Raw genomic sequence first — 56,766 nt, 5'->3', positions numbered from 1 at the left:
CTTGGAGAGAAGACTGACGATCGCGCTGTGGCGAAGTTGCTGAGCGAGATTGCGCGCTGTGGTATAGCTCGCCATCTCATAGTGCTCGACTCGTTGCGCGGCGCCGATCAGCGCGAGGTCAGCAGCTGCATTTTCCTTCCTTTCGCCTTCGCCAACGATTTCCTCTCCTTCCTCGATCAGGCCCATCATGCCCTTGCACGGCTTGGAGCGGGCCGACTTGCCGAGGAGCTCGAAGCACTCGTTGATGCGCTCGATCTGGCCCTCGGTCTCGGCGAGATGCTGCTCGAACAGCTCGCGCAGCTGGTCGTAGCGGGCCGCCTGCGCCATCTTCGGGAGCGCCTTCGTCAACTGCTTTTCGGCGTGCAGAATGTCGCGAAGCTCGTCGATCAGGAGATCGCCGAGGCCGGCTTCATCCGTTTGCGGCGAGCTTTCCGTGACGATGGCGCCGGCGGGACCAGGCTCGGTGGCCTGGATGGCGGGTGACTCCGTGAACACCCAGTCACTTCCCTCGTTCCAGGGGCCGCGGGTATCGATCTCGCCATGGTCGCCCGTACCGGTCGAGTCGTTGAAGTACTGATTGACCAGACCCGGCGTCGGCGCGATACGGCCGATGCTGAAGGGCGGCTTGCTCAAGCTTTCAAGCGCAAGCGAGAATGCCTTCATGTGGGTGATCTCGCGGGTCATCAGAAACTGCAGGGCATCCTTGGTACCGGCATCATCGGTGAAATTGATCAGCCGCTCATAAACGATCTTGGCGCGCGCCTCGGCGGCGATGTTGCTGCGCAGATCGACGTCCAGTTCACCGGTGATCTTGAGATAGTCGGCGGTCCAGGCACTGCCCTGCGAGTTGAACAAGTTGACCCCGCCGCCACCGGCGATTGCAATGAGCGGATCGGCCTCGGCGGCATGGCGGTCGAATTTCGAGGGCTTGAGATGCATGCGGGCGAGCGTGCCGACCACTTCCAGATGGCTGAGCTCTTCCGTGCCAATGTCCATGAGGAGATCCTTGCGGTCCGGGTCCTCGCAATTCAGGCCCTGAATGGAATATTGCATGGCCGCTGCGAGCTCGCCGTTTGCGCCGCCGAACTGCTCGAGAAGCATGTTGCCGAAGCGTGGGTCCGGCTCGTCGACGCGAACGGTGAACATCAGCTTCTTGACGTGGTGATACATTGAGAACTCCGACTTGTTGAGCGGGGATCGGGTCCGAACGGCCCTGCCGCAGCGTTCGTTCCTAAAGGACGTCAGGAATAGATGCCTGGCCGCATCGCTATCGCTCGTCGTGGTCAGCCTCGCAACGCAGAACCCGGTTTTCCCTAGGATAAGCCAGTTCCCCGTAGCAACCCACATGGTCTCGGTTGTACGGCCATCGCCGACAAGGATGCTGGCCGAAGGCGTCGGCGACTGAGAGACCGAGCGCTCCGTCTTCAAACGATGGAGCCCCTCGCCATGGCGAGCCAACTTCAATCGCACTACCACGAGGTACAACGCCATCATTTGGAGCTGGCTGAAAGGCATGTTGCCGAAGGTGAGCGACGCATCGTTGAGCAGCGGGAGCGGATCGAAAAGCTCGCCAGCCAGGGTCTATGCGTGAAGCAGGCGACGAATGTCCTGAACAGCTTTTACGCAAGTCAGAAGCTGTTTACTCAACACCGGGACGAAATCCGTAAAGAGCTGGAACAGTGAGGTCGTCTCAGTTGGCCGCGTTGCCTGGGCGAGCATTGGCGGGCGGCGCTTCCATAGGAAGCCGTCCGCCGCCGATCATCTCGAGCAACCGCATTGGATTTCCCAACTGCTAGTAATAGGAACCTTCGATCCATTCTGCGTATTGCCCCTGCAACCGCGCCGAGAGGATCAAATGGCCGAGACAATTCGCGAGACCGAGATCATTGAGCCCGCTATCCCCGGTGTTTCTTGGGCGGCCGTGGCGGCCGGCGCTGTTGCTTCGCTGGCCCTGACGCTTGTCCTGCTTTCATTTGGCGCAGGCATGGGCTTCGCCGTGGTTTCACCTTGGGGCAGTTCCGGCGTTTCCACAAAGACATTTGAGATTGGCACTGGGCTATTCTTCATCGTAATGGCGATGATCTCGTCGTCAGTTGGCGGCTATCTCGCCGGGCGCTTGCGCACGAAGTGGATCGGTTTGCGGCGCCTAGAGGTGCTATTCCGCGACAGCGCGCATGGCTTTCTCGCCTGGTCGCTCGCGTCCGTACTAGGCGCCGCCCTCCTTGCAACGCCGGCAAGTTCGCTCATCGGTGGAACGCTCGGCGGGGCGACCCAAGCTGCTGCGGGCTCCATGCAATCATCATTCATGGACGGTTATGTCGATACGCTGTTGAGGCCCGACAACCCGTCCACTCAAGTCCAGCAAAGTTCATCCGACGCACAATCCGAGATGATTCGTCTGTTCACGTCGAGCTTTCGCAATGGAAACGATCTTGCTCCCGCCGACCGATCCTATGCGGCCAAATTGGTCGCCGCGCGAACGGGCTTGAACCAGCAGGACGCGGAAAAGCGCGTCAATGACGTTGTGACGCAGGTCAAGACCGACATGGAGAAGGCCAGGAAAGCTGCGATGCAGATGGCGATCTGGCTGACATTGTCGCTCTTCATCGGCGCGTTCTGCGCCGCGTTTGCTGCCACCGAAGGCGGTGGTCTCCGAGACGGCACATGGAGCAAGCACCCGTTCCGCGAGGCGGCTATCAATCGCTGACCGCAATCTCACGAAAGGAAAATCATCATGCCGATTCTACTCTGGCTCCTTGGTATCCCGATTCCGCTCATTATTCTGATCATGCTGTTGCACCACTAGGTGGCATAAAGACGTTCAAGCAACACGCGCTGCTCTCGCCGGCAGCGCGCGTTGCTTGAACAGTCTAGTCGTCGAGTTGCTTGAACGGTCTAGTCGTCGAGCAGCGAGGCCTAATGCCTCATCAATCTAGCGCGCGGATGGGCAATCCAGCGAGAGAAGGGGTGTAGGCCAAACGTCGCAGCCGCGCCTGCGGCCCGGCGCATACAGCGCCGGGCTTCGTCAGCGTAGATACTGCGACCGCCCCGGCTCACCAGTAGGGCGAGGCATGGTAGTAATCGTAGACGCGGCGATCATTCTCTCGATTCCAGTTCCAGTCATTGTCGTTGGTGTAGCGCGGCGCCTTGTCCAGCTGGTCTTTGGTGATGTTGGTGCGGTATCCGCCGAGGTTGGTGTCATAAGTCAAACTTGACCACGGTGTTGGATAGTGGTCATCGCCGATGCCGAGGAAACCGCCATAGCCCAGGACTGCATAAGCGACCTTACCCGACACCTTGTCGATCATGACGCGCTCGATGCTGCCTATCTTCTGCTTGTCGGCTCCATAAACCGCGGTGCCTTCGACCTTGTCACTGCCGATCAGACTTCCTGTCTCACGTTCTGCCATTGCTGTCTCCCAGAGTTGCACGGTTAAAAACGTCAAACGCCGGTGTGATAAGCTCGTTCCTAGGCCTGCAAAAGCGTCGCGGGAGATTAAGGCCGCCAGGTATCCAGCACCTCACCTGCTTCCGCCAATTCGATCTGGATATCGAAACGCTGAGCGTAAAGGTGGAGCGAGGCCTCGTGGGCCGCATCCGACGAGGAGCACAAGCCGTCTTTCACCACGATAACGCGGTAACCGAAGTCAACGGCATCGAGCACCGATGCAAGCACGCAGACATCGGTCTCGGCGCCGGTCACGAGCAGCGTATCGACATGCTTTTCCACTAGGTAGGTTCGCAATGCACCTGTTGCGAAGGCTGAATAGACCGGCTTGTCGATGGAATGAGCGGGGGGCGCGAAACCCTCAAGCTCTGGTACCAGACGCAACAGATCAAGATCCATTATGCCGCGCGTCACCTTCGGCCATTTCTCATAGTAGGCGCGCCACATGCCAGCTGCATCCCTGGGCTCAACCGGCGGAATGAAGCGCGTGAAGATGGTGCGCTCGGGCGCGCGGGCAACGATCTCCTGAATAATCGGTGCAACGCGCGGCATCCACGGCGTGGGCCATGGGCCACCTTCGGTAAAAAGGCGCTGCATGTCGATGCAGAGATGCGCGGCGCGATCGCCGGGTGATGCCTTAAGCCGTCCCATGCCGGGCTCTCCGGTGCCAAAGCGGAAAACCGTACCAGACCGCCAGGAGCGAGGAGAACGCGGTCGTGCCGATCGCGATAGCAGTGCGGGCGCTCTCGCTTACGACGTAAATCACCACCGCGATGTCGGCGGCAATCCCAAGCGCCAGGGGAAGCACGGCTGCAATCACGAGAGCGGAACCGATCCGGAAGAATTGCGGATCATCCTCGCCATGATAGGCGAGGCGGTGCAGCGATGCGGGGGTCATCAGGAGGAGAACCGAGAACGCGACGGCCAGAAGCCCCGCCGCATGGACAGCCTGCATCCAGTCGGGCAAGGACTGAAACGATCTGGTCAGCGCCGCTACGAATTGAAAGCCGAGCAGCGCCTGTCCGCCGGGGATGATCACGCGTGCTTCGGTCAGAAGCTGTTCGATCTTGGTCTTGAGCGGCGTTCCGCTCTCTGGCGGCAGCGACTTGGCATTGTGTCGCAAGACCATCCCGAGCCCAAAGAGCAAGCCGAGCCCGATTGCGGCCAACCCCGCCCCCAGGGCTGCGCCAAGCTGCGGCCCGGCGAGAAAATCGAACACGACGAAGACGGAAGCGCCAAGACCAAGCGTCAGTGGCAGAAGGCTCCAGCCGGTAAGGCTTGTCGTGACATGTAACGCTTGGTGACGGCTTTGGCCATTGCAGGCGATGCGGTGATACATGGAGGGGGCGATCAGGAGACCAACGCTGCCACAGAGCAGCACCAGCGCAGCGCACTGAAGCGAATGCCCGGCTGGGGAAACGTCCCGGAAAAGCTCCTGAAACACTCCTTGAAAGGCGAAGCCGAATAGAACCTGTGCGCCTAGGATGAGAAGGCGGGATTCATCGAGGGCGGTCTTGAGCTTGGCATCCAGTTCTTTGGTCATCGCATTGCTATGAACCTTCTGTCGCGCCTGGTGGTTCCAACATAGAACGGGGTGCTGTCGGGGATAGGACACTCCAGAGAGCAATAGGACAATGGGGTCTAACTGGGTAATTCAATTCCCGGGGTTGTGACCAATTGCTCGATTGCAATCGTGCTCTCCGCTTCGCGCGCCTTCCGCAGCATGCGCTCTCGCTCTGGCCCGGGCGGCAAGATCGACGCTCTGGCTCGCGCTGCCTCTGCCAGCTGACCTAGTCTGAACGTCAGCGAGGTCGCTTGCTTGGTCCGGTTGCGCCTCTTTCCCATGGCCTGTCCTCAATTGATTCGCGCGAGGAACAGACCAGTGATCGTGCTGTTTTTCAGCAACATAGGATAATTTTTGACGGTGAAAAGTTTTTGCGGCCTTGGAACCAAAAATGGACGAGGCGTCCATGAAAGCGGCGTTGGGAAAAACCGGCAATCAATTCAAATGGAGGATTCAATCTGGTTATGTCCGCCAGCCGCTCAACGTTAGCCCGATTAATTCGGAGGACGCCCGCGACGAGGCAATCGAGGACCGATAATTTTGTCCGCAGCCGCTCGAAGAGCGCCAGCGCTTTTCATTGCTTCGTTCCGGGCCGGTCCCGGGGGCAGTGCGCGCGCCCTGTCGAGCGCGACTGTCGCCTCAGCATCAAGTTCAGGTGCCGAGTGCGATTCAACTGTCTTTTTCACGGCTCACCGCTTCTGAATTGCGAAACCCGTCGGGGAGGACTGTCTTGCCCGTGTGGGTCTAATTGAGAGTGATTTCCGCACGAGCCAGCGGGTCGGATCCGAACGAAAAGCTGGCCGATCCAGGCACTGAGCAGTTGAAAGGTATCCCCAGAGCGACAGTTAGCAATCTGCCGTGAAGACAAGCGGCCGTCATTGAACTATGTGAATCGGATCTTCAGAAACGCGTTGCCAGAGGGCAAATCGCCTGTCGCGTAGGTTCGCCGTGCCGGCCGGCTGCGATCTCCCAATTGCCGCTCGCAACTCCCTACTTCGAGACGCGCTTGATCGTCTTGGCTGCGGAGTTTGGCCCACGCCAACCCAGGAACGTCAGATCTTTCTTCTCAAGAGCGTTTGTGGCGCGGAAGAACGCTTCGAGTTCCTGGCAAGCGCGCGAGGGCAGATGGCGAATATCCTTCAGATCTGTTTCGAGCGGGGAACGGTCCGGCACGGCGAATACGCGGTCGTTACGTTCCCTTTTCCCTTTGCTCTCCTGCTCGACCTCCAGCACGCCGATCGGTCTGCATTTGAGAACAACGCCCGGATAGGTTTGGGCGTCGTGAATAACCAGCACATCGAGGGGGTCGCCGTCCTCAGCCTTGGTAGACGGGATGAAACCCCAGTCATAGGGGTAGCTGAGGCCCGTCATCAGGGGCTTTGCCAAGGTGAAGGCCCCCAGCTTGGGGTCGAACTCGAGCTTGCATGTGCTCCCGCGGGGGGTCTCGATGACGGCGAAGACGTGCTCATCGTCCGCCCAGGTAGGGAGCTTGGCAAGTTTCGTCATATCAATATCCGCTCCGTACGGTGCGAGGTCGCCTGGCATCGACTCCAAGAGCTCATCGGTTTCAGGGCTCTGCTTTCGGACGTCAATCGTGCCGGCCGCGCCATTGCCGCGGCCGGCGTGTCAGGCAGGAATCAAGCGGCCCTTTGATTGACGCTACTCACAGCCAAGTCATTCAGCTTCTTGTCCGTTGCCTTTTCTTCGTCGAGGGTTTCTTGAAGGACCGAAGCGCAATCGTCCCGTCCGAGCTTCTTGGCCCAGGCGATGAGCGATCCGTACCGCGTGATCTCGTAGTGCTCGACAGCCTGGGCCGCGGCGATGAGCGCGGCGTCCAGCACCGTCTTGTCGTCGACGTCGCCGGCGACGTCGCTGGCTTCTTCCAGAATTCCGTCGATCGCCGGGCAGTTGACCCCCTTGGCCGCGACGCCGTGCATTTTGAATACCCGCTCCAGACGAGCAATCTGATTCTTTGTCTCTGCGAGATGGGTCTGAAAGCCCTTCTTCAGTGATTGATCGCTTGCCTTCTCGATCATGTCCGGAAGGTTTTTGGTGATCTGCTGCTCGGCGTAATAAATATCCCGCAGCGTATGCACGAAGAGGTCGTTCAGCGTCTTGATATCCTTCGTGAACAGTCCCATGGCTTGTTCCCTGTGTTGAAGCCCGCACAGGAAACGGATGCAAGGACAAGGCGTTCCTACGCGAACCAGGCCGCTTTCTCATCCTAGGAACTGGCAACGCAGATCGCCAGACGGCTGTGCCCCCGACCTAGAGGACAGTGCTTGCCTATCCGTAAACGCCGAATTTCGCCGAGGCAGGTGTGAGCCAGGGACGGCCGGCGCCGTCCAGATCGGGAAAGACTAGCAACTTCTGCCGTGATCCCGAGTTGCCTGAGCAAGAGGATTTACGCTCGGAGCTTTGTGAATGGCAGATGCAATCACACTGCGGACAGCGGTCGATACCGCTTGGTGCGTTTTCCGCGCCACCCACTCCGGAATCGATGAGGCGGACAGTCGCCGATGTCTCCTTGAGCGCCATTTGCATGGAGGCTGGGAGATCCGCGACGGCGATGCCGAAGAACTCGCGAGCTTCGGATTGGCCTATCTCGCGCGGCTTCCGGGCGACGAATGCTGAGGCGGCCGCAAGCGCTGCTCGAGCGCATCGTTGCCGGAACGGCGCGACCCGATTGGACGGTGTTTGCAATTTCTTCTCTGCTCTCCGGGATTTTCGTGTTGACGGTGCGATCGGTGTTCGGAGCGGGTGAGTGAATCATGCGCATCGCTCAGCTCGCCCCTCTCGCTGAGAGCGTCCCTCCAAAGCTCTAGGGCGGCACCGAGCGGGTCGTCGCCTGGTTGGTGGACGAACTGATCGAACTCGGACATGACGTTACACTGTTCGCTAGTGGCGATTCCAGGACCAAGGGCAAGCTCCACCCGGTTCTGCCTCGCGCATTACGTCTCGGGCGGAAAGGCGTTGATCCCAATGCCGCGTGCGCGCTCCTGATCGAGGCGATCGCGAGCCGGCACACAGACTTCGACATCGTCCACTCCCATGTCGATTGGTTGCCGCTTCCGTTGCTCCGGCGGATCGGTGTGCCCTTCGTCACAACCATGCACGGCCGGCTTGATCTTCCTGGATTTTCCGACGCCGTACAGGCTTTTCCAAATGCTCCCTTCGTATCGATCTCCGACAACCAGCGAGAGCCGCTCTCCGCTGCAAGCTGGATCCGCACGGTGCAACATGGTCTTCCCGTGGACCTTTTCCGCCCCGGCTACGAGCGGGGATCCTATCTGGCGTTTCTCGGTCGGTTGACCGCGGAAAAGGGACCGCACGATGCGATCTACATCGCGCGCGAATCTGGGCTCCCGTTGCGTATCGCCGCCAAGCTGCCGCGAGGCGAGACCGCCTATTTCAAAAAGCATATCGAGCCGCATGTCGACGACGCGTCAGTGCAGCTCGTTGGCGAGGTCGATGAATCGAGGAAGCAGCCGTTCCTTAGCGAAGCTGCCGCTTTGCTTTTTCCGATCAATTGGCCCGAGCCATTCGGTCTTGTCATGATCGAGGCGCTTGCCTGCGGAACGCCCGTGATTGCCTATCGAGCAGGATCGGTCCCAGAAGTGATCGAGCATGGTGTCACGGGCTTCATTGTGGATAATGCGGGAGAGGCCATTCGCGCGATACGAGATTTGCCCCGACTTGACAGAAGGGTGATCCGCGCCAAGTTCGAGGAACGCTTCTCGGCAAAGCGGATGGCAAAGGAATATGAAGATTGTTACCGGCAATTGGTTGCGACCATAGGGCCGGCCTAGAGTCTGCGGATCGGTGCGCGAGTGCTAACTTGATGGACCGGCACGACGACCATTCCGTCGAGGAGTCCACTGAAGTGCTCCGGCAGATTGGCGATCTACTCCCATTGGCCAAGTGCGAACTTCGGTGCTGATCCCAAAGATTCGGCCCCGGCGAGGGGGCACAAGCCGGGGCCAGTTGCACTTTGTCGTCCAGACGCTGCCCGGCAGGGTGCAGAGCCGGAACGCGAGAACAACCCAGGCACATCTGGCTCGTTCCTAAAGAAAAACGGCCCGCACCCTTGAAAGTAATGCCGATGCCAAGCCCATGCCGGACCAGAAAGCAGGAGTCGGTGCGCGGGGCAAATAGTCAATCGGTTGAGGCTCGGAACAACGCACGGCCACTGCAAGTCGTGCTGGCTGCGAGCGCCTTGGTCATCATGTCGTCCGGCAACCGCGCCACGGCCTCATGGTCGGTCGAGCGGGCAAGCCGGGTCCCCCCAAGAAGTTGACAGGAAGCCGCGAGATCCTATCCAAAAACAAAGCCCCGCCGTTTCGGGGCGGGGCTTGCGCACGACCGCCTTGGGGGCGAATGAGGTCAGCGCACTACGACAAGCAGCGGCCATGCGGAGAGTTCCTACGGGCTAGTCGAAATGTCATTCTCCTGCGCGGCCTCGCGCCGATAATCCTCCGCGGCCTTCTTCAGCGCGGCTTTCATTTCCTCGTCTGTGGTTTGATCAGCGTGGCGCTCGGCGTTGTCCGCTTGTCTCAAGAGATTTGCTCGGCTCATGGTGTCCTCCTAAACCGACAATTCGCCGCGATAGTTTGAGTTTCGGCTGGGGTTTCCGCGTCCGAGTGGTTCATCAGGATGTGTCTTTGCGCTCTGGCAGCGACAGTTTCATTTCGCGAGCTCGGTTCGCCGCGAGTTTGTAGTACGCCAGTGCTTGATCCTCAAAATCAGCCTTGAGCTTGGGATCCGTCTCATGGGTCGCCATGCGCTCAAACTGATGTGCGCATTCCAGATATTCAGCAACCATCTTCATGGGACGCTACCAAATCATTGCGGCAGCCGGCTAGCGTGGCAAGTCGATGCCTGGGGTAGTGACAAGATGCTCCATTTCCATGGCTCGGTCCGCTTCGTGCGCCTTTCTCAGTAAGCTTTCGCGGTCAAGACCGGGCGACACAGCCGCGGCCCGAGCTCGGGCGCTCTGTGCCAGCTGACTGAGCATGAAGCTCAGCGATGTTGTTTGTCTGACCCTGTTACGACGCTTCTTCTCCATTTCTTCCTCACAAACTTTCGTTTGTCATAGGAAAGGCGCCTTAACATGGGATAGGTTTCGACAAGCGAAGGGTTTTCGGATTTTGGGAACTTAGACGGATTAAGCTTTGAGCCGGCCAGCTATCCGATGCTCATAGTGCGGCAAGACCGGTAAAGGGCGGCCAGCTTTAGATCGACGCCACGCCGCCTGCTCTTGGTGCTGGCTTTCCTCGTGCCCGCCGGCGCGCCTAACTTATGTTAATCGCAGCTTGGCTTCGTTCCGCTAGGGTGGGGGTCCGATCAAGCCGATCGGGCGCCGGGGGGCACAAAGGTGAGCTTCCAGTTGACGGTCTTGAAAGTGCTGGCCGGCCAGACGGCCGGGCGGAGTTCCGTTGCACAGATCCGACAAGCCGTAGAAATTCTGATGAACAGCGGCAAAGACTGGACCGATCGCATGAAGCGCCTCGCTGAACATGCGCCTGGCCTGAACATCTTTTCAGCCAAGTATGTTCTGCGTGACGAGGAAGGCTGGGAAATTACGGTAGAGGGGCGACAATTCCTTGCTGTGCTTGAAACAACTGTCGCTGCACAAACAGTGCCACGGGCCGGATCAGATGACTTGGCGTGCGATACCAAAGTTGCGCAGTTGGCCACGATAACAGGACGATCACCTGATCTTGCCCGGAGACGCCGTGACTCACCGAGGCGCCGCCGCCGTAAAGATCGGCCCAATCGGCGAACAGCGTGAACTGTCTCCTATCTCGATTTTTTTACCACTGATCTGGCGCCGATCGCGTTCCCAGGTCGCCGTAGATGATCCCGAGCGCGAGCATAGCGGACTGCCCGACGCGAGTTTGCAGTGAGCCGGCAAGTTCGGCTTTGGCGGGGCATGCCGGGGTCGAGAAGCTAGGCATTTAAGCCACTGGCATCGCGCGGAAAGAGATCGCAAGGCATGGTCGATTAACGCGCCGCGGCGGCATTGTTCCCATCGGCGGGGCGATGTATCTGCGCGTTGCCCGGACCCCGTGAGATCCGTGGCAGATGCACGCATGAACCAGCATCCACAAGCAACCCGTACGGCAGAGGTGCACCGTGCTCGAACGGGCGGCATCGCGATTTCTGCGGTGATGAGATCTCACGCAATCTGGAATTCATGTCGAGATGACCACGTCTTGCTTCACATAAGCAAATGCGGTGATGGCTGATGCATGAGCATTGTTCAGTTGTCTGCGTGGCTTCACACCTCGTAGACGGACGGCTCCAGGGCCTCCTCCTCAGCCGCCGTTACTGGGGCCGTCCTTCAATCTGTTCTATTGATCCCCGGCCAGCATGATTTTCGAGCGAACGGCGCTCCGAGAAGGTGAAGTAGCCGAGTTGTGCAAAGGAGCGGGGAAGATAACCAACCGCGTCATTTCATCATTCCATAGTTTAGCGGATATGACCGGGGTTTTCGGCGATCTTTCCGTCTTCCTCGTTGAGGTCGAGCACAATCGCTGCAAAGTGCGGTTGTGGAGAGGATTGCTTCCAGTTCAAAGACGGTGAACCTGGGCAGCAAGTGCTAAACGACCTTCGCGCGGGCCGCGGTAGTCATGCCGTTCATTGCAGGTTGAAGCGCGTTCAATCCCAGAGATCTGCGGTTATCGTCTGCTGTTTGCCTGCACGGTGGGTAAGGTTCCGGCTGTAGGTCATGATTGTTGTCCAGGAGCTTGTTGTTGACCGCCCAAATTGCTGCCTGGGTACGATTCGTCGCTCCTATCTTCCGAAAAATAGCCTTGACGTGAGCCTTAACCGTCGGCTCGGCAATTCCAAAGAAACGCGCGACGTGCTTGTTGGTATCTCCCAAGACAATTCGCTTCAGAATTGCCACCTCGCGAGCGGACAGCAAACTTAAGCTTGGTAGCGCGCAATCTTCCCCAACAGCATAATCTTGAGACGATTCCGGAGATAGCGTTGCGACGGTTTGTGATCTGACGGCCGCAAGCGGCCAGAGGCGTGAATCGACGACAATGAGATGTTCGTCGATAACGGAATTCAGACAGTTTAAAAGGACGTGCGGGGCGACGGAATTAAAGAGGGCCGCATTGACGCCGGATTCCAGCGCAGTTGCCAGACAGTCAGGAGCGCGTTCGTCGCCAACGGCTACAATGAAAGAAAGCGGATATTGCGCGCGGATTCGTTTGAAAACGACCTCATGCCTCTGCGCAACCCCAACTATAAACAAGCTCGTTTCGTCGTTGGGGACAGCGTCCAGCTCATCGAGTTCGGCGCCCCAGCCGTGTGGAAAAAAGCGCGTTCTCGAAAGGATAAGTCGAAGGCCTTCGCGAAATAACCCATCAATTTGGAGGATGAACGTTGGTACTATCGCAGCACTCGACATGTCCTAACATCCTCATGCAATCACTAAAGACTCGATCAGGCATTTCAAGCAGGGGCATGCAATTGTTCTTGGTGCTATTGGCGTCAGGAAAACTGGATATCCGACGCGCTCCAATTACATAAGATAAGCTTGTTCATGTACGCTGCATTTTACTCAGACTATCAGCGGATCCTTAAATGCCGCGAAGCTGGCGCAATCCGCCCAAAACGCGTGACATCGAGATTTTGGAACTCCGGAACGCACGTGCGCCCGACCAATGCTGGACGCTCGTAAGGTCAGAAAGTTCCTGCGGACCGTTTCCGAGGCTCGACTTAGTGGATCCTACCGCCAGTCGTAACGGGACATATCGGGGAACTCGTCTGGAACCTGGCGCGAGATTTACCGGTCGCGCCTGCAGGCGAACTTAAGTCCGTCGGGTAGGAATGTCCCAGCGAACTAATACGAGTTCGCGACTGTGCGCATGTGCCGAGACTGACTATGAATTGAGCAGAAGCCGCGGCCTCTGTCGCTGTCATAGGTCGGACAAATGCGCTTGATCACCGAGCGGACGCCCTCAGTCACCGTCGTGATACCTTTGTACAATAAGGCAGATCGCGTGCTGAGTACGCTGTGGGCTGCCTCTCGCCAGACCAATGTTGATTTCGAAATCTTAGTTGTCGACGATGGATCGACAGATGGCAGCGGATCTCTGGTGAAGTCGATCGGCCTGCCACATTGTCGGTTGATTGAGCAGAAGAACGCTGGCGTTTCCGCCGCTCGGAATCGGGGAATTAGAGCTGCCCGTAGCAAATGGGTCGCGCTGCTGGACGCAGATGACCTATGGTCGCATGACCACCTCGTGAAGCTTTGGCGAGCTGGCGAAGGCGGAAGTGCGATTGCCGTCTTCAGTAACCTGCGGCTGGAGAGCAGGGCAGGCCGTCCTCTAATCGATCCTCGTGTGCCGGCGCGGGAGATTGATGACTATTTCTCGTTTGCGCTTTCCAATGGCTCTTATCCCATCAGCTCGAGCTCGATCATGGTGCTACGAGACGAATTTCTGGCCGCAGGGCTTTTTGCTGAAGGCATCTCGACAGGGGAGGATGTTGACATGTGGTGCAGGTTAGCCTGCCGAGGCTCCTTCTCATATAATGCTGCGATATCCGCGACCTACAATGACGGGCGCTCACTCTCGCTGGGAGGCAGTCAGGTCTCTGGGCGGTGCCCGCTTTTCGCATCGCGTTTGGCGAATTTGATACGGGAGGGCACAGTTCCTGAGCGTCTGAAGGACAGCAGCAGGCGTTATGCAAACTTTCTCATGCTGGAACACGCGCGCCAGTTGCTGGACTCGGGGCGGTACGAGGAGGCACGGGAAGTCCTGCTTCAGGACTGCATTCCGCGCTATGACTTGAGCCGCTTTCTCAAGCGGCTGGCCAGGACGACGCTCGCAGGCCGAACGGTATTCGCGTGGAGGCAAGCGGCTGCAAGTCGATTTTGAGGCTTATGCGGCCGGCAAGATTAGTCTTCCGCCCCGTGTGGCGTCCTGGTGAATTGGGCAGTTGCACGCAGCCGATCGGCTCGAACCCATCGGGTTCGGTGTCCGCAGAGGAAGGCGAATGCAGAATACGCGACCATCATCAGGTGCAGCGGAACCTGCGCGAATTCCCTCAAGCCGATCAAGTCCCTGCCGGAGACGAACCAGGCGCTGACTAGGGAGAACGCAAAGACGAAGAACTCAAGGGCAACGCATGTCAATGCTACGCTTGGGCCGATGAGAACCAGATAGAGCAAGGAGACGATAAGGACTGCGATATTTGCCAGCGCCAGAATGCCGATGGGTGGAACCAGGAGATCGGCTGCCAATGCGAGCAGCCGTAAGTCTCGCGTCCGGAAGACATGCAGCGCGATACGGGGAAGATGGGTTCTGATGAGTCCGAGATGTCCGTGGATCCAGCGCCGCTTTTGCTGGGCTTGGCCGCGTTGCGTGTCCGGGAAATAGCTAGTCACGCGAACATCACGAAGGAAGCGCGGCGGATGGCCTGAGATCGCTAGTTCAAGTCCGAGGAAGAGGTCCTCAGCGAGATGTCCAGTTGCGAACAGCTCTTGATTGATCAATGCCCAGGGTAGGGCCATGCCAGTCCCAAGGAGTTGACAAGGTAGGCCCAGGCGGGCGTAGCCGCGTGGGCGGAAATCGTTCTTGATGCGCCAGGCGAATTCAGCCAATCGCGGCGGCGCGGGGCTGTCGGGGCGGGCGATCATGAGATCCAGGCACTGGATCGGCGCGCCTGTGGCCTGGCAGGCTTGGGCTAACAAAGCGACGCCGGAGCCACTGATTTGGCAGTCCGCGTCGATGATCACGACGACATCGGGGGGTGCCGAGGTCAACTCGCCAAGGCCGGCCGCGAGTGCAAAGCCCTTGCCGCGCCGCTCCAAATCCGTCCGGATGAGCACTTCGGCTCCGGCCTTTGCGGCGAGAAGAGCCGTTCGGTCGGTACAGTTGTCGGCCACCACGAGCAGTCGGTCGCCAGGGGCCAGATCGCTCGCAATCCGACAAAGCGTCGCCTCGATGTGTTGCTCCTCGTCGTGCGCCGGCACCAGCACCGCAACAGCGGCGCAGCACGGCGAGGCTGTGAATGGGTGATCATCGATAAAAATCATCGCGGCAGCTTGCGCAGCAAAACTCAGCGTAACAATGGTCAAGAGCATCGAGACGAGCCCTATCAGCAAGTTCAGAATGGTGAGCGTCATGATGAGGGGCGCTTATCCAAGGCGCGGGCCTCGCACGGTCGGTTCTCTGCTTTTCTGGCGATTGGAGGGCTCCCCATGGCCTCGCTTGACTGGGTCGTCGCACCTGTATCCGAAGCGGCGGGGCCGGCGAGAAGCAGATAGCCGCAACCGTGCAAGCGTAGCATTGCTCTTATCCGGGGACCTGAAGCGTCGATCGAGAATGCGCGGTGCATTCGGCGTTGATGTCCATAGGCGAGCAGAAGCAGACCCAGGAACATGGCGTCGAGGTGAGTCACGCCATCTAGGTCTACGACCAGGTTGCGTTTGGCGTGGCATGCTGCGGTAAATGCGGCACGGACCGGCAGGATGTTCCGCTGTGTCCATGCACCGGTGAATTCCAGGATCTCATCTTCGCCGCGCCTATGACGTCGAACGCGCGCCGTGGCCAGTTGCGTCACTGAGGGCCGATAAGCACTACAAAGGATCGCCCTGGGCAGAACCTGACGAAGCAGGACTGAGGTCAAGGTCACCAAATCGAGGGCATATCGGGTCCAGAGTGCGGGCTCCTCCTTGATACGCCACAGCCATTCCATTCCCAACCGGCGAAAGAGCAGGGGCGCGCGCTTGACGCTTCCGGCAACGAAGTTAATCGTGGCTCCAAGGTTACAAATAACGGGTGCCGAGATTCGTTGCTCATTTCGACTAAGCCACAGCAGTCCCTTGCGGGCGCCGATCGATACGACCAAGAGATCAGGAGTCGTCTGATTGATGGTGTCAAGGGTCGCAGGGGTGCTCATCGAGTCGACGGATCCGAAACCCGGAGACAGCGTGCCAGCGCACCGGATAGCTGACTTGATCTCGCTAAGCCGTTTGCGCACGCGTTCGCCAACATCGTCGGTCGCGCCGAAAAAGAAGGTGCTTATACGCCGCCCGGCGTCAGCCTGGAGAGCATCAAACAGGTCGGACCCGCATACGCGTTGTTGAACGGGAATTCCGAGCATACGCGCGAGCCAGAGCAGCGGCATCCCGTCAATGATGGAGAGGTCGCTCGCCAACGCGGCGTCTCTGAAGTCCGGGTCAGAGCGTATCAGACGCAAGAAGTTCGCGTTAGGTGTAACAAGGTTGCAGCGCCGCGTCTCTCTGATTGATGCGAGAAGGCGTTGTTTGGCTTCGTCGAATGTAACCGTGTCGCAGAGCAGCCCCTCGATGCAGACGACTTGGCGCGAGAAATCGGGAATGATTGGAATGTGGACGCCATGTCCGTGATCGGTCATTTGTGATTGCAAAGCAACATTCATAGAGCTGTACCCACTATCTCCCGCATGACGGGTCGCGGAGCCGCAACGGCGCGCGGTGTCGTGCCCTCGCCGGGAGCACGCGGATAAGTGTAGTCATCCGCGTCCCTGTCGAAGGCCGCTCTCACGTATTGGGTGGTGGGCAATGTCGACTAGTCCGTCCCGATATGCCGTCAGGATGCGAGCGAAGCAGCCGGCAATGGAATGTCGGAGCGATTGCGCGACGAAATCCGTCGTGGATCGTTGCGGAACGGAATCGATCGCGTGCAGCGAGTTGCTTGCAAGCGTTCGAAAGGACTAGTCACTTTGAAGCCGTTGCGGTGTCGCTACGCATGCCCTCATGTTTCTCGACGGGTCGCGAAATCTGGCCGAAGGCAAAGGCGTTACTGTTTTGCGCGGAGCTTGAAGAGCGTCCGATAATTGAGAGAGAAGGCCTGGAATGCGCCGTCCACCTACCAGCCGTGTCTATGTTGCCGGCACGGTCGTTCTCCTTGGAATCGGGATCTGCGCTGGAACGGTGGCAGACAGCGGTCGTGCATCGCGACAAGCCGTCGATGCAAAGAATCGGCCGTCACTTATCATGATCCCGGGTCACGAGTTCGCTGCGGCGAGCTACGTTCACGCCCGACTGGCCCCGGACGCTCCGCGCGATACGCATTCCGATAGGTGGGTTGCCGCGCTCCAGGAGCAGATCAAGACGCATTACGGAATAGCGTCGGTGAACATCAATCGGTACTCGCCGCCGCTGTACATTGTCTCTCACGATCAGGCGACTGTCCGTGTTCGGGCGGAACGGGCAGCGACCCCGGACTGGCGGTTCGAGCGGCTGCAGCAACAATGGGACGGCGTCCCGTTGCCCAGCGAATTTCGTCCATCAAGTGGCAGTGATGCTGAGGCGATCATCTACCAGCCGTCGACGGGGCGATACTGGGAGTTTTGGGGTATGGAAAGGACCGGTCGAAAGACAGCCAACTCTTCCGGCGGGTCCGTGGATGAATGGCGGGCCTCGTGGGGTGGCAGGATCGACGATCTTGCGGCTAGTCCAGGGTATTTCCGGACAACCAGCGAGGGATACAAATTTGGCGCGACAGCAACCGGCTTGGCGTTGCTTGGCGGGTTAATCACGATCGCGGAACAGAGGCGCGGAGAGATCAATCACGCCATTCACATAGCCGTCCCCCAGGCGCGCCGATCGATCTGGTCCTATCCAGCACAACGCACGGACGGCGAGGATAATGATCCCGAAGCGATCCCTGAAGGCACGACGTTTCGTATTCCAAGTGCCGTCAATCTTGATGAGATCGACATGGATCCTTACGCAGCGATGTTGGCCCGCGCCGCACAACGATATGGGATGGTCGTGCGAGACACAGCGGGCGCCGTTGTGTTCTACGCCGAGAACCCGCTTTCGAGTGGGCGGACCGATCCATACTTCGGCTCGGGTGGCATTCTGCAGTGTCCCGACGGCTACGCCGAGGCTGCCTGCTATCCTGACGGCAATAATCGGCTTCGCGGGTTCCCCTGGCAACTTCTCGAGGCAGTCGAGGCGAAGCAGGAGCACTGATGCCCTCGCCGCCGGTGTACATGACAATTGGGAGCCATACCGATGCTCGACTCGTCAGCTGGAAAAAGGCCCTATGCCGACCACGCGGTGGGCTACTCGTTCTCGTCTGATGTGTGGCGAGAGGGCATCGGCTTCAGAATTGCGATCGCAAAGATACGTCAACACCGGCCAGCTCTTCAGCGGCTGATGATTGTTGGGGTCATCATCGGAGGACTGGCTGGCGTTCTCTACGGAGTCGTGAAAGTGCCGACGTTCAGCGCTACTTCCGAACTACTCATTTCGAATACGACCCTGCAAATGTCCGGGCCGGACGCTGTTGTAACCCAGATCCTGGTTGAAAATGCACTGATCCAGAGCGCGATCGAAATGCTCAAATCTAGCCGGGTGCTCGAGCGCGTGATTGACAAAGTCGGGCTTGAGGAAACGGAAGATATGCTGCCGAAATCCAGCCTTGAACAACTCATTGGCCAGATCGGGTGGCATCACTTCCGCGGCCGATTGCTATCCGACATCGCCGCTGCGGGAGGAGGGCTTTCGGACGAAAAGAGAAGACAAAAGGTGCTGACACGACTGAGAGCGGACATAGTGGTGAGCCGCGTTGGCGCGAGCCTTATTGTTTCAGTTCGCGCGCGTGCACGCAGCCCCGACGACGCGCAACGGCTGACAGATGAGTTGGCTGCATCATTTGTTCAGGAGCAGAACGATACGAGTGCTGTGGTCAGCACAAGTGCCTCGTTGCGCGAGCGCATCAAGGTGCTCGGTCCGACGGCGAGGATCATCAGCGAAGCCGCGTCACCAACCTCGAGCGACGGTCCCCCCTTTGTAGCGATCGCGACGCTAGCGCCCATTTTTGGTGGATTGCTTGCGGCCTGCGTCGGAGTCGCTCTCGCCCTGTTCGATCGACGTCTGCGTAGCACGGAGCAATTGGTTGCCCTGACGTCAGCCGAGTGCTTCGGATTGCTGCCACACATCAAGGGCTCGCAAAAGGGCCAGCTCGAACTGATGTCAAGGTTGCGACGGTCGGCTCTACAGCGTGCGGGATCGGCTGTGCTCGAAACGTCAGGACGCCTTCCGCATTTTGTTGGGATAACATCCTACTGCCACGGAGAAGGAAAGACAGCGGTTGCGAACGGTTGGGCCAGATCTCTCGCGCGTGACGGCTCTCGTGTATTGCTTGTCGATGCTGGACAGGGCGGCACGAGCTCTGCGTCGGGGCGGACTCGAGCACAGATGGTCGGTTTGCACGAGGTACTGCGAGGGCAGGTAGCGCCGAATGAGGCTGTCCAGTCGGAGATCTGCCCCAATCTGGACTATCTACCGACCGGAGAGGTCTTGGGTAGTCTCGACGCACTCTGGGGCAATCTCGCATGCGCAATCAATGTGGACGGAGATTGTGCATACGAATGGGTCGTCTTGGATCTGCCTCCACTTGCGATGGCGGCAGATGTGCGATCCGCGGGCCAGATCATCGACCATTTGCTGATCGTCGTGGAATGGGGCCAAGCCACGGAAACTGAGTTGGACCAGGCGCTAGGTGCATTGGGATCCGCAAGGGACAGGATACTGGGGACCATTCTCAACAAGGTTCCATGGCGATTGCTTCGGTTTGAGACACGCCGTATGCGAACCCTCCAACGCGTTTCGGCACACCCCAAGGTCTAATCGGCGATCCGAGGAATAGGGATGATAAAGTGGAAAGCCATCAATATCGCGGTCAATGTCGGCATCGCCTTGGTGCTCTTGATCCGATCGTCAATAGCGGAAGACTACAAGCTCGGTGTATCCGATCGTCTGAAAGTCAAGGTGCAGGAATGGCCTGATCTCACCGGTGAATATACGGTGGCTGCTGATGGCGTCATCTCGGTGCCATTGCTCGGCAATGTCGATGCCAAAGGCCGGCGCCTGAGTGATGTGGCCGGAGAAATCTCCGATCGCCTGCAACGCCGCTCGGACGGCGCGGAAAGACCGGTCACCGCGATCGAGATTCTTCAGTATCGTCCATTTTCCATTGTCGGGGACGTCCAACGCCCCGGACAATATCCGTATCGCCCCGGCCTTACTGTCCTCGAGGCTATCGGCATTGCGGGCGGATACTACCGTCCCGAGTTCGGCTTGTTGCGTCTGGATCGCGACATGGCGTTGGCCAAGGGAGAAATGCGCACCCTGACAGTCAAGCAGTATCGCCTGTTGGCTCGCGAGGCCCGGCTGACAGCTGTTGTCACCGGGCACGCAAACCCCGATTTCCCGGCGCAACTTACCGATCGCAAGGACTCTCCCGAGATTGCTGCGATTATCGAAAGCGAGCGCCTGGCGCTCGATCTTGAGAACAACGCCATTCGTTCAGAACGGGCTGAGTTCGAGAAGATCAGATCGCTTTATCAAAACGAGATGCAATCACTTCGCGGCCAAGTCGACGCACTGGCACAGCAGAAGGAAAGTGCTCAAGAACAGTTGAAACAATTGCGCGCGCTCTCCGCGAAGGGACTGGCGCTCGCGCCGACGCTATTCTCTTTGGAGCGCTCGCTTGCGCAAATAGTCAACGAGCAAATGACCGTGGAGACGGCAATCGTAAGGGCACAAGAAAGTATCGCGTTGGCTGATCATCAGCTCCAGCAACGCGCTCAAGATAGAGGAAAGGCGGATGCGCGAGATCTTCAGCAGACAAAGGATGACATTGCGGAAGTTCGGTCACGAATCAAGATGCAGGGTGACTTGCTGAACGAGGCGCAAATCGGCGCGCCGGCCGAGGCGCGGGAGCGCCTGGCGGACAAGGATCGGCGTTCTGGCTTTATATTGATGCGAAAGGATGGTGATGCAACGCGAGAAATCGCGGTCGACGAGACGGGGACCGTCCAGCCGGGTGACATCATCAAGATTCCGATGATCCGCTCCGAGCCATACGAGGCGAGTAATATGCTCAGCCTACCTCAAGCAAAGGCGGAGAGGGCGGATCGGTGATTGAACGAATTCCAGCACGCTGTGCCTTATCTGGTCAGACTCGCACCGAGTCGGCGGATCGCTTCGGAGCGCGCCTCGAATTCAAATGGCGCCGCGCCGCCTGGATCCACAGGCGTTCCCAATAAAACGTCGATAGATGCGCCGCGAGCAAAGCGATCGCCAAGCCAATCGGTCGTTTGAGCAGGTAGCGCTGCGAAATGCTGCCATCAGCCCACCACCCATGCGCCGTGAGCGGATGAAAAATGTAGAGCGCATAGGAGATTGTGGCGACATAAGATAGGGGCTTGCTGCTCAAGAGAACGATCAGCTTGTTCGGCGGCTGCGAAAGCGTCGCCCATAGCAACAGACCTGTGGCGTAAGGCCGGAAGTACTGTAGGGAGTTACTTTCGGGGTGCGAGCTTGCCGCCCATAGGGCCGCCGCAATCGACCACGCAAAGAGAGATGTCGAGGCGCCCAGCCGTCGGAGGGGCAGGGTGGCTACGCAAGCCCCGATCAGGATTTCGTCGATCCGAAGATGAGTGGCGATCTCGATTGGAGCATTTTGGAGGATCCGAATTGCCGTGATGGCTACGCAGCAGGGCCAAACCACGATCAGGGACTTACGACCAGCAAACCCTGCCAGCGCCGTCACAAAGATGTAGAAGTGAACTTCCACGCAGAGGGACCAGAGGTGCTCCGTCACGGGAATCATCTGATCGGTGCGGTAGTTCAAGATGAAGCCAAGATGATAAAGCATTGCCTGTCGGCTGAGGCCAAAAGCCAAGAAGACCAATGCGAGATAGAGGTATGCCAGCGGCAGGATCCGAGAAATCCGCTTGACGACAAACTCGAGAACGCTCGCGGCGCGTAGGGTGCGAATGATCAGATAACCTGAGAGAGCAAAGAACAGGCTCATTCCCATCGGCCCGGCGGTCGAGTTTAGCTGGAGAGACTTGGGTCCGAGTGGAAATAGGTGGGCCGCGAGCACAAGGCAGATACTGATCGCGCGAAGTCCATCGAGAGCCGCCGTGTCGTGCCTTGCGGTATTGATGGCTTGGTCTCCCGATTCACTGGGTACATCAGCGGTTGGAAGTGTGAGGTATTGGCCTGGCCGTAACCGAGTTCTGCGATGGTGGTCAGGATTAGGGGTGACCATATCCATCGTTACCGGCTTCTGCTGTTCCGGGCGACCATGCAAGCCGTCACCTTTGATCTATTTCGCGGCGTTGGGGGAGGAATCGTTGATATGCGAGACCGGACATATCCAGGAGGTCTTCGATGAGAACACGGACGTGAATAGCCAATTCGTGTCGGACGATCATGAGAGCGGCAAGCCAGAATGCGACCGAGATTGCGCCTGATACGACGAAGCCCAACAAAATTTCCGTGGTGCTTTCAGTCAAAAGCTGCCGCATAGCCAATGGGACGGGCAGCACTGCTAGCGTGGCGACGAGGCTTCTTGCCCAAGCCCTGAACAGTCGTCCAACATCGTACCCAATGACGGGCCTGAGCACTGACAAGTAACAGGCCACGAATAATGTGCTGCTCAGCGGTAACGCCCACATTGCTCCTTCAATTCCAAGAGATAAGCCGGCTCCAAGTATGGCGATCGTAAAGATGCAAATTGCGGACTCGCAGGTGAACAGTAATCGTTGACGCCGTTTGACGATCAAGAAGTCGTAATATGGCCCGACCGTGAGAGTTACGGCATGAGCGATCGCGATTGGCACCATCATCGAGCTTGTGGCCCGCCACGCATCTCCGTAGATCGTCCTGACCAGTGGTTCGGCCCAAATGGCCAATAGCGCGTAGACCGGCCAGGCCAATCCCGTCATCGTTTCGACGAAAGAGCCGTATACAGATGCCAAGTCGGCGCCCCGACCGACCCGATCGCCAAGGTTTGGCAGCAGTGGCCTAGTGATGCCGAGAACGAGACCATTCCTGACGAAGGAGACCAGATTTTGAGCGCGGGAAAACAGGGCAGCGTTGGCGAGCCCGAGCACTCGACCAATCATCAGTTCGGGGGCGGACAAACCGGCGCTGCTAACCAGGAAGGTCCCGGAGGTCCAACCTCCAAACGTGAGCAGGCGCCGTGACCCTGCCAACGTCGGAGAGAGACGCAGGCCCCGCGGATCGTAAGCGATGGTCGTTGCTGCCGACATCATGGCTGAGGAAAAATAACCCCAGGCCAAAGCGTCAGCTCCGTAGCCTCGGACCGCCAGGACAATGGAGACGGCGCTTTGGCAAGCCGCCGCGGCCACGCCAACGGTAAGGAGGACGCCAAAACGCATCGCGCGCATCAGTCGCATCGTCGCCGGAAAGGCGATCGCAGGACCAAGCTGCGCAAAAGCCAGGATCCGCAAGCAGTGACCAAGCGCAGCGTCGTCATAGAAGGCGGCGAGCACAAAGCTTAACCCGAACAATCCAGCAGCGAGGCATACGGCTATAGTGAGGCTCAGGCCGAAGGCGGCTCTCAAAAGCGAGTCATCGAACTCGGGAGAGCTGACCACATAGGAACCCAGGGCCGAATCCTTCAAGTCCGCGACGGTTCCCACGGCGGCAATTGCAATGGAGTATGAGCCGGCCTGGCGTGGTGTAAGCAGATGGGCGATTGCAATGCCGGTTGCAAAGAATAGCAGGAACGTTGCGTTCTGCTGTATGGTGGAACTAAGGATTGCCTGCCGAAGACGCATTACCGTGCCTCCCGCTTCGCGCTTCTTCTCGGATCTAGCAATCGCCGCCACAGGTGCGCTAGCAGGCCGTACCCAGTCATGCGCACGATCTCGGTGGCGTGTTGCCGAGCGCGTGCCGCAATCCGAGAACCGCGGTCTGGCTGTCGTCGGGCGGCCATAAATAGAGAGGCGGCGAGCATCTCCGGTCGGAATTGCCCCGCTGGAGCAATCCGGCGTGCGTCGGCGTCAAGCCGTCCGATCAGGGACGTCGCAAGATAGCCCTGATCCAGGCAACAGAGCTCAGGTTCGCCGGTGAAGAGGAGCTCGTAACCTGCCGAAAGCGCCTGATCAGCGATCTCCAAAGTATATGCGCCATGCGGAAAAGAGAGTGCGTCAACAGTGCCCTGGCCGTAGGGTGTGATGATCTCTTTTAGTACAGCACGAGGATGAGAAAGCTCCACTGCTACGTCTGACGAGGCCGGGAATGCCGAATGGGTCTTCCCGTGCGCGCCAATCCAAATCCCGTTCGCAACAAGGGTCGCGATTTCCTCCCGGCGCAGCATTTGGCGCGGACTTCTGACGCGCTGCAAGTCGATATCCAAGGTGGAGAGCACGAGTTCAACCAGCCCCGCATCATAGTTGGGACCCCGGCGCACGATGTTCCAGATGAGATTTGCATCCTGCGGCTCGCGGACGCAACCAATCAGAATCGTGTGCAGGCAGGTAAGTTGCCGCTGGCTCACCCGTCCGCGCGAAACGGCCCAGAGCAGGTCCTCGGTCCAAAGCCGCTCTGAGCTTCCGATGCTGTCCGAGGTGATGAAAATGGTCGCCGTCGCCCCGTGCTTACGCAGCAACGGGAGCGCATAGTCGAGATTATCGGCAAAGCCGTCATCGAATGTAAGCAGGAGGCTTCTGGCGGGTAAAGGGCGCGCTCGCTTCAGGGCTTGCCTTACGTCGTCGAGCGAGACGATCGAATAGTGCCGTTTGAGAAATTCAAGGCACTGGTCGAATGCTGCTTCTTCGAGCGTCCATGGGGCCAGTGCCGTCTCCCAGCGCGCATCCCCGCGCCGGAGGACGCGATGAAACGTGACGACGGTCAACGTGCGCCTGTTTCGGAGCCTGTGATACAAAGTTAGTGCGCCTGTCCGGTATAGGGCATTCCGGGTGAACTGGCGCAGGAAGCGGGCGGCCTCTGATCGTGTCGCACATGAGGCGTCACGTCCGGCATGTATGAGTTTCGCTTCCGTCACCCTCACCGCCGATCTTGACCTTCGGTTGCTAGCTTCCGCAGGTGCGATAGTCGGCCGTGGAGCGGGGGCGTCAATGATCAGTCGGGACTAGTACGCAATTCCGCATGGGGAGGGATACTCGCCACGCCGGGTCCGCGTTACGAGTTGTCTGGATTAAAAGCGGCATGACACCGTAATCGCAGAAGGAACCGGTCTGACACGATCGTCGCCGGCGCAACGCCGCTCTCAACCGCAGGAACACATGCACATGCAGGCTCTTCAAGTGATCGAGCGAATAGTTCCGGATCGACTGCGTCAAGGCGCTCGCGAGTTGGCAGATGCGGTGTTCGTTCGTCGGCCTCCCGGCCGGGATGTCGGAAGGACTCCACAGCCGCTCAATCAAGACTATGAGACGGGACGATGGGACTATCTCAGTAATCTCGAGGAAATGGCCCGCTATGCCGTGATCGACGGATATTGCAGACATAATGGGAGTATCTCGAGTGTGCTCGACCTCGGGTGCGGGTCTGGCATCCTGCGTCAGTGGCTCAATTCCCACGAAATTATCGATTATGTGGGCGTTGATCTTTCGGACTACGCCATCGGAATCGCGAGGCGGAAGTGGGCAGATCCACATACGAGGTTTGTCGCAATGGACGTCGCGTCCTACACGCCGGACCGAAAGTTTGACATGATCGTTTTCAACGAGGTGCTCTATTATTTCCCGTACCCCGAAGACATCCTGATGCGCTTCGCAGCGTTCCTGGAGAAAGACGGATTCTTTATCATATCGCTGTGGGACTCATCCGATTCCCGCCGAGCCTGGCAGACCGCTCGGAGCAACGTGGATGTGATCGATAGCGTCCAAATGAGGCACCGGTCTGGGGTGTCCTGGAATGTCCGGAAATGTCGACCGGTCGGCGACACGAAGTAGTGAAGCGGAGACGCCATATGCAGATGGCTGGCCGGGAAGCCTATCATCCGACGAACGATCGCAGAGTTGCGGCGAACGGCAGGTCGGTCGTTCTATACCTGATCAATCAATATCCGGCCGTTACGCATACGTTCATTAAGCGGGAAGTGCAGGCACTCGAACGCCAGGACGTTGAGGTCGTTCGGGTAGCAGCACGAGCCGGACGGGCATTGGTGGATCCCGGAGATGTACTGGAAGAGCAACGAACGACCTATCTGATCCGACAGCCGCTTGACTTATTGCGCGCGCTGGCCGAGCTCATGTTGTTGCGTCCCCTTAGCTTTGCGAAGGCGTTTGTAACCACGATGAGCCTGATGCGCAGGAGCGACCGGGGGCCGTTGCTGCACATTCTCTATCTTGTCGAAGCTTGCAAAGTTGCTTCGATCGTGCGGGCCACTGGTGCGGCGCATATTCACGCTCACTTCGGAACAAACCCGGCCGAATTGGCATTGCTCGCTGCTCAATTGTCCGGCGTGACCTATAGCTTCACGGTCCATGGATACGATGAGTATGACAAACCTGAATTCATTGGCTTGTGGGCCAAGATTCACGAAGCGGCATTCGTCGCTACGGTGAGCCACTACGGGCGGTCTCAACTCTATCGCTGGTGCGATGCTGCCGATAGAAGCAAGATCAAACTGATCCGTTGCGGCCTGGACCGAACGTTCTATGACATGGCCGAAGACAAGCCGAGCACTGCCGCGAGGTTGGTGTGCGTTGGGCGGCTTTGCCGCGAAAAAGGACAGAGCATTCTCGTCAAGGCCGCGGCGATGGTCGCGACCGCTGGGCGCAAGTTCGAACTGGTGATTGTTGGGGACGGCGAAGGGCGAGCCGAGCTCGAAGAGTTGATTGCCGAGTACGGGCTGTCGGACTCGATCCGGCTGTGCGGTTGGCTCAGCAGCGCCGATGTTCGGCGTGAAATGCTGAGCGCTCGGGCACTAGTGGTTGCAAGCTTGGCTGAAAACCTCCCCGTCGTCATCATGGAGGCAATGGCCCTGCGGCGCCCGGTAATTGCGACGCAAATCGCTGGAGTTCCAGAACTGGTCGTTTCCCGCGAAACCGGCTGGCTTGTGCCTGCAGGATGCCCGGAGGCGCTCGCCGCAGCGATGACCGATTGTCTACTCGCCCCGTCCGAGACGCTGCATTCAATGGGACGACTGTCGCGTGAACGCGTGATGGCATTACACGACGTTGATCGTGAGGCGACAGTCTTGATGGAGCTATTTGCAGAACTTACGTCGCGTCGTGCTGGTCCCCCCGGCGCGGCGCGACCGCTTACGACGGCAATCCAATAACGCGGCTAGTCGCAGTTGATGGAGGGGCGGGACGCAAGGCCGTCCTCGGTAGGCCCGTCGAGGCGCACACGGTGCCTATTGTGAACCAAAAGAACCACTGAAATTGCAGATAATCGAGGAGATTATCTGAATAGAACATCATGAGATAGCCGACGCACAACAGGAGCATGGTGAAAGTGCCGGCCAAATCCGCTCTCATCCTTGAGACAAGCCTGAATGCAATTACGGCCATCAACGCGGCGAAGCTCAACAGCCCTACGTTGCCCATTTCGAAGTAGATCTGCAGAATTGCATTGTGCGGGCCGATGCCGTCCTGACCGGCGCCGCGTGCGAAGAACAACGGGAAATAGGATTGATAGGAGCCCAAGCCATAGCCAAACCAACCGGAGGGGTTTGCCGCAAGCCATTCAAGCGTGTCATTCCAGAGGATTTCGCGCCATGCCATAGAGTTTAGATGCTCGTAGGCCCCGTCGACGGCACCTGACTGAAGATCCGCCAGTCGCTCGGATACCCCGGGGACGAACAGTGCCAGCGGCAAAATAGTCAACGGCACGAGCCAGCGCCGATCTACGACGAGTGAATAGCCGGCCATAAGAAGCAACGCCGATAGCCATGCGCTCCGCGTCTTTGTAAGCAGCAGCAGGAAAACTAGATAGACAGCATAGGCCGCGGTGACTCGCCGCATCCGCGGCGAGATGCGGAAGGTGGCGGAGCTGTGCATGTAGAGAATAAGAGCCAGAACGCCGACGATGTAGAACGCGTAGATATTTGGATGGGTGAACGTGCTCTGCAATCGCTCCTCTCCGGTAAGAGATTGCGGCTGCTTGGCGAGTTCGAGCAAGGAATAGAGCGACGGTACAATCGACGAGGCGAGCGCGACCGTGAGGCATTGCGCGGCCGCGGTCTGGTTCTTGACAACGATATACGGAATCGAGAAAGCGGCAGCGTATGTGACGAGATCGAGGACGTCGCGCGTTCCCGCGCTTAGGTCGGGCGTATGCAAGAGGGATATAGCGGCCGCAGCGATCAGACCGGCCCAGGCAAGCAGCGGCGAAGAAAGAGCGGCACGCGGAACCTGCACGATAGCGAGCATCGCCAAAGCGATCATGAGGGCATTGATCACAGCGCCGGGACCAGATTGCTGGCCGATATTTGCCTTTATCCAATCAAACCCTCGATCGCACGATGGGCGCATGAGCATGATGATGAGCATCGCTTGGCGCACGCCAATGACACGTGTCAACATGAGCAGCAAGCCAGCCGTGACGAGGATGATGACAGACACGGTACCCCTCGACAACAGCGAGCTTATTCAGCGCCTAGCCGATCGTCGACCGGAGCGACAAATCGTCCAATAGGACGATTTCGGCAACTCGGCAAAAGCTCAAAAGTATAGGCGCATGCGCATCTGACCTAGCACAGGCGAAATCTCGTCCATCTCTCGCTTTCGGCGTTATCGTCGGCGTTGACACGACGCCGCGGTGAAAGCTCGCATGGCAAGAGCCGGCATCGAAGACTTGCGCCGTACCGGCATCGTGCTGATCGCACGTCGTCGACTGGCCCAACTGGTCGCCAGGACGGGGTTGGGGGCCATCATTGTGAGAAGCCAGCATGCAGTGGCCAACTGTTACCGGATCGTCTGCTCCTTCCAGGCAACTCGGGCGTAGCCGACAAGAACGGCACGGGTTGACCCGTGCTGCGAGTGTGATTGAGACGGAAGCGACGACCAGCGCCAAGTTCGAGCGCGGTCATATCACCGAAGCGCGTGGCTCGATTTTGAGATCGCGGAAGAAGCGAGCGGGCGGCACGGAGATCGCTCGACGGGAGGAAACTGGAGCAAATGGTGTACTTAAGAGACTATTCGACCTTGTGGTTGGAGGACTAGCGGTCGCATTCCTATTGGTCCCGATTCTTCTCATTGCGATTGCAATTGTCATAGAGACGCCGGGGCCCGCGTTGTTTCGTCAGTGGCGCGGCGGACGAGGAGGACGGCGGTTTCAAATCTTGAAGTTTCGTACCATGACGTGCATGGAGGACGGTGTCCATGTACGCCAAGCACGGCCCGACGATGCGCGGGTGACAAGGGTTGGGCGGGTTCTCCGCAAGACGAGCATGGACGAACTACCTCAGCTATTCAACGTCGTCCGAGGAGAAATGTCGCTCGTCGGTCCTCGTCCCCATGCGCTCGTCCACGACGCGATGTATTCGAGACTGATTACAAGATACGCCTATCGTCACTCGGTAAAGCCGGGAATGACCGGCTGGGCGCAGGTCAATGGATGCAGAGGCGAGACGAGTGACCTGATGGCCATGGAGAAGCGCGTCGCGCGTGACCTTGCATACATTCGCCACTGGTCGGTTTGGCTCGATCTCGTCATCGTCGCGATGACCGTGCGAGAAATCGTCCGTCCCCGGAACGCGTGCTGATGGCCCGCGGGCTTGAGGTGATCAACGCCCGCCATGGGCTAGGCGAGCTAGTCCTATCTATCATCAAGCTCCAGATAGCTTTGATGCAGACTAACGGGAAACCTCATCCCGTCGAACAAAACACGGAAAGCGCGCCTGCTTGTTTTTCCCGCACCAACCACGCGTCCCGTCTTGGACGGCGCCTTCTTTATTCGATTGGCACCAAGCTGACTGAGCCGCACTTTATCGCCAATTCGAAAAACTGGTGCGTCGATCGACACGAACCGCTCCTCAAAAAGATAGCATTCGCAATGTGTACGTGACTCTTGTCTAACGGCTGTCCCGGCCAAGCAATTCAGCGGACGGAATTAGGTGTCGTCCAGGTCCGGCAAAAATCGCCGGAGAGTAGGAAATTGGAGGCCGACAGCTGACCTCCTATCTCCATTTTGCAACCCTGTCGAATAAGGCGCATTCTCATATGTGAGTCAGCACCCGTGTCATTTTGACCGCGATAGCTGCTTACAAGCACATCTCTGCCAGCTTAGCACACCATCCGGGGCGCCGGATCGTTCAGCGGAGCTGCTAGCGTCCGAAGGGATGGAAGAGCGAACGGCAGGGTGGTCGTGAGAAAAGCGATGGGCGGCACGGTTGTTTGTGGCCGGCCCCTTAGTGCGAGCTATCGGACCTATGTGCGATTGACGCGCGTGAATGCGAACTCGGGGTAGCCTACGAGAGCATTGAGCACCTGCCGCGGTTCTTTGATGGCATTGGAACCTGCGCAAATCCGTTGCGTTGCCGCACGGGGCGACCAGGACGTCCGATGCAGCGTCGATCCTTCCTATTCTCTATGGCGGCGTGGTTGGTAAGCACCACCTCGCTCAGCCGGGCGACCGTGATCCAAGGCCGCATGCCGTGGGCCCCACACCCGAACTCGGCGCCAGAGATCGAGCGAATTGGAACCTGGCAATTCTTCACCGCCGACGAGGCGCGCGCAATGGAAGCGATCGTCGATCGGATCATACCGCCGGATCCTGAGACTGCGGGCGGTAAGGATGCTGGCTGCGCCGTCTTCATCGATCGCCAGCTCAGGGGGGCCTATGGCGTCAATGAGGGACTATACACGCTCGGTCCTTTCATCAAGGGTACCAAGGAACAGGGGCCGCAATCGCAGCTCTCGCACGCCGAGCTTTATCGCAAGGGGCTCGCCGGGCTGGACGCCTTCTGCCGCTCAAGCCATGGCAGCAAGCCGTTTGCCGAGCTGGGCGCCGATGAGCAGGACGCCGTGCTCAAGAAGGTCGAGGCCGGTGAGGTCAAACTCGAGGGCGTTGACGGGCAGGGGTTCTTCAGCGCGCTGTTGAAGGACGTTCCGGAAGGCTTCTTCTCCGATCCGATCCATGGCGGAAACCGCGACATGGTCGGCTGGAAGATGATCGGCTTCCCCGGCATTCGCTACGACTACCGCGACTGGGTGAAGCGGCACAACGAGCGCTATCCCTATCCACCAGTCAGCATTGCCGGTCGCGCCGACTGGACCCCTACAAAATCGTGAGCGCTGACTGATGGCCCGCAAGTTGCCACACAAGGATGTCGTGATCGTCGGTCTGGGATGGACCGGTTCGATTATGGCCCATGAACTCGCCGGCGCCGGGCTCGAGGTGATCGCGATCGAGCGGGGTCCCTGGCGTAATACTGCGACCGACTACCCGCCTGGCTATGCCGCGGACGAACTGCGCTACCGGATCCGTCACGAACTGTTCCTCCGTCCGGACCAAACCACCTTCACCTTCCGCAACAAGATGAACCAGACGGCGCTGCCGATCCGCAGCTGGGGCGCATTCATGCCGCCGAACGGGGTCGGGGGCGGTGGCGTGCACTGGAACGCGGAGACCTGGCGGTTTCTGCCTTCTGATTTCGTGCTGCGCACACATTTGACCGAGCGCTATGGCGCGAACTTCATGCCCGCGGACATGACGATCCAGGACTGGGGCGTCACCTATGACGAGCTTGAGCCGCACTACGACAGGTTCGAATATCTGTGCGGTACATCGGGGCAGGCCGGTAATGTCAAAGGCGAGATCGTCGACGGCGGCAATCCCTTCGAAGGGCCGCGCTCGAGGCCTTATCCTAATCCGCCGCAGGACCAGCCGTTTGGGGCCACGCTGTTTGCCAAGGCGGCCCGCGATCTCGGCTACAAGCCGTTTCCCCAACCTTCGGGCAATATGTCGCGTGCCTACCAGAATCCCCTCGGCGTACGGCTCGGACCTTGCACCTATTGCGGCTTCTGCGAGTGGTTCGGCTGCGGCAACTATTCCAAAGCCTCGCCGCAGACCACGATCCTTCCGGCGCTGATCCGCAGGCCGAACTTTTCAGCACGAGACAACAGCGAGGTGATACGGATCGACCTCGACAGCAGCGGCAAGCGCGCAACCGGCGTGACCTTTGTCGATGCCGATGGCAATGAATGGGAGCAGTCGGCCGATCTTGTTGTGCTGTCGGCCTACACGATCTTCAATGTGCAATTGCTGCTGTTGTCCGGGATCGGAAAGCCCTACGATCCCCAGGCCAACACCGGCGTGATCGGCCGCAACTTCACCCATCAGACGATCTCCGACGTCGTCAGCTTCTTTGACCCGGCCAAGTTCGTCTTCAATCCCTTCATCGCCTCGGGTGCGATCGGGACGTGCATCGACGAGTTCAACGGCGACAATTTCGATCATGGGCCGCATGGCTTCGTCGGCGGCGGCTATATGGGGCAGGTGCAGACCAACGGCCGGCCGATCGAGACCACGCCGGTGCCGCCGGGAACGCCGCTGTGGGGCGCGCAGTGGAAGAAGGCGGTCAAGGAGAACTATCAGAGTGCCTTGAAGCCCGGCACCGGTGTGCACGGCAGCATGTACAGCTACCGCGACGTCTATGTCGATCTCGATCCGACCTACAAGGACCGGTTCGGCCGTCCGCTGGCGCGCATCACCATGGATTTCCATGACAACGAGATCAAGCAGAACAAGTTCTTGACCGACAAGTTCGCCGAGATCTTCCAGGCGATGGGTGCGCGGCAGGTGCACAAGGAGTATCGCAAGGGCCCCTACGACATCACGAAGTACCAGACGACGCATCTGTGCGGTGGTGCGATCATGGGCACCGATCCCGCGACCAGCGCGCTGAACCGCTATTTGCAGAGCTGGGACGTGCCGAACCTTTTCGTGTTGGGCGCGAGCGCCTTTCCGCAGAACGCCGGCTACAATCCGACCGGTACGGTCGCGGCGTTGGCCTATTGGGCCGCGGACGCGATCCATGGGAAATATCTCAAGAATCCAGGACAGCTGATCAATGCCTAGATGGCCGCAGGTCGTGCTGATGGTTGGCGCGCTTGTCGCGAGCGGCGGAGCAGCTGTCAGCGCGGGCCTACAGGACTTTGCCGCGATCGAACGCGGCCGCTACCTCGCCAACGCCGCCGATTGCGGAAGCTGCCACACGGTGCCGGGCAGCGGACAGCGCTTTGCCGGCGGGCGGCCGATCGAAACACCATTCGGCGTGCTGGTCGCGCCGAATATCACGCCAGATCGCGAGACCGGGATCGGTGCCTGGAGCGATGAGGAGTTTGACGCGGCCTTGCGGCAGGGCTTACGCCGGGACGGCAAGCGGCTGTATCCGGCGATGCCGTATCCGTACTTCACGCGGATGTCGCGCCAGGACACCAAGGATATCCGCGCCTATCTGTCGACGATCGCCCCAGTGCACAATACCGTGGCGGCCAACAAGCTGCCATTCCCACTGAACATCCGGACTGGGATGTTCGCCTGGGACAGGCTTTACTTCTCGCCGGGAGAGTTTCGCGCCAATCCCGATAAATCCATCGAATGGAATCGCGGCGCGTACCTGGTGCAGGGGCCGGGCCATTGCGGTGCCTGCCATACCCCCAAGACCCTATTTGGTGGCGATAAGGCGTCCGCATCCTTGCAGGGCTACACGCTGCAGGGTTGGGTGGCGCCCGACATCACCAGCGGAGAAGGACCGCTCGCGTCCTGGCCCGCGGACGATCTCGCGCAATATCTCAAGACCGGCCACAATCGCTTCGCGGCGGCCGCTGGCTTGATGGGTGAGGTTGTCGATTTCTCCACCTCGAAGCTGAGCGACGCTGACGTCAAGGCGATGGCGACCTATCTGAAGGACATCAAAGGGCCAAAGGCTGCGATGGACAGCTCGTCCGATCAAAAGGTGCTCACTGCCGGCGGTGCGATCTATCAAGACCTCTGCTCGGCCTGCCACAAATCCGACGGCACCGGCGTCCCGAACCTGATTCCCGACCTCTCACATGCCGCCACTGTCGAGTCCGGTGATCCGACAACCGTGTTGCGAGTGATCCTGCAGGGCGCGCAGAGCGTGGCGACCGATCGCGAGCCGACAGGGCCGGCTATGCCGGCATTCGGCTGGCAACTCAACGACGTACAGGTTGCAGCCGTCGCCAGTTATGTTCGCAACCACTGGGGCAAGGCCACAAAGGTCGGCGAGGAGCTGGTCAGGAAGGAACGCGCAGCGCTCCACGCCAGAACCAATTGACTTCAGGTGTCGTCAGCCCCACCGATATTTTCCTTTCGGCCGCGCGCGTTGCGCCTTGAATTCTTCAGGGTCCCGATTTACGGGCCAGGTTGTCGGCAAATATGGCGTACAGAATTGGCATCATTTCGGACACGCATGGCCTCTTGAGGCGCGAAGCGTTGTGCCGCCTAGCAGGCGTCGATCATATCGTGCACGGCGGCGATATCGGGCTGCCCAACGTCATCGACGAACTTCGCCGCATCGCACCCGTGACCGCAGTCAAGGGAAACGTGGATATCGGCGCTTGGGCTCACGAGTACGCCTATACCGAGCTCGTGCAGCTCGCCGGGAGGTCGATCTACGTTTTGCACGACCTGAAGACGCTGCGGATCGATCCCGTCACGTCCGGGATCGACGTCGTCGTATCCGGTCATTCTCACGTCCCAAAGATAGAGACGAGGGATAACGTGCTGTTCGTCAATCCGGGCAGCGCTGGTAGACGCCGCTTCAAGTTGCCGATTACTCTGGCGACGCTCGAGGTCACGCCCGGAGGCTTGCGCCCGAAAATCCACGACCTTGGAGAGGGCCCTTAGAGAGGTGGCAAGCGCAGGTGCGGGGCCTGGGACAATATGGCCTTAATCGGATCCTTCGGTGCAATCACGCCGCCTACTGAGACGACGGCCATCACGCCGGCCCTGAAGGGCGGCCCCGGCATTCCGTTTAGCAGCCGATTCTTCAATCCGGCCTGGAAGCGATCGATGAGCACGCATGGTGTGCGGAGGCCGGTAAGGCGGATGACTGTGGTGGCACCGATCCGGAGTTCGGTGTCAAGCGGCAGACTTTCGAGATCGAGCCCTGACGTCGTGATGTTTTCGCCGATATCGCCGGGGCTCACGTCGTAACCTCCGATCCGCAACGCGTCGAGCAGTTCGCGCGGAATGAGGTGAACTTGGCGCATATTTGGCGCGCGCGGATTTCGAAGGGCCAGATACCTGTGCCGGACGTATGGCCCATAGTGCGCGTCGCCTTCAACCCCATGACCTGCCGTGAGGACAATGGACGGCCGAGGCAACTTGCTGAATCGGTGTTTCGCGCCAATGGCGACGGCAACGACCGATCCGTCCAGAGCGGGCGCTCGTTGCGCTGACTGGAGGGTGCTCAATTCTGGGGTGGCTGTCCGTTCGAGGCCGAAACACCGCCATCGACAGCGATGTTCACGCCAGTCACGAAGCTCGCGTCGTCGCTCGCGAGGAACGCGATCACGGACGCGATCTCCCCGGGCTCGCAGACCCGACCGAGCGGGACGCGCTCAGCGAACTTTGTCAGAATGCCCTTGTTCTCCATCATATCCGCTGTCATGCCCGTGCGCGTCAGAGTGGGGCATACGGCATTTACCCGGACGCCGCGTTTTCCGAGGTCTAGCGCCAGGGCTCGTGTCAAGTTGACGACTGCGCCTTTCGCTGCATTGTAGGGGCTCATGCCCCAATCACCGCCGGTCCCCGAGACTGACGCTGTGTTCACGATCGACCCCTTGGTTTTCTCGAGATGGGGCAAGGCGGCGCGGCAGCCAAAGAACACGCCGTCGACATCGGTGGCCATCACCTTGCGCCACTGGTCGTTCGTGATGTCTTTCGGCTCACCGCCCTCGTGAACGCCGGCGTTGTTCACTATTACATCCAGTCTGCCGAAATGCTTCACGACCGTCGCAACCATCTGGCTCACGGCCTCTGCGTCGGACACGTCCGCCGCGTGAGCAAGCGTGCGATCGCCCTCAAGTTCTTTAGCCACCTCGGCGAGCCGTATCTCATCGCGGTCGATCAGCGCAACCTTCGCACCCTCAGACGCAAAGCGGCGTGCAGTGGCCGCGCCAATGCCTGACGCCGCGCCGGTGACGATCACGACCTTGCCTTCAAACCGGGCCATTACGCGTTTCCTTCCCAATACCGATAGGGATCGCCCCTCAGCGGCGAGCCAGGATGTGCTCATCGGCTTCGGCGAAATTCGTCAACGATGCCGGCGCGCCTTGTCGTGTGAGCAGTTCGCTGGAATTGTCCGGGATGCCGTCTTCCTGGCACAGGCGTAGAGGCATGTTTGTCCCCGGTCGTTGGGGCATGATGCGAATTGAATGCCATGCGAAGCTCCGCTTTGCCGATCAACGGATCGGCGATGCTCCGGTTCCTAAAGGGCGCACTTGCGCAGACTTGCGGGAAGCGGCACATCGTGGGCAGGATGGCCCGCAGGCTCACGACCTCGCAGAGGACGAGCGCTGGGAAAAGGAAGGGCGAAACTCGAACGCGCGCTGCGGCGCGCGAAAGATTGAGCCTCTTGCATCAGATCGGAAGGTTGAGCTGCGGCGTGGCGCCGCCTGCGGTCTGCAAGGACGACAGCGAGACGCCGAGCAGGCGCACGGACTTGGGTAGCGGCATCTCCGCCTGTAGCAGGCCGGCCGCCAGGCGCTCCAGATCCTCCCGGCTGGTCACCGGAGCAGAGACGGAGCGGGCGCGCGTGATGATCTCGAAATCGAAAAACTTCACTTTGAGCGTAACTGTTCGTCCCCGGCTGCCGGTCGCCTGGCAGTGGCGCCAGATCTTATCGACGAGCGGCTGAAGTTCCGCGACCATGGCATCGAAGTCGGTGAGGTCGTTGGAGAAGGTGTTCTCGGCGCCAATAGACTTCCGGATCCGGTTGGCCTGCACCGGGCGGTCATCCACGCCACGTGAAATCCAGTAATAATAGACGCCCGACTTGCCGAAATTGTGCTGCAGAAATTCCATTGTCTGGTTGCGGATATCCAGCCCAGTGAAGATCCCGAGCCCGTTGAATTTTGCGCCTGTCGCCGGCCCGATGCCGTGGAACTTGCTGACCGGCAGTGCCTCGACGAAGGCCGGGCCCATCTCCGGTGAGATGACGTACTGCCCGTTCGGCTTCCTATGATCGGAGGCAAGTTTTGCCAGGAATTTGTTGTAGCTGATGCCGGCTGATGCATTCAGCGCGGTCGCGGCCTTGATCTTTTGGCGAATCCGCAGCGCGACGTCGCGGGCGAGTGGAATGCCCTGCAGGTTCTCGGTAACGTCGAGATAGGCCTCGTCCAGGGACAGCGGCTCGATGATTGGCGTATGCTCGGCGAAGATATCGCGGATCTGCCGGCTGATCGCTTTGTAAACCTCGAAGCGCGGCTTCACGAAGATCAGGTCCGGACATTGCCGCTTCGCTGTCACCGATGGCATCGCCGATCGGACGCCGAACTTCCGCGCTTCGTAGCTCGCCGCCGCTACGACGCCGCGCTCCGCGGAGCCGCCAACCGCAACCGGCTTTCCGCGGAGGTCGGGATTGTCCCGTTGCTCGACCGACGCGTAGAAGGCATCCATGTCGATGTGGATGATCTTGCGCGTGATCGGAGCTGCCGTTTGATCAAAATCGGATAGGCTCATGGGCCGATGCTAGCGGAGCCCACGTCGCAAGTCTGCAGGGATTGGCCGGCCCGTCGGAAAACTTGCTAGGCGGCCTCGGTAATGCCCGCCAAGTCCTTGTCCCGCTTCCGGTTGATCAGATTCAACAACTGCGCGGATGCGCGCGCGTCGCAGAGCGCTCGGTGATGATTGTCTAGCGCGATGTCGTAGATCGCGCACAGCTTTCCGAGTCCGTAAGACTCGTGTCCGGGGTAGCTACGGCGCATGCCGGCGCAGGTACATAGCTTGGGAAACCGAAATCGCCGCTCCAGCCGCTCGAATTCATAGGCGATGAAGCCGTAGTCGAAGTTGACGTTATGGGCGACGAAGATGCCATCGCCCATAAATTCCGTGAAGCTGTCGGCCACTTCAGCGAACAGAGGTGCATCGCGCACCATCTCGTTCGTGATGCCCGTCAGTTGGACGATCTTCACCGGAATAGAACGTTGCGGGTTGATAAGGCTGTGCCACTCGTCAATGACGCGATGGTTCCGTACCTTCACAGCACCGATTTCGGTGATGCGGTCGCCGTTCGACCAGCCGCCCGTGGTTTCGATATCGACCACAACGTAGTCCTGCTCCGGGTCGAAGCGATACTCGACGCGGCCAATTTCCGCGACGATGCCGGCGGCCCCAAGCTGACGGAGGCGGGTCAGCTGGTTGCGCCGGATGACGTCGCCTTCCGCCTTGATCTCCATGAAGGAGGCTTTGCCAGCGCGCGTCACCATCAGGTCAGGAAAACCATCCTTCATGCCGCGGAAATCTTCGCACATCGCGCGAACGATCTTGGCAACGCTGGCTGGAACGACACCCTCGAGAAGCGCTCGCAGCGCTTCGACCTGCACGTGGTCCCAGGCGAAGATCCCGTTAGGACGTCCCCACCGTGACGCGACGGTACGCAGGATCGCCGGGAACGCATGCCCGGATCCGATAGCCTCCAACTTCGCGTCGATCGACGAGGCGAAGATCCGGTGGAAGCTGCGGTCCTTGAGACAGTGAGGCACCCAATCGAAACCGCTGGGTAGTTGCGTGCTCTCGAAGAGCTCGTCCCAGAACAGCAGGCCAAACAAAGTGTGCCACAGCACGTTCTCCGCGAAGTAGACCTTCGCGCCTTCGCGCCGCAGGACGCCGGCGACGCCCGCTTCAGGATTACCGCGGTGGGTATCGTCGACCGTGATGTTACGGCCGGACCGCAGTAGTTCGGTGTAGACACCGGTGCGCCGTCCCCCGAACTTGCGGGCGTAGAAATCCATGGCGAAGAGGTGCTCGACGTCGCTTGCCGGATCGTCGATCATTCGCTGAAGCAGTTCTTCGGCGCCGAGACGATCACCCTTGTTGTAGAGCAAACGCACCAGGCGCTCATTGCAGTCCGGCGAGGAACCTGCGCGATAGAGCTGCCCAGCGAGTTCGACTTCGTTGGCTTTTTCGAAGAACAGTCCCGTCTGATGCATCGCCCGATTGCGCAAATCGGCTGCGTATTCGGTTGGGCAGGCTGGCCCCGAAAGGATATCAACGGCGGCTTGCCGATAGATGATGTCCGATCTGACCTCGAGCCGATCGAGAACTTGGCTGTAGTGAAAAGAGGCTTCAGCCTCGTCACCGTCGGTGAACCGCGCGCTGAACGATGTTTCTTGATTAGTGCGCAAAATGCCGAGATCACGCAGCGCAAAGTTCTTCAGATCGACCTCGGTCTTGCCGAAATAGAGATACAGCAGGAATTCGATTGGGCGCGTGCCATCGAGTGCGATGAACTTGTGAGCTCCGCAATGCTGCGCCGCGACGCTGAAAGGAATTTGCTCGAGATAATAATTGATGAATTTCGGCTTCGACCACGACTTGCGGACGTCTCCGCGACCTGCGGCGTGGGCTCCGGTCAGCAGGACATCCTTGGGAAGGCAAGCGACGAACGCCGCATAGTCGGCTTCGCAGAGTGCCCGGGCGTGACCGACCGCCATCAACTCGGAGATAGCGAGTTCAACGTCCGCTATCTCCGAATAGTGGAACAGAGACCGGTTGAAGATCGCGCCACGCCGGTTGACCATGCGGATAAAGAGGCATCGAGCATCTCTCGATAGTTCTTCGAAGCGCGCGATGAAGGCGTGATGCTCCGCGGTGAGGATCGAGCCGTATGTCTTGCAGACGAACGCCAGCATCTCGACGAAGTGATCGAGATAATAGTAGGCGGGCAGTACGGGGAGACTGACCAAGCGGACCTTTTCGGCATCGAGAGTCGGGTTGTTCGACTTTTGTTCCAAAAGGGCCGCTGGAAGTCAATAGTTGTCGGCGGTTCCCAGGATCTGACGCGCGCGAGATGGTGTCCAGGAACCTGTCGATGGAGAGGGGCTTCTACCCTCTGGTTTGGGGAGTTTGATGGACGCGAAAGCCGAAAACAACAAGCCGCCGATGTCGGGAGCGCCCGATGAATTCGTCCGCGTCCGCGGCGCGCGAGAACACAATCTCAAGGACATCTCGCTCGATATCCCTCGCGGTGCATTCGTCGTCTTCACGGGCGTCTCGGGGTCAGGTAAGTCCTCGCTCGCCTTCGGGACCCTGTATGCAGAAGCTCAGCGGCGATATCTGGAATCGGTTTCCCCGTATGCCAGACGCCTTTTCCACCAGATGTCGGTGCCGGAAGTTGATGCGATCGAGGGATTGCCGCCGGCGGTGGCCCTACAGCAGCAACGCGGATCTCCGACGACCCGTTCTTCGGTTGGAAGCGTCACCACGCTCTCGAACCTCCTGAGGATGCTCTATTCGCGAGCCGGCGACTACCCCCGAGGGCAGGCTCTTCTCTATGCGGAGTCGTTCTCACCGAACACGCCGGAGGGGGCTTGTCCTCGGTGTCAGGGCATCGGCCGCATCCATGACGTGAGCGAGCGATCGTTGGTGCCCGACGATAGTCTCACCATCCGTGAACGCGCTATCGCCGCGTGGCCGACCGCCTGGCAGGGCCAGAACCTCAGGGACATCCTTGTGACCCTTGGCTACGATGTCGACAAGCCGTGGCGCGAACTGCCGAAAAAGCAGCGGGACTGGATTCTGTTCACCGACGAGCAGCCGACGGTGCCGGTCTATGCGGGCTACACGCCGGCGGAAACGCGTCGCGCGCTCAAGAGGGAGGAAGAGCCCAGTTATCAAGGGACCTTCACCGGCGCGCGCAGATACGTGCTTCAGACGTACGCCACGACCCAGAGCGCGATGATGAAACGGCGAGTGGCGCAGTTTCTGACGAGCGCGGACTGCCCAGTCTGCAAGGGGCGACGGCTCAAGCCAGAGGCTTTGTCCGTCAAGTTCGCTGGGATGGATATCTCCGAGTTGGCGCGACTGCCTCTGAAGGGGCTGGATGCTATCCTGAAATCTCACGGAAAAGCGCCGCGAACATCAGAAGACCACCCTGGAAAGGCGATCGTCGTGAGACGTATCGTCGAGGACTTGCGAGGTCGGCTCGACGCCTTGCTCGATCTCGGTCTCGGTTATCTCACGCTCGAGCGGAGCACTCCCACCCTGTCGCCCGGGGAACTGCAACGGCTTCGTCTGGCGACACAAGTCCACTCGAACCTCTTTGGGGTCGTGTACGTTTTGGACGAACCGTCTGCGGGCCTGCATCCGGCCGATACGGAGGCGTTGCTGAGGGCGCTGGGCCGTTTGAAGTCCGCGGGCAATTCCTTGTTCGTCGTGGAGCACGAGCTCGACGTGGTACGTCAGGCCGACTGGATCGTAGACGTCGGTCCGGCAGCAGGCGAGAGCGGCGGCAGGATATTGTACAGCGGCCCGTTACCAGGCTTGGCGAACGTTCAGGAATCCAAAACGCGACGCTATCTATTCGGGCGCGAGGGAAGTGCGGTTGCGGCCGGGAGATGCCGGGCGCCGGTCGGGTGGTTGAAGCTTCGCGAAGTGACGCGCAATAACCTGGACCGGCTCGATGTCGATCTTCCGCTCGGCGTCTTCACCTGCGTCACCGGCATTTCGGGTTCCGGCAAGTCGAGCCTCATCAGCCAGTTCTTGGTTGATCACATTGCAACGAGCCTTGGTCAGCATCGGGAGCTCGACGCGGAAGGCGATGTCCTGGAAGCGGTCGTTGAGACGCTTGGCGGCAGGATCACCGAAGGACTCGATCGGGTCAAACGGCTGGTCGTGGTTGACCAGAAGCCGATCGGTCGCACGCCGAGGTCGAATCTTGCGACCTATACCGGCCTTCTCGATCATGTCCGCAAGCTCTTTGCGGCCACGAAGCAGGCCCGGGCTCGCCGGTACGACGCCGGTAGGTTCTCGTTCAACGTCGCCAAAGGCCGCTGCAAAACTTGCGAGGGAGAAGGATTCGTCTGTGTCGAGCTGCTCTTTCTTCCGAGCGTCTATGCGCCATGCCCGACCTGCAAGGGTGCGCGCTACAATGCAAAAACGCTCGAGGTCAAGCTCAAGGGAAAATCGATCGCCGACGTGCTCGCGATGACCGTCAATGAGGCGTTTGTCTTCTTCGAGAGCGACGAGGCTTTGCGCAGATCACTGGCCGTGCTCCGTGAGGTCGGGCTCGGCTATATCCGGCTGGGTCAGTCGGCCACCGAGCTATCGGGAGGCGAGGCGCAACGCGTCAAGCTCGCCTCCGAGCTGCAGCGGACGCAGCGTGGTGGTACGCTGTACGTTCTCGACGAGCCGACCACGGGGCTGCATCCCTTCGATGTCGAGAAGCTCAAGAAGCAGCTTCACGGTCTTGTGGATGCCGGGCACACGGTCATCGTCGTAGAGCACGACATGTCGGTCGCTGCCGAGAGCGACTGGATCATCGATGTGGGGCCGGGAGCGGGCGAAGAGGGAGGCCGCATCGTCTATTCAGGCGCGCCGAAGGATATCGCATCCTGCGGCGCCAGCCGGACCGCCAAGTATTTGGCTGCTTCGGGCGTGTGATTAGTAGCTTGTTTTCTGCGGAACGCCCGCGAGACATAACTTATGTCAATCGCTGTGACATTTCGTTTCGCTACGGAGCGCGATCATAGCCAATTTGGGCGTGCCTCCAAACGCGGGAACCATCCACGACGTCGCGTGGTCGAAAGCGTCCGACTCTATCCAACAACGTGGGGCGAACTGTCGGCTGAGAGCTGGTAAGTTGATCTGTAACCGCCGGGCCCTAAGGCGGTTTCAGTTAGGACACTATGTGCCGACGGACTTCTCCCTCAGCCATGTCCAATGCAGCTATGTGCTCGGGAGCGAGGCTCCTGCTAACCAGCGCGACGGTCCATCCCTGCGGGATAGCATCCAGCACCCGGTCAAGCGCCTGTTCAGATGCAGTTGCAGCCAGCCAGATCTGAACCGATCCATCGTCGGTTGTCACGCGGACCAGATGAATTTCGGTCGCTTGGTGCATGCACGGACAATCTCGGTCCAAGAAAATAGTTTCTATCCCCGCCCATCGTTAACAGCTGGTAGGAACAACCTCCTGGTTATCACCATTCTCCAGTCGTTCGGTGCTGTCCCCGCCAGCCCGCGAAGTAGAACTGCCGAGAGACTATTGGACGTGTTATACAAACTGCCCCTGAAAGCCGTGCATGTCTGACGAGAGCCCCTTTGCCCGCGGTGCTACACCTGAACAGCGAATAGATCGTGCCTCAGATGCGATCCGCCGGAAGGCTGAGGACGATACGTTTACAGTCTTCCAGAAACAGGACCGCTGGCTGCATCATTTGAGTGAAGTGACCCGGAAAGCTCCGCTTCAATCAATTGCGATTGCATTCTTGCTAGGAATATTCCTGGCTCGCAGGAGCTGAGGTACTTGAGCGAGATAGCGAGAGCCGCGTCGCAATACTCAATCGGTGCCCAACCGGACGGAACGCATCATCCGCATGCGCAAAGAAGTGCCCGAGATTGGTTGGGGCGAGTTTGAGATAATCGCAGCGCGCGATCCTGCGATCTTCGTCATCCGATACGACTGGCGAGGCAATTCGGTCCTGTTCGTGCATAATCTCGACGAGAGGCTGCGCGAGATATCGTTTTCGGTCGGTGGCCCAGACGAGGCCAGCAGCTACTCGTCAACTTGCTCGATGAGAACCACAGCCTCGCCGACAAGCGCGGCCGGCATACCTTGTTGATGGAAGGCTACGGCTACCGCCGGTATCGCGTCGGCGGCCTCGACTGTCTTCTGAAGCGCAGCGACATCGATACGAACAGGCCGAGAAGGGTAGGACATCCGGCCAGAGTAGCAGAATCGTTGCGATGAGCGTGGTCCCCGTCTGCAGGCCGGTACGGCGGCATCCGGCGGCGGCACCTCGTCGGTGCTGTCATAAGCCTCGTGGGCAATTGGCTCAATGCTGGGAAAGCCGCAGGCTTCGTTGCTCAAGTCGCCGCTCATTTCGGAACGCTCCTCGCTGAAGCCGCGGCTCCTGGTTAGGAACGTACCGTTCAAGTGCGGGTTGTTGGGCATGGACAACCTGACGCAGAAAGAACAGTTCGAGCGTTCAAAGATCAACCTGCATGCGCCCAACGAACTGAAATGCTGGGCTCATGAATTCGGCATCTCGAAGGGCGAACTTAGGAAGATTGTCGAGAAGGTTGGAAATTCCGCCGCGGCTGTGCGCAAGGAGCTCGAAGCCAAGCCATGACCAGAGAGCAGGAAGTCGCCCTGGAATGCGCACGGGAAGCTCGAAAACAAGCTGCGCTTCTTCCGCCAGGACCGGTCCGAGACGCTCTATTGGAGAAGGCGCGCGAGTACGAAGAAATCTCATCGACTGATCATGTAGAGGATTACGCGAAGTAGACTCTGCGAAGCAAACTCGCGGCTCCGGTTCCCCATCACTGACCACCTAGACGACGCTGCCTGACGCAGCGATCCGCATTCTCTTGGGGCAATAGGGAGGGCCGCTGACTGGATGGTAGAGCGGGGTGCTCGGAGAGACCCCGCCCTTGATCCGGGACTACTTGTTGTCGGGGACCCAAGTTGTGCTTGCCTTGTCGTACTTGAAGCCCGGCGCGGACTTCAGGCCGTCTTTCGTTTCATTGAGGGTAAGCCACCATTTGTTGTCCTTCTTGGCGGTCTTTACGGCCGCGAAGGGTACAATGACGTCCTTTTCGCCAGCCCCGAGAAAGCCGCCGACGCCGATCACGAGGCCGTTGATCTTTCCGGACTTGTCAACCAGCACATCGTCAATGTCGCCGATCTTGCTTTCCTTGGGGTCGTAGACAGACTGCTTGTAATAATTCGTCACAGTCCAGCTTTCGGCAGGCGCTGCAGACATCGTCTCGGCGGCGTGCACGGTGGCGATCATTCCAGCAGCAACAATAGATCCTACAATAAGAGCCTTCATCGAATCCTCCTCCATTTGACGCACTTGTAACCTTGCTGATTTGAGCAAGTTCCTACTCGATGAGCCCTTCAATAGTCGGGATCGGGCGACTCTCAGGCGGGCCGCCTTTAACCTGGACGTTGCCCGTTCACGGGAAGGGGTACCGAGCGGCTCGGTTCGAGACCGTGCTTAGGAGTCGCAGACGATCCGGGATACGTCGTTGCAACCGGTGATAGCTTTATGATGTCCCGGTCATTCGCGCGGTGAGACGGTCGAGCGAAAGCCGGCGACGCACGATCGTCAGGCCTTGCTTCCGGAACAATTCCAAATTTCCGTCGAGCGCATGCCGCGATCAAGGCCAATCCCGCCTCGCAGATGTCGGCGCGGCAGCTGGAAATCCTGCGGTTGCTCGGCCGTGGCGACAAGATTGTCGAGGTCGCATCGGCGCTCGGCATCTCGTACAAGACCGTCGCCAACACCACCTCGCTGCTGAAGCAGAAGCTTGGCGCGAAGAGCCACTCCGACCTGGTGCTGATCGCCGTCGAAATGGAGCTCGGATGAGTTGCGCGGAATTGAACTGGCCGCGCACGGCGGCGCGGCCAGTTCTGCATCGCCGGAAGACCAGGCTGCATTCGTCGGGGCAATGGAAGCGACGAATGCACTGTTCCGGCAATCTTCATGGTAATTTCCCGACGGCTCACCAACTTGGGAATGACCAGCTTTGCCATTCGGGGTCACGGTAGCTCGCGAAGCGCTGGCGGCGCTCTGCAAAGCGCCGGCTTCTCTCGCGCTGCGCGCGCCGGGTCGGCTTTGCATGCCGAGAGGCCTGCTCGGCCGTTTTCGACGAAAATGGCCGAGGCGCCTCTGCTTGCGCGACAGCTGCGGGCTGCTGCGCCGGAGCTTCGGCCGTGACGGGAGCCGAGGGGGTAGGTGAAGCGGTGACGAGCGGCATGCTCGTGTCCATACGTACCGCCTCCGGCCATTTGTGGCGCGAGTGAATGCGGATCGTTGTGTGGTCGATGTCATCGCGAGCGGCGGCCACTGGCGTTGCCGGAAAATACCAGTCGGCGAGAAACAGCAGGCCAAGCAGTGTCGCGCTTGTAAACAAAATGTATCGAAGCAAAGGCATCTATCTTCACCAGTACACCGCACCGCATATCGGCGACGGCGCCCGACAACGGGAAAAAACGGCAATCGTTCCTGACGTTCGCTTACCAAAGAAAGAGGCCGCCGATCGGCGGCCTCTTCGTGTTGCCGGGGCGGCGAACTACCAGGTGGTCCACCTGTCGCCGCGCCAATAGCCGCGACCCTCGTGTTCGCGGAAGGTGAACCGCTCGTGCGGCCCCCAGTGCCAATTGTCCTCGTGCACAATGACGCCCGAGTCCCGCGGATAATCGTATGCCTGGTGGGTGTGCCAGCACACCTCCGCAGAGCACACGATCGCAGCCGACGCGCTCATCGCGGATGCAGCCAGGAAGCCTGCGCCAACGATGGCGCCAACAGCTGTTTTGCCAAGCAGTCTCATGTCATGTCTCCTCACGTCGAAAACCATTGCCCGTCCGCCAACACATCGGTTTCGGGGCCGTTCCTCTTCTTCGGGAAAAATATGCACGATGCATAGGAACTGGCCGCCGCTGCCGCGGTTGATGATCCGTGTTTCGGCACACAATCAACTTCCCCAAGAGCTCCGGCGCGGTTCCTCGGCTGCGCCGGAGTTACCGTTTGTCTGGATCTTCGTTGTGCGCTAGCGGGTCTTGGCCGCGAGCCAGCCGTTGTACTGGGAAGTCGATGAAACGACTGGGCCGCATCTCCTCAAACAGTACACGAACGGCCAAGTCGAACGGCTAAGGTTTGTGCCGGCTAACGCTGGGTCCGGAACTGCTGCGCGGCCGGGATCGCGAGGTTCTTTGCCGCTCTCGATTCGGCAAACAGGTTCGATGTCATGAGTAGCGCGAGCGAGAATGCTGCCACCATCGACATACATGCGAATTGATCGCCAGCGCCCATCTCAGCCACTCCGCTTGCTTCGAGCGGTGAACGTGGCAGAAATCGGTTCGTTCCTGAGCTCGGGAGAAACCGGCAATGGTCGTGCGGCTATGGCCGGTGCGATCCTTGTCAACGAGTGACGGCCCCCCGAAATTGGCGCTCCAGGCATCTCCGAGTGCGCCCGCTTGTCTCTCATATGTTAATGCTGGAACCGGCTCCGAAATGAAAAGCAGAGCTGGCGGGATCTATACCCCGCCCGCAGTCAGTCGAAGGGTGCCGTTGATGGACTTCATCGACCGCTACTTTTTCGCCGCAACGATCACAGTGACAGTCGTGCTCTGGCTTTGCCTTGCCTTGCTGGTGGCCGGCAGCTGACGAGGCGCCAGCCCCTGCCATGAACGCGGGCGGGGCGCCCCTTCTTCCGGGAAACCCAACCGGTCAACAAGCGTTCATCCGCAAAATCACAAGCGGAGGTATCGCTATGCGTACCATCCTGATCGTCGAGGACGAGTATTTTATTGCTGACGATTGTGCGGCGCGAGCACGACAGGCCGGCTATCACGTTGTAGGCCCGTTCGCTTCAATAGACGAAGCCCGCCCGCACGTATCTGGAGCCTGTGGCGCGCTGATCGATGTCAACGTCAACGGAACTGCGTCCTACAAGTTGATCGACGCGCTGATCGAGATGGGCACACCGGTCACGCTGTATACCGGGTACGACGCCAGCACGCTGCCGGAGAAATACGCGCACCTTCCCCTGGTGACCAAGCCACGCGATTGTGCGGAGGCGATCGAGCTGCTGCGAAAGCAGATGGGCTTGGCCGCATAGGGCCGCCCCTCGATTGAGCCCGGTGAGGTGGAACCAGCCGTGCCCAATGGCATTGGTGCCGGATTAAAACTCGCTGGTCCGGTGCATGACGCAGCCTGATATCCGGAAGGGCATGCCTTCCGTAAAACTGTCGCGCGACGAATTCGAGCGGCGATACCGAAGCCGTTTCACGGACCGCGCATTCGCGCGATTGAATCGGGAGATCGATGCGATCGTCGCGGCGGCTTGGGACGCCTACAGCCATTCGCGCAAAGCGCCGACGACGCGGCAAGCGGGGCCCGGGTTTGCCGACCCATCCTACAAAATTGCGAACGACTGGGTGGCAGCTCGGCAGGCGATCCTGGAGGCGCAACACCGTCACGACTCGGTTGACGACCCGATGCGCATTCTCGTCATCAATGGATCGCCACGCAGCGAGCATACCTGTCCCGGCGAAATGTCGAAGACGTGGCGGCTGGTCGAACTGGCCGAGCCCGTATTTCTCGAGATGGGCTTTGCCGTGGATATCCTGGATCTGTCGCGACTGACCTCCGAATTCGGCAAACAAATCCATCCCTGCAAATCGTGCGTAGCGACGGCGATGCCGCTCTGCCACTGGCCGTGTAGCTGCTACCCGAATTATTCGCTCGGGCAAACCGACGACTGGATGAACGAGATCTATCCGCTTTGGGTCGCTGCACACGGAATTCTCATCGTCACGCCGGTGAATTGGTACCATGCCCCTGCGGGACTGAAGGCGATGATCGACCGGCTCGTCTGCGCCGACGGCGGAAATCCCGATCCGTCGTCGACTCACGGCAAGCGGGTGGAGGAAGCCAAGGCGCTGGAGTTGAAGGGCTGGCCGTATCCGCGCCATCTCGCCGGCCGTCATTTCGGCATTGTGGTCCATGGCGACAGCGTTGGCGCCGAAACTCTCCGGCGGTCACTGTCGGACTGGTTGACCGATATGTGTCTCGTTTCCAGTGGCCACGCTGGGGAAGCGGACGGCTATCTCGGCTATATGGAGCCGTACGCGACTTCGCATCAGGCCCTCGACCACGATACGGCGTTCCAGCGGAAAGTCGAGAACGCTGCACGGGCCCTTGGAAACGCCGTGAAATTCGCCCGCGATGGCAAGCTGGAAAACCCGAGCGGTGACATCGAGGATCCTACTCCGAAGTGACGGGTGGCACGTCCATTGGCGGTTCAGGGCTGCCCGGATCCACCCGCGGATCCATAAACCTGACCCGTCGCATAACTGGCGTCACCTGCGGCAAGCTGGACATAGATCGAGGCGAGCTCGGCGGGCTGGCCCGGACGGCCGAGCGGGGTCTGGCCGCCGAATTTCTCGAGCTTTTCCATCGACGCGCCGCCGGAGACTTGCAGCGGGGTCCAGATCGGTCCGGGCGCGACGCCATTCACCCGGATTCCCTTCGGGCCGAGCTGCTTGGCCAATGACTTGACGTAGTTCATGGTCGCCGCCTTCGTCTGGGCATAGTCATAAAGCTCGGGTGAGGGATCGTAGGCCTGCTCCGAGGTCGTCCCGATGATGCATGCGCCAGGCTTGAGATGCGGCAACGCCGCCTTGATGATCCAGAATGGCGCGTAGACGTTGGTCTTCATCGTCGCATCGAAATCATCGGACGAGACGTCGAGGATGGACTCCCGCGATTGCTGGCGAGCTGCGTTGCAGACGACAATGTCGAGACCGCCCAGGCCATCCACGGCGCGCGCAACCAGCTCCCGGCAGAATGCCTCGCTCCTGATGTCGCCGGGCATCGCGAGCCCGCGGCGGCCGGCCGCCTTGATCAGTGCGATCACGTCCTGCGCGTCGGGCTCTTCGGTTGGGAAGTAGTTGATCGCCACGTCGGCGCCCTCGCGGGCAAAGGCGATTGCCGCCGCGCGGCCCATGCCGGAATCACCGCCGGTGATCAGCGCCTTGCGGCCCGACAACCGGCCCGATCCCTTGTAGCTGGTTTCGCCATGATCGGGACGGGGGTCCATCTTGCCCGCAAGACCCGGCCATGGTTGCGACTGCTTCTGGAACGGCGGTTTCGGATGGAGACTGGTCGGGTCGGTCAAGTTTCCCTGCTTCATCTGCTCGCTTCCCTTGATATTTTGATGGAGACGATTCTCACATCGCAGGTCTTCCGTTAGGCTGGACAACATGCAGCGGCGAGATTCGTTGCTGTCCCGCTGCAGCGACATCGGCATGGGGAAGCCGTTCGATCATCCTCAGCGCAGGCGCGCCTCGAAAGAGGCCTCGTCAAACGCATGCATCATGGTCGTCCCGGCGGGCGCGAGAGTCTCGAGCTCCGGCAATCGCAGGTAAGCCGGATTGAACCCGGCCAGACGGACCAGCCCGTTCCAGTCGATGATCGTGATCGTCCCTGCATGCCATTGCAGGATGTTGCTGCGATCTAGCTCTTGGACGGTGCGGTTGGCATGAATCGGCGATATCCCGCATGCCGCGGCAAAGTCGGATTGCGTGAACGGGGAGGGAATTCGAAAGTCCATTGCAGATCCGACGGCTTGGAGCCGCGTCGCGATCTCGCATAGCAGATGAGCGACGCGTTGCAGCACATCCCGACTGCTCAAATTTACGATCCAGTTCCGCGAGCCGGCAACGTCGGCCAGGATCATGAGTAGCAGCGCACGCGCAAGCGCCGACGACCGGCCGCACAAATCCCGGAGGACGTCATGAGGAATCGATGCCACGATGGCCGGTCCGATCGAGGCAAGATTGTAGTCGAGGTAGGCATCGTGGATCGTATGCAGATCCGGCACATCGCCGGGGACATGGATCGAGATGATCTTGCCGTCGCGGCTTTCAGAGTCGAGCCAGCAAAGATAGCCCTGCAGCAGCAGATGACAATGCGTTGAAGCTTCGCCGCGCTGCAGGATGTGATGGCGAGAGTTGTAGTGATCGATGCTGCGCGGCAACCTCGCCAGCAGATCAAGATCGTCGGACGATAATTCGACCAGATTTGCCAGGCGACCGGCAAATTTCGAGAAAGCGAATTCTGCTTGCATGGCGCCGCCCGCGATTGGCCCAGCGCGCCACGGTAGTGACGGCAGGCAGCTTATGTCATTAACCTATGACACGTCGGGCAGGCCGGACGCCAACGATGCGACTGATCCCCGACGAGGTGGTTGCGGGCGGAACTGCTGCCGACGCGATCATTGGCGTAGGAACGATCACCGTTTGCGTGCCTTGATTGACCAGTCAAAATCGGCCCCAACGAATGTCCGCTCCAAGATGCGCTCGTTGCCGCCGGCTTCGGACCGGGAGGACAATCATGGCCAACAAGCGCAGATTGAGCGGTGATCTCGAGGTCGAGCCCTATGAGGGGCCTTCGGGCGGCTGGGGATCGGTGCGATCGCTGGCGAGGAGCCTGACGCGCGAGCATGTTCCGATCAAAGGCAGTCGCGTCCTGCTCAATCAGAATAAGACCGGCGGCTTCATGTGCGTGAGCTGCGCCTGGGCCAAGCCAGCCGATCCTCGCGTGTTCGAGTTCTGCGAGAACGGCGCCAAGGCGACGACGTGGGAGATCACGCATAAGCGGGTCACACCGGAATTCTTTGCGGCAAGGACCGTGACCGAGCTCGAAAGCTGGGATGACCATCACCTCGAAGCCGCCGGCCGGCTGACCCATCCGATGCGCTGGGACGCGAGGACCGACAAATACCTGCCGGTCAGCTGGGAAGAGGCCTTTGCCGAGATCGGGCGGGAGCTGCAGGCGCTGCACCCGGATAGTGCCGTGTTCTACACCTCGGGCCGCGCCTCGCTCGAGGCGTCGTTCATGTATGGCCTGTTCGCGCGCGCCTACGGCACCAACAATCTACCCGACAGCTCCAACATGTGTCACGAGACGAGTTCGGTCGCGCTACCGGAAAGCATCGGCGTACCGGTCGGTACTTGCACCCTGGACGATTTCTACAAGACCGATTGCATCTTCTTCTTCGGGCAGAACGTCGGTACGTCGAGCCCGCGCATGCTGCATCAGCTTCAGGATGCCGCCCGGCGCGGCGTGCCGATCATCACTTTCAACCCACTGCGGGAGCGCGGGCTGGAGGAGTTCGTGAACCCACAGGCACCCGGAGAAATGCTCACTGACAAGCCAACGCGCATCAGCTCGCAATATCATCAGGTCAGGAGCGGCGGCGATACTGCCGCCATCATGGGCATCGCGAAGGCATTGCTGGCGCGGGAAGATCGCACCGACGCGACAAACCCCGTGATCGATTGGGCCTTCGTCAACGAGCACACTCACGGCTGGGACGAATTCGCAGAAGCCATAAATCTTTGCGAATGGTCTGAAATCGAAAAGCGATGCGGTCTGCAGCGTGATGCGCTCGAAGCGGCCGCCGGGGCCTACGCGCAGGCCAACGCGGTGATGTTCATCTATGGCATGGGCCTCACCCAGCACGAGCAGGGCGTCGAGACAGTGCAGACCCTCATCAACCTGGCATTGATGCGGGGCAATATCGGCAAGCCCGGCGCCGGCATCTGTCCCGTGCGCGGCCACTCCAACGTGCAGGGGCAGCGGACTGTAGGCATCACCGAGAAGCCCTGGATGGTGCCGGCCGACAAGATCAAGCAGCAGTTCGGCATCGAGGTTCCTGCAAACAAGGGCCTGACGACGGTCGAGGCTTGCGCGAAGGTGATCGATGGCTCGGTGCGGGCGATGGTGCTGCTTGGCGGCAATCTGGTCCGCGCCGTTCCGGAGCATCGGCTGGTCGAGCCGGCATGGCGCAAGCTGCGCCTGACTGTCAACATCCTGACCAAGCTCAACCGCTCCGCGCTGGTCCACGGCGAGGTGTCGTTCATCCTGCCGTGCCTCGGCCGTATCGAGTTCGATGAACAGGCAAGCGGCCGGCAAGCGACGGCGATGGAGGACTCGACCGGCTGCATGCACGGCTCCCGAGGGCAGGTGGCACCGGCCAGCCCGCATTTGCTATCCGAGCCAAGGATCATCGCCGGACTAGCGAAGGCAGCGGCGCCAGGACGCTCGATTATTCCCTGGGACCATTGGGTGGCCGATTACGGTCGGATCCGTGATGCGATCGCGGCGACCTATCCCGATATCTTCCACGACTTCAACGCGCGGCTCTGGCAGCCCGGTGGTTTTCACCGGCCGCTCCCAGCGCGTGAACGGCAATGGAAGACGAAGACGGGGAAAGCCAACTTCATCGTGCCGGCATCGCTTGCCAGCGACCCCAAGACGGAAACGCGCGATCCCGACGTGGTGCAACTGATCACGTTGCGCAGCAATGGCCAATTCAACACGACGATCTACAGCTATGATGATCGATTCCGTGGCATCTATGGTTCGCGCTATGTGGTGCTGATGCACCCGAGGGACATCGATCGCTTTGGGCTGAAGGAAGGCGCGATGGTGACGTTGGCAACCGCGGCCAGCGACGGTGTGACGCGTGAAGTTGGCGGGTTCCGCGTCGTGGCCTATGACATTCCTCCGGGGTGCATCGCCGGCTACTATCCCGAGTGCAATCCGCTGCTGCCGCTGTGGCATCACGAGAAGAAGGCGAAGACGCCGGCGGCGAAATCGATACCGGTGCGCGTAAAGGCCGATGCGCCTACTGCCTGAGATCGCGTGAACGGGCGTACGCTTGCTTTATTTAGGGCGCCGCGCAACCATGACGCTGGTTCCGTCGTTACTCTCTATCACCGGCCAAGGCTCTGTCCGTAGGCGTCGGTGGCTGAGAGACCGCCGCGCTCCCGCCTGCAAGCCTAGGGAGCGCAAGATGATGCGATTTGACCACAACCCCACGATCCGCAGGTGTCTCGCCGTGTCCACGCACGATGCGGCCCTCGCCTATCAAGCCCGAGCGACCATCGCCCGTTCGCGGGAAATCCTCAGGGAATGCCAGCCGGGAACGTTCCTGGGCGGCGGCTCTCGGCAAGCCGAACCTATCTCCGGCGACGCGCCAAGCGCTTCTGCTTCGTGGCGGAGCCGCGCGGACAAGGATGCCGGCTGAGCCGGCGGCTTGTATCGGATAACATTTGGGCGCCCGCCGTGCGGATCCCGATCATCGTCTTCGCGATGTAGAATGTTCTAAGCGGAACGAATTCCAAGATTCAGGTATTAGCTTCGCACCATCGGCTGAGGCGTTTGTTCCTGGGCGCCGTTGGCTGAGAGACTCATTGTGCTCCCGCCTAAAAAGCCGGAGAGCACGCCTTGTGCGACAGATGCATTGAGCTAGACGAGGTCAGCGATCACTACCGCGCGCTTGCTAGGCAGATCACGGATCAACAGACCCTCGACGGCATCAAGCGGCTCATCGAGCATTACGAAATTCGGAAGCGTCAGTTGCATCCCGAGCCACCGACAACGAGCCTACTGTAGTCAAGCTGCAACTTAAACCATGCAAATGCGAATCCGATCCGTGGGCCCTCTAATACACGTCATGATGCCGGGCGATATGCGAGCGATGGCTGCTAGGTGTGACGAGATAGCCAACGGGCTAATTCCGCCAGATCGCGCTATTGTCCAAGGGGCCGCTGCCCAGTGGCGCATGCTGGCGCACCAAACCGAAATGCTCCAGAAGGAATGGCAGTTCATTCGGGGCAGCCCCAGTAGGCTGGGAGCCTGCTTGATAGAGGACGGCCCCAGCCCCCGGTAAGGGGCTGAGGCCTAGGAGCGCCCGTGGGGTAAGGGAAAGATCTGGACACCCCCACACCAGCTAACCCCACCGGTCACCCGATGGGCATTTGCATATGTAAATGCGCGTCCTAGTTCCAACCAGGACACGTCTATTGGCAGCACCGGTCAACCGCGCGCATTTCGAGATTTGAAACGTGCAGCATTCCTGTCCTTCTTGGAAAGGATCCGACACGCGACCTTGATGTCTGCTTGTGCCTGCTCGTGGGGGCCGTTTCTTTGGCTCAGCCAAACGCGATGATCTCCTCGCGCAGTGACCGCTGGCGTGGTCCGCAGCGCCTCCTGTCTGGAGCGCGAATCTGACGCCAGTCTTACGTTTGGGCTCTATTGCCCTTTGTCCGTTGTCTCGTTCACCTTGCGTATGATGGCGGCCGGATCACCGTAGGTGCTTTCTCCTTGGGGAAACGGTTCTTGGATTTTGCGCCCGAGGAAACTGTTTGAGCCGCTGCCGAAGTGACTCATGGTGAGTTCTACGGCATCTGCGAGCACCTTGTATTGCTCCGCCAGTTTCGTGAACAACTCGCGCTTTGCTGGATCAGTTGCCGAGTCTCGGATGAGTGCGCATTCCGCAGCATCCTTGCGGAGCTTTTCCAACCTGGCCGCCATGTCTTGCATAGGTGTCCCTCCCTTGTTTTCGGAGAATAATAGGCAGCAGGAAGTCGCCACGTCTAGGCAATCGATGGTAGCGGCTAACGCGCTTTGGGAACTCCGTTCACCCACGGAAAATACCGGATAACATTCCCGGCGGAACGACAGGCAGCTGGGCGCTTGCGCTACTCGCAACGCGCTCAAGCACGCAAGATCATGCCGGCGAGGCTTCGCACCAAGGCGCGATGGTCGAGCGGCTTCTCCCACAACGGGATGTCCGCGAACTCGCCGCTGATCACGACCTTGTCGTATCCCGAAGTGAACACGACTGGCACACCGCGTGCCAGCAGCTCGCGCGCCACGGGATAGACCATCTGCTTGCGGATATTCACGTCAAGCACCGCACCGTCGATCACGCCGCCATCGTGCAGGATGCGCATGGCATCATCGATGTCGCCGGCCGGCCCGGCGATGTCGGCGCCGATCGCCCGCAGCGCGTGGCCCATGTCATCGGCCAGGAAAAACTCGTCTTCGACAACCAGCACCCGCCGCCCGGTCAAGAGCGGACCTTCGCGTAAACGTGCAAAAACTTCGGACATATCAACCCTAGCCGCGCCCGGCCTATCGTCACCGCAAAATTGGAACATAGGGCCAAAAGCCGCCTTGTTGCAAATAGATCGATGAAGGCGAGTTCCATGCCCAATCGCGACATCATCGTCATCGGCGGCTCGGCTGGAGCAACGGCACCGTTGAAGGACATTTTGGGCCGGCTACCGCCCGACCTGCCGGCTGCCGTCTTCATCGTCTTGCACATCCCGGCCCACGGCATCGGTATTCTGTCGACGGTCGCGAGCGCCGCGGGCAAGCTGCCGGTGCGGCAGGCGGAGAGCGGCATGGTGATCGAGAACGGCCATGTCTATCTGGCTGCGCCCGACCATCACCTCCTGATCCAGGACGGCCACCTGATGCTCGGCCGGGGGCCGCGCGAGAACCTGGTGCGGCCGGCGATCGATGCCTTGTTCCGTTCAGCCGCGCTGCACTACGGGCCTAGGGTGATCGGCGTGGTGCTGAGCGGCCTGTTGTCCGACGGCGCGGCCGGCCTCAACGCGATCAAGCGTTGTGGGGGCATCGCACTGGTTCAGGAACCCAACGACGCCATGTCCGACGAGATGCCGCTTCGGGCTTTGGAAGCGACCACGGTCGATCTCTGCGTCCCGGGAGCGCGGCTTGGCGATGTGCTCTCAGAACTGGTTCGGGAGCGCGCCGGAGCAATTTTGCCGATCCCGCCCGAGATCGTGCTGGAGGTCAAGATTGCTGCCGGAGAGCGCATCGGCAGCGATACCCTGGTCGACATCGCCCAGCCGGCACCGCTCACCTGTCCGGGATGCGGCGGTGTCCTTTCCGTACTCAAGATGGGGCATCCCCTGCGATTCCGCTGTCAGGTCGGTCACGCCTATACGGCTGACGCGCTCGCCAAGGAACAGGAGGGCCGGGTCGACGAAGCGCTTCGGGTCGCGCTTCGTATCATCGAGGAACGCGCCGAGCTGGTGCATCGGATGGCCGAGGACGGCCGCCACAGCGGGCGTCCGGCTGTCGCACGAATGTACGATGCACGCGCCGCCGAGTATCGCGAATATGCCGATATGATCCGGCAAGTCGTGCTACAATCCCTTGACCCCAAGCGAGGGGCGGGGAAGGAACCGTGATGGCCAGCGCTGATTATGCGAACTGGGCCGAACCGTTGCGGTCCGAGCGAGCGATTCTGGCAAAGGCGGATATCGATATCGAGGAGGGCTGGAAGCGCCTTCGCGGCCAACAGGAGCTGCTGGATTGGCTGCAACGAGCCGGCCACGACACCGAGCAGGCCGAGCGCCTGGTCGGCCTGCTCAAGCAGACCTTGATCGAATGGGAGCGGCATCGAACCCTGATCGTGCAG

General features: G+C 59.8%; 52 protein-coding genes and 3 pseudogenes (2 of these 55 only partly in view). 26 read left to right on the top strand and 29 right to left on the bottom strand.

Translation table 11 applies throughout. From position 1 onward, the window contains the following. A protein-coding gene (locus CK489_RS28555) for a DUF892 family protein (RefSeq protein WP_095734594.1) crosses the window boundary here: on the bottom strand, window positions 1-1,170 show its 5' portion. 102 nt of this gene lie to the left of the window's left edge; only the first 1,170 of its 1,272 coding nucleotides appear in the window; the start codon lies at window positions 1,168-1,170; its stop codon lies beyond the left edge, outside the window. A gap of 276 nt (window positions 1,171-1,446) precedes the next feature. Between CK489_RS28555 and CK489_RS28550 the strand changes: the two genes are divergently transcribed. Next, window positions 1,447-1,683: a hypothetical protein gene (locus tag CK489_RS28550; protein ID WP_095734695.1), complete on the top strand. Its 237-nt coding sequence runs from the start codon at window positions 1,447-1,449 to the stop codon at window positions 1,681-1,683. Window positions 1,684-1,855: 172 nt separating this feature from the next. After that, window positions 1,856-2,707, top strand: a complete 852-nt coding sequence (locus CK489_RS28545) for a hypothetical protein (RefSeq protein WP_095734593.1) — start codon at window positions 1,856-1,858, stop codon at window positions 2,705-2,707. Between the two features lie 346 nt (window positions 2,708-3,053). Here the strand turns inward: CK489_RS28545 and CK489_RS28540 are convergent, their stop codons facing one another. The 3 genes from CK489_RS28540 to CK489_RS28530 form a co-directional block, all read right to left on the bottom strand. Continuing rightward, window positions 3,054-3,410: a PRC-barrel domain-containing protein gene (locus CK489_RS28540; protein WP_095734592.1), complete on the bottom strand. Its 357-nt coding sequence runs from the start codon at window positions 3,408-3,410 to the stop codon at window positions 3,054-3,056. 86 nt (window positions 3,411-3,496) lie between these two features. Continuing rightward, the gene (locus tag CK489_RS28535; RefSeq protein ID WP_095734591.1) at window positions 3,497-4,099 is read right to left on the bottom strand and encodes a cysteine hydrolase family protein; all 603 of its coding nucleotides are present in this window, start codon (window positions 4,097-4,099) and stop codon (window positions 3,497-3,499) included. Next, window positions 4,086-4,991 carry a DUF6328 family protein gene (locus CK489_RS28530; RefSeq protein WP_095734590.1) on the bottom strand — a complete coding sequence of 302 codons (906 nt, stop codon included), beginning with the start codon at window positions 4,989-4,991 and terminating at the stop codon, window positions 4,086-4,088. Before CK489_RS28530 ends, CK489_RS28535 begins: the two co-directional genes overlap by 14 nt. A gap of 412 nt (window positions 4,992-5,403) precedes the next feature. On the opposite strand from CK489_RS28530, the gene CK489_RS41500 reads away from it, so the two are divergent. Then, window positions 5,404-5,550 carry a hypothetical protein gene (locus CK489_RS41500; RefSeq protein WP_158226517.1) on the top strand — a complete coding sequence of 49 codons (147 nt, stop codon included), beginning with the start codon at window positions 5,404-5,406 and terminating at the stop codon, window positions 5,548-5,550. Window positions 5,551-6,002: 452 nt separating this feature from the next. Here CK489_RS41500 and CK489_RS28520 read toward each other — a convergent pair whose 3' ends face one another. Continuing rightward, a complete protein-coding gene (locus CK489_RS28520; protein WP_095734694.1) occupies window positions 6,003-6,518 on the bottom strand; it encodes an inorganic diphosphatase in 516 nt (171 codons plus the stop codon). Between the two features lie 131 nt (window positions 6,519-6,649). After that, window positions 6,650-7,153, bottom strand: coding sequence for a YciE/YciF ferroxidase family protein (locus CK489_RS28515; protein ID WP_095734588.1), 504 nt, complete (start codon window positions 7,151-7,153; stop codon window positions 6,650-6,652). 283 nt (window positions 7,154-7,436) lie between these two features. Here CK489_RS28515 and CK489_RS28510 point away from each other — a divergent pair, with 283 nt between their 5' ends. Both CK489_RS28510 and CK489_RS28505 read left to right on the top strand, forming a co-directional pair. Next, on the top strand, window positions 7,437-7,646 hold the full coding sequence (locus CK489_RS28510) for a hypothetical protein (protein WP_095734587.1): 210 nt from the start codon (window positions 7,437-7,439) through the stop codon (window positions 7,644-7,646). Window positions 7,647-7,783: 137 nt separating this feature from the next. Beyond that, window positions 7,784-8,821, top strand: a pseudogene (locus CK489_RS28505) (glycosyltransferase family 4 protein). Window positions 8,822-9,434: 613 nt separating this feature from the next. On the opposite strand, the gene CK489_RS41495 reads toward CK489_RS28505, so the two are convergent. Together CK489_RS41495 and CK489_RS28500 are read right to left on the bottom strand one after the other, a co-directional pair. Next, on the bottom strand, window positions 9,435-9,587 hold the full coding sequence (locus tag CK489_RS41495; protein ID WP_158226516.1) for a hypothetical protein: 153 nt from the start codon (window positions 9,585-9,587) through the stop codon (window positions 9,435-9,437). 73 nt (window positions 9,588-9,660) lie between these two features. Continuing rightward, window positions 9,661-9,840: a hypothetical protein gene (locus CK489_RS28500; RefSeq protein WP_095734586.1), complete on the bottom strand. Its 180-nt coding sequence runs from the start codon at window positions 9,838-9,840 to the stop codon at window positions 9,661-9,663. A gap of 546 nt (window positions 9,841-10,386) precedes the next feature. Here CK489_RS28500 and CK489_RS41030 point away from each other — a divergent pair. After that, window positions 10,387-10,803, top strand: a complete 417-nt coding sequence (locus CK489_RS41030; protein ID WP_143278249.1) for a hypothetical protein — start codon at window positions 10,387-10,389, stop codon at window positions 10,801-10,803. Window positions 10,804-11,613: 810 nt separating this feature from the next. On the opposite strand, the gene CK489_RS28490 is transcribed toward CK489_RS41030, so the two are convergent. Next, complete coding sequence (locus tag CK489_RS28490; RefSeq protein ID WP_095734584.1) at window positions 11,614-12,432, bottom strand: response regulator transcription factor; 819 nt, start codon at window positions 12,430-12,432, stop codon at window positions 11,614-11,616. A 526-nt stretch (window positions 12,433-12,958) separates the two neighbouring features. Between CK489_RS28490 and CK489_RS28485 the strand changes: the two genes are divergently transcribed. Next, window positions 12,959-13,906, top strand: coding sequence for a glycosyltransferase family 2 protein (locus CK489_RS28485; RefSeq protein ID WP_095734583.1), 948 nt, complete (start codon window positions 12,959-12,961; stop codon window positions 13,904-13,906). Window positions 13,907-13,926: 20 nt separating this feature from the next. On the opposite strand, the gene CK489_RS28480 is transcribed toward CK489_RS28485, so the two are convergent. Further along, window positions 13,927-15,156 (bottom strand): glycosyltransferase family 2 protein, encoded by a 1,230-nt coding sequence (locus tag CK489_RS28480; protein ID WP_095734582.1) that lies wholly within the window; start codon window positions 15,154-15,156, stop codon window positions 13,927-13,929. Beyond that, a complete protein-coding gene (locus tag CK489_RS28475; RefSeq protein WP_158226515.1) occupies window positions 15,153-16,409 on the bottom strand; it encodes a WecB/TagA/CpsF family glycosyltransferase in 1,257 nt (418 codons plus the stop codon). The genes CK489_RS28480 and CK489_RS28475 overlap by 4 nt, the downstream gene beginning before the upstream one ends. Before the next feature lie 460 nt (window positions 16,410-16,869). On the opposite strand from CK489_RS28475, the gene CK489_RS28470 reads away from it, so the two are divergent. From CK489_RS28470 to CK489_RS28460, 3 genes are read left to right on the top strand one after another with little or no spacing between them, the layout of a single operon-like run. Beyond that, a complete protein-coding gene (locus tag CK489_RS28470; RefSeq protein ID WP_143278248.1) occupies window positions 16,870-17,994 on the top strand; it encodes a hypothetical protein in 1,125 nt (374 codons plus the stop codon). A 42-nt stretch (window positions 17,995-18,036) separates the two neighbouring features. Beyond that, window positions 18,037-19,656: a hypothetical protein gene (locus CK489_RS28465; RefSeq protein WP_095734579.1), complete on the top strand. Its 1,620-nt coding sequence runs from the start codon at window positions 18,037-18,039 to the stop codon at window positions 19,654-19,656. Between the two features lie 21 nt (window positions 19,657-19,677). Continuing rightward, complete coding sequence (locus tag CK489_RS28460; protein WP_095734578.1) at window positions 19,678-20,952, top strand: polysaccharide biosynthesis/export family protein; 1,275 nt, start codon at window positions 19,678-19,680, stop codon at window positions 20,950-20,952. 34 nt (window positions 20,953-20,986) lie between these two features. Here CK489_RS28460 and CK489_RS28455 read toward each other — a convergent pair whose 3' ends face one another. From CK489_RS28455 to CK489_RS28445, 3 genes are read right to left on the bottom strand one after another with little or no spacing between them, the layout of a single operon-like run. Further along, entirely contained in the window at window positions 20,987-22,087 is a 1,101-nt protein-coding gene (locus CK489_RS28455; RefSeq protein ID WP_245350534.1) for an acyltransferase family protein, read from the bottom strand. A 46-nt stretch (window positions 22,088-22,133) separates the two neighbouring features. Further along, on the bottom strand, window positions 22,134-23,624 hold the full coding sequence (locus CK489_RS28450; RefSeq protein WP_095734576.1) for an oligosaccharide flippase family protein: 1,491 nt from the start codon (window positions 23,622-23,624) through the stop codon (window positions 22,134-22,136). Next, a complete protein-coding gene (locus CK489_RS28445; RefSeq protein WP_158226514.1) occupies window positions 23,624-24,703 on the bottom strand; it encodes a polysaccharide deacetylase family protein in 1,080 nt (359 codons plus the stop codon). Before CK489_RS28445 ends, CK489_RS28450 begins: the two co-directional genes overlap by 1 nt. Window positions 24,704-25,100: 397 nt before the next feature. Here CK489_RS28445 and CK489_RS28440 point away from each other — a divergent pair, with 397 nt between their 5' ends. Both CK489_RS28440 and CK489_RS28435 read left to right on the top strand, forming a co-directional pair. Continuing rightward, the gene (locus tag CK489_RS28440) at window positions 25,101-25,766 is read left to right on the top strand and encodes a class I SAM-dependent methyltransferase (protein WP_158226513.1); all 666 of its coding nucleotides are present in this window, start codon (window positions 25,101-25,103) and stop codon (window positions 25,764-25,766) included. 17 nt (window positions 25,767-25,783) lie between these two features. Beyond that, window positions 25,784-27,100, top strand: coding sequence for a glycosyltransferase family 4 protein (locus CK489_RS28435; protein WP_245350519.1), 1,317 nt, complete (start codon window positions 25,784-25,786; stop codon window positions 27,098-27,100). Here CK489_RS28435 and CK489_RS28430 read toward each other — a convergent pair. Then, window positions 27,081-28,385 carry an O-antigen ligase family protein gene (locus CK489_RS28430; protein ID WP_143278246.1) on the bottom strand — a complete coding sequence of 435 codons (1,305 nt, stop codon included), beginning with the start codon at window positions 28,383-28,385 and terminating at the stop codon, window positions 27,081-27,083. The two genes, CK489_RS28435 and CK489_RS28430, sit on opposite strands and share 20 nt — an antisense overlap. 326 nt (window positions 28,386-28,711) lie before the next feature. Here CK489_RS28430 and CK489_RS28425 point away from each other — a divergent pair, with 326 nt between their 5' ends. Further along, the gene (locus tag CK489_RS28425) at window positions 28,712-29,527 is read left to right on the top strand and encodes an exopolysaccharide biosynthesis polyprenyl glycosylphosphotransferase (RefSeq protein ID WP_095734572.1); all 816 of its coding nucleotides are present in this window, start codon (window positions 28,712-28,714) and stop codon (window positions 29,525-29,527) included. Window positions 29,528-29,580: 53 nt separating this feature from the next. On the opposite strand, the gene CK489_RS41025 is transcribed toward CK489_RS28425, so the two are convergent. Further along, a complete protein-coding gene (locus tag CK489_RS41025; protein WP_143278245.1) occupies window positions 29,581-29,787 on the bottom strand; it encodes a hypothetical protein in 207 nt (68 codons plus the stop codon). A 578-nt stretch (window positions 29,788-30,365) separates the two neighbouring features. Between CK489_RS41025 and CK489_RS28415 the strand changes: the two genes are divergently transcribed. The 4 genes from CK489_RS28415 to CK489_RS28400 all read left to right on the top strand — a co-directional run bounded on the left by CK489_RS28415 (window position 30,366) and on the right by CK489_RS28400 (window position 34,638). Next, window positions 30,366-31,055: a gluconate 2-dehydrogenase subunit 3 family protein gene (locus CK489_RS28415; RefSeq protein WP_245350518.1), complete on the top strand. Its 690-nt coding sequence runs from the start codon at window positions 30,366-30,368 to the stop codon at window positions 31,053-31,055. Between the two features lie 10 nt (window positions 31,056-31,065). Beyond that, window positions 31,066-32,844: a GMC family oxidoreductase gene (locus CK489_RS28410; RefSeq protein WP_095734569.1), complete on the top strand. Its 1,779-nt coding sequence runs from the start codon at window positions 31,066-31,068 to the stop codon at window positions 32,842-32,844. Then, entirely contained in the window at window positions 32,837-34,066 is a 1,230-nt protein-coding gene (locus CK489_RS28405) for a cytochrome c (RefSeq protein WP_095734568.1), read from the top strand. The genes CK489_RS28410 and CK489_RS28405 overlap by 8 nt, the downstream gene beginning before the upstream one ends. A 101-nt stretch (window positions 34,067-34,167) precedes the next feature. After that, window positions 34,168-34,638, top strand: a complete 471-nt coding sequence (locus CK489_RS28400) for a metallophosphoesterase family protein (RefSeq protein WP_095734567.1) — start codon at window positions 34,168-34,170, stop codon at window positions 34,636-34,638. Here CK489_RS28400 and CK489_RS42375 read toward each other — a convergent pair. The 5 genes from CK489_RS42375 to CK489_RS28380 form a co-directional block, all read right to left on the bottom strand. After that, complete coding sequence (locus CK489_RS42375) at window positions 34,635-35,003, bottom strand: MOSC domain-containing protein (RefSeq protein WP_245350517.1); 369 nt, start codon at window positions 35,001-35,003, stop codon at window positions 34,635-34,637. The genes CK489_RS28400 and CK489_RS42375 overlap by 4 nt on opposite strands. Window positions 35,004-35,203: 200 nt before the next feature. Then, window positions 35,204-35,968 carry a meso-2,3-butanediol dehydrogenase gene (budC, locus tag CK489_RS28390; protein ID WP_095734566.1) on the bottom strand — a complete coding sequence of 255 codons (765 nt, stop codon included), beginning with the start codon at window positions 35,966-35,968 and terminating at the stop codon, window positions 35,204-35,206. 37 nt (window positions 35,969-36,005) lie between these two features. Continuing rightward, a complete protein-coding gene (locus tag CK489_RS42675) occupies window positions 36,006-36,134 on the bottom strand; it encodes a hypothetical protein (RefSeq protein WP_283807311.1) in 129 nt (42 codons plus the stop codon). 241 nt (window positions 36,135-36,375) lie between these two features. Further along, on the bottom strand, window positions 36,376-37,476 hold the full coding sequence (gene dinB, locus CK489_RS28385) for a DNA polymerase IV (RefSeq protein ID WP_095734565.1): 1,101 nt from the start codon (window positions 37,474-37,476) through the stop codon (window positions 36,376-36,378). Window positions 37,477-37,541: 65 nt separating this feature from the next. Next, complete coding sequence (locus CK489_RS28380; RefSeq protein WP_349626954.1) at window positions 37,542-39,749, bottom strand: exonuclease domain-containing protein; 2,208 nt, start codon at window positions 39,747-39,749, stop codon at window positions 37,542-37,544. A gap of 115 nt (window positions 39,750-39,864) precedes the next feature. On the opposite strand from CK489_RS28380, the gene CK489_RS28375 reads away from it, so the two are divergent. From CK489_RS28375 to CK489_RS28360, 3 genes and pseudogenes are all read left to right on the top strand, one after another. Then, window positions 39,865-42,396, top strand: coding sequence for an excinuclease ABC subunit UvrA (locus CK489_RS28375; protein WP_245350516.1), 2,532 nt, complete (start codon window positions 39,865-39,867; stop codon window positions 42,394-42,396). Window positions 42,397-43,280: 884 nt separating this feature from the next. Next, a pseudogene (locus CK489_RS42370) lies at window positions 43,281-43,702 on the top strand (trehalose synthase); the annotation flags it as partial. Between the two features lie 202 nt (window positions 43,703-43,904). After that, entirely contained in the window at window positions 43,905-44,084 is a 180-nt protein-coding gene (locus CK489_RS28360; protein ID WP_095734689.1) for a DUF3606 domain-containing protein, read from the top strand. Between the two features lie 312 nt (window positions 44,085-44,396). On the opposite strand, the gene CK489_RS28355 is transcribed toward CK489_RS28360, so the two are convergent. Next, entirely contained in the window at window positions 44,397-44,786 is a 390-nt protein-coding gene (locus CK489_RS28355; protein ID WP_095734688.1) for a PRC-barrel domain-containing protein, read from the bottom strand. A gap of 324 nt (window positions 44,787-45,110) precedes the next feature. On the opposite strand from CK489_RS28355, the pseudogene CK489_RS28350 reads away from it, so the two are divergent. Then, window positions 45,111-45,326 (top strand): annotated as a pseudogene (locus tag CK489_RS28350) (response regulator transcription factor); the annotation flags it as partial. Window positions 45,327-45,462: 136 nt separating this feature from the next. Here the strand turns inward: CK489_RS28350 and CK489_RS41015 are convergent. From CK489_RS41015 to CK489_RS41890, 3 genes are all read right to left on the bottom strand, one after another. Beyond that, window positions 45,463-45,894: a hypothetical protein gene (locus CK489_RS41015; protein ID WP_143278243.1), complete on the bottom strand. Its 432-nt coding sequence runs from the start codon at window positions 45,892-45,894 to the stop codon at window positions 45,463-45,465. 138 nt (window positions 45,895-46,032) lie between these two features. Further along, entirely contained in the window at window positions 46,033-46,290 is a 258-nt protein-coding gene (locus CK489_RS28345; protein WP_095734687.1) for a hypothetical protein, read from the bottom strand. Between the two features lie 335 nt (window positions 46,291-46,625). Then, a complete protein-coding gene (locus CK489_RS41890; protein ID WP_198961040.1) occupies window positions 46,626-46,772 on the bottom strand; it encodes a hypothetical protein in 147 nt (48 codons plus the stop codon). 460 nt (window positions 46,773-47,232) lie between these two features. Here CK489_RS41890 and CK489_RS28340 point away from each other — a divergent pair, with 460 nt between their 5' ends. Next, the gene (locus CK489_RS28340; RefSeq protein WP_095734563.1) at window positions 47,233-47,580 is read left to right on the top strand and encodes a response regulator; all 348 of its coding nucleotides are present in this window, start codon (window positions 47,233-47,235) and stop codon (window positions 47,578-47,580) included. 85 nt (window positions 47,581-47,665) lie between these two features. Continuing rightward, window positions 47,666-48,742, top strand: a complete 1,077-nt coding sequence (locus CK489_RS28335) for a flavodoxin family protein (RefSeq protein ID WP_095734562.1) — start codon at window positions 47,666-47,668, stop codon at window positions 48,740-48,742. 23 nt (window positions 48,743-48,765) lie between these two features. Here CK489_RS28335 and CK489_RS28330 read toward each other — a convergent pair whose 3' ends face one another. Together CK489_RS28330 and CK489_RS28325 are read right to left on the bottom strand one after the other, a co-directional pair. Then, on the bottom strand, window positions 48,766-49,656 hold the full coding sequence (locus tag CK489_RS28330; RefSeq protein ID WP_095734686.1) for an SDR family oxidoreductase: 891 nt from the start codon (window positions 49,654-49,656) through the stop codon (window positions 48,766-48,768). A gap of 138 nt (window positions 49,657-49,794) precedes the next feature. Continuing rightward, on the bottom strand, window positions 49,795-50,592 hold the full coding sequence (locus tag CK489_RS28325; RefSeq protein ID WP_095734561.1) for a Crp/Fnr family transcriptional regulator: 798 nt from the start codon (window positions 50,590-50,592) through the stop codon (window positions 49,795-49,797). Between the two features lie 266 nt (window positions 50,593-50,858). On the opposite strand from CK489_RS28325, the gene CK489_RS28320 reads away from it, so the two are divergent. Beyond that, window positions 50,859-53,168 (top strand): FdhF/YdeP family oxidoreductase, encoded by a 2,310-nt coding sequence (locus CK489_RS28320; RefSeq protein WP_095734560.1) that lies wholly within the window; start codon window positions 50,859-50,861, stop codon window positions 53,166-53,168. Window positions 53,169-54,566: 1,398 nt separating this feature from the next. On the opposite strand, the gene CK489_RS28310 is transcribed toward CK489_RS28320, so the two are convergent. Both CK489_RS28310 and CK489_RS28305 read right to left on the bottom strand, forming a co-directional pair. Further along, window positions 54,567-54,857: a hypothetical protein gene (locus CK489_RS28310; protein ID WP_095734558.1), complete on the bottom strand. Its 291-nt coding sequence runs from the start codon at window positions 54,855-54,857 to the stop codon at window positions 54,567-54,569. 173 nt (window positions 54,858-55,030) lie between these two features. Further along, window positions 55,031-55,477, bottom strand: a complete 447-nt coding sequence (locus CK489_RS28305) for a response regulator (RefSeq protein ID WP_349626952.1) — start codon at window positions 55,475-55,477, stop codon at window positions 55,031-55,033. A gap of 48 nt (window positions 55,478-55,525) precedes the next feature. Between CK489_RS28305 and CK489_RS28300 the strand changes: the two genes are divergently transcribed. Continuing rightward, window positions 55,526-56,536, top strand: coding sequence for a chemotaxis protein CheB (locus CK489_RS28300; RefSeq protein WP_095734556.1), 1,011 nt, complete (start codon window positions 55,526-55,528; stop codon window positions 56,534-56,536). Next, a protein-coding gene (locus CK489_RS28295) for a hypothetical protein (RefSeq protein ID WP_095734555.1) crosses the window boundary here: on the top strand, window positions 56,536-56,766 show its 5' portion. It continues 39 nt past the right edge of the window; 231 of the gene's 270 nt are visible here — the first part of the coding sequence; it begins with the start codon at window positions 56,536-56,538; its stop codon lies off the right edge, out of view. Before CK489_RS28300 ends, CK489_RS28295 begins: the two co-directional genes overlap by 1 nt.

The sequence above is a fragment of the Bradyrhizobium sp. UFLA03-84 genome (assembly GCF_002289535.1).
Classification (GTDB): Bacteria; Pseudomonadota; Alphaproteobacteria; order Rhizobiales; family Xanthobacteraceae; genus Bradyrhizobium; species Bradyrhizobium viridifuturi.
The sequence above is the reverse complement of the archived record's forward strand: the minus strand, read 5'-3'. Positions and strand labels throughout refer to the sequence as shown.

Excerpts from the sequence above, each read along its gene's own strand:
- CK489_RS28550 (WP_095734695.1), top strand. The coding sequence starts at position 1,447 with ATGGCGAGCCAACTTCAATCGCACTACCACGAGGTACAACGCCATCAT.
- CK489_RS28545 (WP_095734593.1), top strand. The coding sequence starts at position 1,856 with ATGGCCGAGACAATTCGCGAGACCGAGATCATTGAGCCCGCTATCCCC.
- CK489_RS28540 (WP_095734592.1), bottom strand. The coding sequence starts at position 3,410 with ATGGCAGAACGTGAGACAGGAAGTCTGATCGGCAGTGACAAGGTCGAA.
- CK489_RS28535 (WP_095734591.1), bottom strand. The coding sequence starts at position 4,099 with ATGGGACGGCTTAAGGCATCACCCGGCGATCGCGCCGCGCATCTCTGC.
- CK489_RS28530 (WP_095734590.1), bottom strand. The coding sequence starts at position 4,991 with ATGACCAAAGAACTGGATGCCAAGCTCAAGACCGCCCTCGATGAATCC.
- CK489_RS41500 (WP_158226517.1), top strand. The coding sequence starts at position 5,404 with ATGGACGAGGCGTCCATGAAAGCGGCGTTGGGAAAAACCGGCAATCAA.
- CK489_RS28520 (WP_095734694.1), bottom strand. The coding sequence starts at position 6,518 with ATGACGAAACTTGCCAAGCTCCCTACCTGGGCGGACGATGAGCACGTC.
- CK489_RS28515 (WP_095734588.1), bottom strand. The coding sequence starts at position 7,153 with ATGGGACTGTTCACGAAGGATATCAAGACGCTGAACGACCTCTTCGTG.
- CK489_RS28510 (WP_095734587.1), top strand. The coding sequence starts at position 7,437 with ATGGCAGATGCAATCACACTGCGGACAGCGGTCGATACCGCTTGGTGC.
- CK489_RS41495 (WP_158226516.1), bottom strand. The coding sequence starts at position 9,587 with ATGAGCCGAGCAAATCTCTTGAGACAAGCGGACAACGCCGAGCGCCAC.
- CK489_RS28500 (WP_095734586.1), bottom strand. The coding sequence starts at position 9,840 with ATGAAGATGGTTGCTGAATATCTGGAATGCGCACATCAGTTTGAGCGC.
- CK489_RS28490 (WP_095734584.1), bottom strand. The coding sequence starts at position 12,432 with ATGTCGAGTGCTGCGATAGTACCAACGTTCATCCTCCAAATTGATGGG.
- CK489_RS28485 (WP_095734583.1), top strand. The coding sequence starts at position 12,959 with ATGCGCTTGATCACCGAGCGGACGCCCTCAGTCACCGTCGTGATACCT.
- CK489_RS28480 (WP_095734582.1), bottom strand. The coding sequence starts at position 15,156 with ATGACGCTCACCATTCTGAACTTGCTGATAGGGCTCGTCTCGATGCTC.
- CK489_RS28475 (WP_158226515.1), bottom strand. The coding sequence starts at position 16,409 with ATGACCGATCACGGACATGGCGTCCACATTCCAATCATTCCCGATTTC.
- CK489_RS28470 (WP_143278248.1), top strand. The coding sequence starts at position 16,870 with ATGCGCCGTCCACCTACCAGCCGTGTCTATGTTGCCGGCACGGTCGTT.
- CK489_RS28465 (WP_095734579.1), top strand. The coding sequence starts at position 18,037 with ATGCTCGACTCGTCAGCTGGAAAAAGGCCCTATGCCGACCACGCGGTG.
- CK489_RS28460 (WP_095734578.1), top strand. The coding sequence starts at position 19,678 with ATGATAAAGTGGAAAGCCATCAATATCGCGGTCAATGTCGGCATCGCC.
- CK489_RS28455 (WP_245350534.1), bottom strand. The coding sequence starts at position 22,087 with ATGGTCACCCCTAATCCTGACCACCATCGCAGAACTCGGTTACGGCCA.
- CK489_RS28450 (WP_095734576.1), bottom strand. The coding sequence starts at position 23,624 with ATGCGTCTTCGGCAGGCAATCCTTAGTTCCACCATACAGCAGAACGCA.
- CK489_RS28440 (WP_158226513.1), top strand. The coding sequence starts at position 25,101 with ATGCAGGCTCTTCAAGTGATCGAGCGAATAGTTCCGGATCGACTGCGT.
- CK489_RS28435 (WP_245350519.1), top strand. The coding sequence starts at position 25,784 with ATGCAGATGGCTGGCCGGGAAGCCTATCATCCGACGAACGATCGCAGA.
- CK489_RS28425 (WP_095734572.1), top strand. The coding sequence starts at position 28,712 with ATGCAGTGGCCAACTGTTACCGGATCGTCTGCTCCTTCCAGGCAACTC.
- CK489_RS28410 (WP_095734569.1), top strand. The coding sequence starts at position 31,066 with ATGGCCCGCAAGTTGCCACACAAGGATGTCGTGATCGTCGGTCTGGGA.
- CK489_RS28405 (WP_095734568.1), top strand. The coding sequence starts at position 32,837 with ATGCCTAGATGGCCGCAGGTCGTGCTGATGGTTGGCGCGCTTGTCGCG.
- CK489_RS28400 (WP_095734567.1), top strand. The coding sequence starts at position 34,168 with ATGGCGTACAGAATTGGCATCATTTCGGACACGCATGGCCTCTTGAGG.
- CK489_RS42375 (WP_245350517.1), bottom strand. The coding sequence starts at position 35,003 with ATGCGCCAAGTTCACCTCATTCCGCGCGAACTGCTCGACGCGTTGCGG.
- budC (WP_095734566.1), bottom strand. The coding sequence starts at position 35,968 with ATGGCCCGGTTTGAAGGCAAGGTCGTGATCGTCACCGGCGCGGCGTCA.
- CK489_RS42675 (WP_283807311.1), bottom strand. The coding sequence starts at position 36,134 with ATGCCTCTACGCCTGTGCCAGGAAGACGGCATCCCGGACAATTCCAGC.
- dinB (WP_095734565.1), bottom strand. The coding sequence starts at position 37,476 with ATGAGCCTATCCGATTTTGATCAAACGGCAGCTCCGATCACGCGCAAG.
- CK489_RS28375 (WP_245350516.1), top strand. The coding sequence starts at position 39,865 with ATGGACGCGAAAGCCGAAAACAACAAGCCGCCGATGTCGGGAGCGCCC.
- CK489_RS28360 (WP_095734689.1), top strand. The coding sequence starts at position 43,905 with ATGGACAACCTGACGCAGAAAGAACAGTTCGAGCGTTCAAAGATCAAC.
- CK489_RS28355 (WP_095734688.1), bottom strand. The coding sequence starts at position 44,786 with ATGAAGGCTCTTATTGTAGGATCTATTGTTGCTGCTGGAATGATCGCC.
- CK489_RS41015 (WP_143278243.1), bottom strand. The coding sequence starts at position 45,894 with ATGCCTTTGCTTCGATACATTTTGTTTACAAGCGCGACACTGCTTGGC.
- CK489_RS28345 (WP_095734687.1), bottom strand. The coding sequence starts at position 46,290 with ATGAGACTGCTTGGCAAAACAGCTGTTGGCGCCATCGTTGGCGCAGGC.
- CK489_RS41890 (WP_198961040.1), bottom strand. The coding sequence starts at position 46,772 with ATGGGCGCTGGCGATCAATTCGCATGTATGTCGATGGTGGCAGCATTC.
- CK489_RS28340 (WP_095734563.1), top strand. The coding sequence starts at position 47,233 with ATGCGTACCATCCTGATCGTCGAGGACGAGTATTTTATTGCTGACGAT.
- CK489_RS28335 (WP_095734562.1), top strand. The coding sequence starts at position 47,666 with ATGACGCAGCCTGATATCCGGAAGGGCATGCCTTCCGTAAAACTGTCG.
- CK489_RS28330 (WP_095734686.1), bottom strand. The coding sequence starts at position 49,656 with ATGAAGCAGGGAAACTTGACCGACCCGACCAGTCTCCATCCGAAACCG.
- CK489_RS28325 (WP_095734561.1), bottom strand. The coding sequence starts at position 50,592 with ATGCAAGCAGAATTCGCTTTCTCGAAATTTGCCGGTCGCCTGGCAAAT.
- CK489_RS28320 (WP_095734560.1), top strand. The coding sequence starts at position 50,859 with ATGGCCAACAAGCGCAGATTGAGCGGTGATCTCGAGGTCGAGCCCTAT.
- CK489_RS28310 (WP_095734558.1), bottom strand. The coding sequence starts at position 54,857 with ATGCAAGACATGGCGGCCAGGTTGGAAAAGCTCCGCAAGGATGCTGCG.
- CK489_RS28305 (WP_349626952.1), bottom strand. The coding sequence starts at position 55,477 with ATGTTCCAATTTTGCGGTGACGATAGGCCGGGCGCGGCTAGGGTTGAT.
- CK489_RS28300 (WP_095734556.1), top strand. The coding sequence starts at position 55,526 with ATGCCCAATCGCGACATCATCGTCATCGGCGGCTCGGCTGGAGCAACG.